Source organism: Pedobacter nyackensis (assembly GCF_900176505.1).
GTDB lineage: Bacteria > Bacteroidota > Bacteroidia > Sphingobacteriales > Sphingobacteriaceae > Pedobacter > Pedobacter nyackensis.
In genome coordinates this window covers 1-57,671 of the sequence record NZ_FWYB01000021.1, presented here as the reverse complement: position 1 = coordinate 57,671, position 57,671 = coordinate 1, and the positions used below count along the sequence as shown (strand labels likewise).

Sequence of the window (57,671 nt, the reverse complement as noted above, 5' to 3'; positions counted from 1 at the left end):
TCAGGGCGTTCATTTTAAAATTGAAGGAAGGAGGATTGTCGTTATGAAATAACCATTACATACACCGATAATCCAAAAAAAGCCAGGAAACGACTGTAATCGAAATCCTGGCCATGTATGGGTATCTTGAATAATTTAAAACTAAACAATTAACCTAGCGTTGCAGGGCATCTGGACAATGAACATGCATTCGCTATAAACCCAACTAAACAAATGTACAAAATTTGGAACTCAAACCTATGTCTCCGAAAAAGGGGCATAACTAACTTACTATTGGTTATGAAACTAACCATTTTACTACTCACCACAGTAATATTACAAGTCAGTGCAAATTCATTTGCGCAAAAGATATCCTTATCTGAAAAAAATGCAAAACTGACGAAAATATTTGACAAGATCAGATTACAAACGGGATACGATTTTATGGTAACCAAGTCGGTGCTCAAAAATGCCAAACCCGTTAACATTGATGTAAAGGATGAAGAATTCCTGGAAGTACTAAAAATGGTTTTTGCAGGTCAAAACCTAACCTATTCCTTTAGCAATAATGCTATAATTGTTTCAAAAAAGCCTTTCAGTGTTGGTTTTCCTGAAACTATTATCAAAGCGTTAATAAATGTGACAGGAAAGGTACTTGATGAGAGGGGCATTGGTTTACCAGGCGCTACCATTAAAGTTAAAGGGACTACCAGAGCTACTATCACAGACAGTAATGGCCGTTTCAGTATAAAGGGGATAGATGAAAACGCAATTCTGGTGATCACTTATTTAGGATATGATCCAAAGGAAATAAAAGCTGATGCCACAGCAGAAATGATTATAACACTCACACCACAGAATAGTGCGCTCAGTGAAATTGTAGTCGTTGCCTATGGTACCCAGAAGAGAACAAGTTTAACTGGCGCTATCGCTACCATAACTCCTAAGCAATTAAAGGATAGACCTGTAACTTCTATACAGAATGCTTTACAAGGGGTTTCTCCTGGTCTTACTATTTTACAACGCCCTAGTGATGTAAGCCGTAATGCAGTCGCCTCAACTGCGGTAAGCATTAGAGGTAGGGGTAGTTTAGTAACTACTGCAGGTACAGGTAGCCCAATGTATGTTATTGATGGAATACCTGCTTCCGCTCAGGAATTTGCAACCTTAAACCCAAGTGATGTTTCAAGTATGTCTGTTTTAAAGGATGCTTCTTCAGCAGCGCTATACGGTTCCAGAGCAGCAAATGGTGTTATAATGGTAACAACCAAGCGTGGTTCAGGAGATAAAACTACCGTAGAATTAAACGCAAATTATGGATGGCAATCTCCAACCCGTATCTCAAAATATGTAGGTTCTGTAGATTATACGACACTTTATAATGAAGCTTTAAAAAATGCCGGCGCCGCTGCACTGTTTACCGACCAACAGATCCAATGGTACAAGGATGGGTCAAAGCCAGATCTTTACCCAAATACCAATTGGTATAACGAAGTCCTACGTAAAAACGCCCCTTTAAGTGATGTCAACTTAAACATAAATGCACCAGGAAAAATTACGAATAGCTATTTAGGTCTGTCTTATTTAAATCAGGAATCTATTATCCCTCACAAAAGCCAGGATCGTATAGTTGCTAAGTTGAATACTGAAACTACTATTGTACCTGAAATTTTAAAGATTGGGACTAATTTTTCATTCATTAACCAAAGTTTTGACCGTAAAGGTGATTTGTCCTGGACAGAGCTTAACAGGTCCCTTCCTACCGCTGTACTCCGTCAGAGCAACGGTGAATGGGGTTCTATTGACAATGGAAAAGCAAATTCGCAAACTGCCGGCCGTAATCAATTGCGCTGGATTGAAGAAAGTAGTAAGGCCTGGGACCGTGATAATTACTTGCAAACAGCTGCCAATGCTACTTTAACCCCAATTAAGGGTTTGTCGATCAATGGATTAGTCTCTTTAAAGTATACAAATGGCAACTCATGGACTTTTAATAATACCCTGAATCCGATTAATGATTTTCTAACCGGTAAACCAATGAATTCAACTCAAAGGTTACTGAACGACATGCTTGAGTATTGGAGGAAAAGAAAAGAACTTTTAGTGCAGGGAACTGCCGATTATGAACGTAATTTTGGTAAGCATTACGGTAAAATAACAGTAGGTGCTTCACAAGAAAGCAATACTTACAGAACTGCTTTCGTTGGTCGTAAAAATTTCCCAAACAATGAGATGACCACTGTGGTATCTGGTTCCTCAAATCCTGAAGATATAAATTCTGATACAGACGGACAGGCAAACCGAAGCAATCAGGAAGAGTGGGCTATGCGTTCTGTATTTGGACGTTTCAATTATGCTTTTGATGATAAATACCTTTTTGAAGTAAACACACGTGTTGATTATTCATCTCGTTTCCGTAAAGATGTCCGTGAGGCCATGTTCCCATCTTTCTCAGCAGGATGGAATGTTACTAAAGAGGACTTTATGAAAAACGTTGGCTGGATAGATAATTTGAAATTGCGTGGTTCATACGGCTCTTTAGGTAACCAGGAGGTAGTGCTTATCGGAAACTATTTTGACCGTTTAAACACCGGTTACCAATATAGCTTTGAAGAAGCTCCTCAAGGTGGAGTATGGGCAGACAAAATTTCCAACCCAATTACAGGGTGGGAAAAGGTTTATATGACCGATTTGGGTATTGACCTGGGTTTATTTAAGGGGAAATTAGACATTACTGCCGATTACTATATTAAAGATACCAAAGAACTGCTGATGAGGGTTCCTGCCCTTGCTACCATTGGGGTAAATACAAGCACTACTGATGCCGTAAATAGTGGGCTTCCTTTATCAAATGGCGCAGCTACCCGAAATAAAGGGTTTGAGCTTGCTGTCACTCATAACAATAAAATAGGTAATGACTTTACTTTCAGCATTGGTGGTAATTTGTCAATAATAAGTAGTAAGATCACTAAATTGGGAGGTGGAGATGAAGTTGTTGACGGAAGATATATACAAAAAATAGGGGAATCAATAGGCTCTTTTTATGGTTATGAATCTGAAGGTCTTTTTGTTGATGCTGCAGATGTTACGTCGCATGCTTTTCAAACCTTAACTACTAAGCCAGGCGATATTAAGTTTAAAGACTTAAATGGAGATAATAAGATCAACTCAGCTGATCGTAAGGTTATTGGTAATGATGTTCCATGGTTAAATTATGGTTTTAATTTAAATGCAGCGTATAAAGGGTTTGACTTGAGCGTACTTACTTACGGTGTAGCAAAAGTTAAAACTTATTTATCTGAAGAGGCTTCTTATCCCTTTTTTAATGGTGCTAATGTAAAAGAACAGTGGTTAAACAGATGGACTGTTGCTAATCCTAATCCAAATGCTGATTTTCCACGAATTTTGACTACAGCAGCAGGAGCGCATAATTATAACCCAACTTCATCATTCTGGTTATTTAGTGGTGCCTATTTTAGGGTAAGAGGTATAACTTTAGGTTATACGATTCCACAGGATGTAAGCAAACGAATTGGCTTGTCTAAACTAAGAGTTTATGGAGCCGCAAACAATCCATTCACTATTATGGCTGATAAACGTCTGGCAGACTACGATCCGGAGTCAGGCTCTGGACGTGGGGGTTATCCGGGTATGAAAACCTGGTCAATGGGTTTAAGTGCAGGTTTTTAATCTAAAATAATTCGAATATCATGAAAAAAATAACATCAATATATATACTTACAGGGCTTTTAACAATTGGCGCTGTTACTTCTTGTAAAAAGGACTTTTTGGAAAGACCACCATTAGATCAATTGTCCGAAGCAACTTTTTGGAAAACTCCTAACGATGTATACCAAGCTGTTATGGCTGTATACAATAGATTGCCAGGCGATGGTATAATTTATGAGGATGGCGCATCAGACAATGCCCATGCACAGTATCCATGGGAAAGTTCAGCTACAGATGTTTCGGCTGGAACGCTTACTTCAACTACTGATGCTGGCTGGAGTTTCGTCGACATTCGTCGTGCAAATTATTTTCTTGCTAATGCAGATAAAGTAACTACAATAGATAATGCTTTACTGGAGAGATATAAAGCTGAAGTAAGATTTTTAAGGGCGCTGTTTTATTCCAATTTGGTAAATAAATTTGGCGATGTTCCTTTACTCACAGCGGTTGTTAAGTTAGGAGAAGAAAATGTGAAAAGAACTCCAAAAGCTGAAGTAATAAAATTTATTACAGATGAGTTGGAAGCTGTTTCAAAGATTTTACCCCAAGCTTATGCGGGTGGTAAGCCTAATGAGAAAGGAAGGGTCACAAAAGGAGCTGCTCTTGCATTGAAAGCAAGAGTTCATTTAAATGAGGGGCAATTCCAGGAGGCGGTAAATGCTTCAAGTCAAGTCATGACTCTAGGGTATAGTTTATTTAAAGTAGATGCTGAAGAAGCTATAGATGCTAAAGATGATTATAGCCAATGGGTAACTTTTGCAAATGCTGCTGATGAGAAGAAATTCCGCTTAGGTCTGCGTAGTTACGAAGCTCTTTTTCATAAAGCAAATGAAGGAAATACTGAAGTAATTTTAGATCGGCAACAAATTGACCAAAAGGATGCCAATTTCCTAAATACTTACTTATTACCAGGTACTATTGGTGGTTGGAGTTCACTAACTCCAACTCAGGAATTAGTGAATAGTTATGGTAGTTATAAAACTGGTGAGCCAATTACCCCGCCAACACCGGCACAGCGTGCTGCATGGTATATTGCTAAAGACCCGGCCTTCGCAAACGAATATAAAAACAGAGATCCTCGCCTTTACGCGACTATCCTGTTTGAAGATTCACCTTGGAATGCGGTTGAGGATGATTATAAATTTAATTGGGTTCAGGGAGCTTCCAATATGTCTTTAACAGGATACAATTTCCGCAAGATGGTGGATCCTGCAATTTATCGCCTTCAGGTAGATAATTATGCCAACGTAATCTTAATCCGTTATGCAGAAGTATTATTAACCTATGCTGAAGCTAAAAATGAGGTTAGTGGTCCGGATGCTACAATTTATGATGCGCTTGATGAAGTTAGAATGCGTTCAGGAATGCCTGTAGTTGATAGGGTTAAATATGCAGGTAAAGATGCGCTTAGAGAAGTAATTCGTAACGAACGTAGAGTAGAGCTTGCCTTAGAAGGACAGCGTTACATGGATATTCGTCGTTGGAAGATTGCTCCTCAGGTAATGAAAACTATTAACAACATTAAAAATACTCAGGCTCAGGAAAGAACATGGAATGATAGATTTTATCTGATGCCTGTTCCACAAAAGGAAGTGGATCTTTCAAAAGGAGTATTAACTCAAAATACAGGATATAATTAACAGCAGCATTTTTCTGAAAAATTAAAGCGAGTGTCCATCCTGTATGGACACTCGCTATTGCATTCTGGCAAATCAAGGAAATCATTTCTCCAGAAATTATTCTTAAATTGTATCACAACAGCAATCTTTACCGGGTACCTCTTAAATTTATACTATGATTACGAAAAATGATCTTTCAAAAAAGCATCAACTTATTTCCGATCTGTTTAAATGGCCTACAAAATCTTCTGAGTGGGAACAATACAAACTCAACAATGAACAACTGGATTTTTTTAAAGCGTTCGGATACCTCAGTAATGTAAAGTTACTGGATGAATGGCAAATTGATCGACTTAACAAAGAATTGGAGGAAATCGTAGATCCCAGACACCCATTGAATGAACTGTTTCATGAGTTTCACAGTAATGAATCTGCCGATCCTGATGCTGTTTTATTTCATGCGCTAGGGGCCTGGCGCATTACAGAAGGTTTTCACGATGTGATCTGGAACCCAGCCTTCGCTATGGCAGCCAGTCAACTCCTAGGCAATAAGGCAGTGCGTTTCTGGCATGACCAGTTGTTCTGTAAACCAGCGAAACACGGAGGAGTTGTGGCCTGGCATCAAGACTATTCCTATTGGACGCGGACAGGGCCAATGCAACATCTAACATGTTGGGTTGGATTGGATGATGCCAACACTGAGAACGGCTGTTTATATTATGTACCTAAGAGTCATAATTGGGGCTTGCTGGACAAGCCAGACCTGGCTGGTGATATGGAAGGCCTGATGCAGTACTTAACAGAAGAACAGAAGGCGGAATTTAATCCTGTTCCCATTGAACTCAAAAAAGGGCATGCTACATTTCATCATCCTTTAATGGTTCATGGCTCGTTTCCCAATAAATCGCCGCATTCCAGAAGAGCTTTCGTTCTAAATGTATTTACTGACGGCACTGAATCCAATACAGACGAAACGTTGCTTAAGGGAGTGCCCCCTATAAAAGCTGGACATAAAATGGAAGGACAGTTTTTCCCATTGATATTTTCTCCAGACATCCTGATTTAGTCGTGTTTTGTAAAGAAAACGAACAGTTTATTCCCTTCGATTTAGTCTAGCAATACATCACCGGAGTAAGAATCTTTTATAGATTTTTCTCCGGTTTTTTTATTCACAATTTGGCGTTGCCCCGTCAGATTATCTGCGAAAACGTATTAATCCCCCCTTTTAGACCAAATTCTCCTCCTTTCTTTTACGAGAAAAATTGAATATTTGATTAAGGAATTACCAGAACCTATACTTTATTAAAATCTATTGAACATAAACCTTATGAAAAAAATCATCCTACCATTTGTACTCATTTTATTTTTTAGCTGTAAGAAGGACAAGATAAGCCCTATCGGCCCAGCTCCTGTAACTACTGTCGAATTAAAATTCGATAACGATAGTAATTCCAGTTTGATGTTCAAAGACGGAGAGTCAATGGAACTTCTTACATCAGAGTCGAGACGTTATGAAATTGGCAAGGTTTTGCGGGTGAAAGCCGTGAATGCGACTACGATAGAAGTGGCAAACTTTGCACCAGTGGATATTGTTGATGCCACCATACTCTTGACTATAGAAGGGCAACCAAAACCGATCAAACTTTTCAAGATCGGAAAGATAAGGGCACATGCTGTTCAGGAAATTAAGTATCCATTCATAGAAGGGGATACGAAATTTTTGAACAGCGAAGATCAGGAAGTTGATCTGGCTCAATACAAGACAACAGGTATCCCTGTAAATAAAGTGTCTTTTGATTTTACCGGGAATACAGATCTGATCAAAAGCCTTAAATTGTTGGCTAAATTGAAATGGAAGATCAAGTACCATGATTTTGACGGCAATGACGATCCTAACAATAATTGGAAAGAAAACATCGATGCAAAAGACGTGCGAAGATTCACAGGCCTCATTATCAATTTGGCTTATTTATTCCAGTCGGATGCAACAAAAACCCAATTTGTAGCTGAACCCATCACGGATAACAATAAAGTTTTATTAACAACAGAACAGAAAGAAGCGGACTTCAAAAAGATAATTGATATGTCCACAATTAATTGTGGTGTGGTTGTAAATGTTTCCGGATTGGGAGGTGGATCTACTTTTGGATTGGCTAACCATGTTTTAAGGGATTACCTGACCATGGATATCTGTTCTATTGCCGTGCATGAGATTGGCCATATGATTGGCTATTCTCACGATTCGAGTATGACTTACACAACAAATAACAGAGGTGCGGTTGTGGCAACGGGGAATGTATATAAAGATATGCTGGCAAAAAAACAATTCCCTATCAAAACGAGCAGCTATTATAAGCCGACGGATTTATAAAGCGGCTATAGTTTTACACCATTGGAAGAAGATGATTAATTTAAAATGTGATGTCTTATGGAAAATCAGTTGTTGAAAATTGGACAGTATATGCTTGATTTAAACCTATACAAGCCTATAGTTTTAGCGTATCTTGGAGTAGATGAACTTAAACTAGAGTTTAAGAGAGTAAATGACGCGCTAACCCTCGAGTGGGTTAATAAGCGGAATAACCTCGGTTATTATTTAGAGTTTCATCAGGAAGAAGTGGTACGATTGCTTGGGAGATTTACTCCAGATGATATCGGTGTTAGTAAGCAATTGAATAAAGAGGGCAAAATAAGGGCGATCCTATTTAATTATCTATTTTATGGTTTGATAAACCTTTTAAGTTATTTGGAGTTACTTAAAGAGGAAAAGGATATTGATCTAAAATTAGATTGATAGCACTATGGTAAATGGGTTTTAATGGGCTCTAAATATCAAATGTTATGAAATTCAAGCAATTATCCAGCGTTATTTATGTTACCCCGGAAGGAGACCAGGTATTCACTTTTGTCAAGGAAATAAATGAAAAGGAAGGTTTGTTTACACTTGATTTTGATGATGTAAAAGTTAGGGAAAATGAGCTTAAGTTAAATACCTATGCGAATTTTAGCGTTCCGCGCTCCATGACCAACGCGCATATCAAAGCCTATCATTATGACCAGTTGATCAATCGTATCGTAACCTTTCTTAAGGAAAATCATACTGAGCAACACCTGGAAATTTATCGTGAAATGGATACAATTTACTTTGAAACTGTATTTCATGCACCTAAAACGCCCCAAGAAAAGAAGCTTTTTCAAGAAGTAGTTAATAAGTTTAACAGAATTATAGGACAGGTTAATACTGCGATTAAAAGCCGTTTTAATCAGAAGATTGAGGTTGTTCTGAAATTTCCATTTACCCGCCATCATTTGCATTCGATTCGTGTTTAGCATTGTACACTGTTCTCTATGATGCGGGAAAAACAGCATTAAAAAGTGTAGTTATTTGTTAATATCCGACTATTTAATCTGCAATTGTTAAATTATTTTTACAGTTGGAGAAGAAAAGAAATATAAAGATTTTTAAAATTTAATAGATGTTTGATAAAGACGAATATATCAGCAGGCGAGCTATACTTTCCGCTAAATTTAGTTCTGGAATTCTGCTTTTCTTAGGAAATGAAGAAAGCCCCATTAATTTCCTTCATAACACATATCGTTTCAGGCAAGATAGCTCATTTCTTTACTATTTTGGTATTAAAGAACCTGGGTTGTCAGCAGTGATTGATGTTGATGAACAATTGGTCCTACTTTTTGGTGAGGAAATGAGTATTGATGATATCGTATGGATGGGCAGACAAAAAACACTGAAAGAAAAAGCTTTTGATTCGGGCGTTTTACAGGTTAGAGATAAATCCGGATTGGTCGACTACATAGCGCATGCGTTGAAAATGAAGAGAGAAATTCATTTTCTTCCTCCTTATAGGGCTGAAAACAAGATTAAACTTTCTGCTCTTTTTAATGCGGCACCAGATCATGTGAGTAAATTGGCTTCAGTTCCATTTATTAAAGCGATTGTAGTACAACGTTCCATTAAGTCTGAAATAGAGCTCAGGGAACTCGATAAGGCAGCCTCTATCTCTGTAGACATGCACTTATTAGCTATGAAAATGGCTCGGCCAGGAATGAAGGAAAGTGAGATTGCGGCGGCCATTCATCAGGAAGCACTTAGCCAGGGTGGTGATATTGCTTATCCTATCATACTAACAGTGAATGGGCAGGTCCTTCATAACCATTTTCATGGAAATACTTTGAAAGAGGGAGATCTTGTATTAAACGATTCAGGAGCTGAAACAGCGATGGGGTATGCTGGAGATCTTACCCGTACGTTCCCGGCTGGAAAGACTTTCAATAACCAGCAAAAGGAAATTTATAACATTGTACTCAGTGCTTATCATAGTGCGGTTGAACTATTGCAACCAGGTAAGCAATATTTAGACATACACCTACAGGCATGTTTGAAATTAGCGGAAGGCCTTAAAGCACTTGGGTTGATGAAAGGTAATTTGGAAGATGCTGTGAAAAGAGGAGCACATGCCCTCTTTTTTCAATGTGGAACTGGCCACATGATGGGGCTGGATGTACACGATATGGAAGACCTGGGAGAGCAGTATGTTGGGTACACCGACACCCTTATTAAAAACACTACTCAGTTCGGCCTTAAATCCCTTCGCCTGGGTAAAGAACTGGAAACCGGAAATGTATTGACAGTTGAACCAGGCATTTATTTTATTCCCGAACTAATTGACATTTGGAGCGCTAAGAATTTATTCCCTGAATACATTAACTATGAAAAGGTAAATGAATATCGCTCATTTGGTGGAATAAGGGTAGAAGATGATTTTGTGATCACTTTAGATGGTTCACGCATGCTGGGGAAACAGCTTGCGCGCGCTGTTGAAGATGTTGAACAAATTAGAAACGCGATGTGATCATCCTGTATTTGGAACACTCATCTTGGTAATTTATTAGTAATACCGGTTAATTTCTGTCCCTTATTCACAATCTCATAGTTCTATTTTTGAATAAAAAGAAATTTGATTATGAGTATTCAATGGTCAGGGGTATTCCCCGCAGTAACTACAAAATTTACAGAAGAGGATCAGTTAGATTTTAATGCGTTTGATAAAAACATTGAGGCCCAGCTCGAAGCCGGCGCAGAGGGATTGATACTTGGTGGGTCCTTAGGGGAAGCGAGTGTGCTTACAAATGAAGAGAAATTTGAACTGCTGGCACATACGGTTAAACTTGTAGCAGGAAAAGTTCCGGTTTTGCTAAATATTGCCGAATCTACTACCAAAGGTGCTATCGAGACAGCCCAAAAAGCAAAAGAGCTAGGAGCCAGCGGTCTCATGCTTTTACCACCAATGCGTTACTTTGCTGATAAAGAAGAAACATTGGCTTTTTTTAAAGCAATTGCTGAAAGCACCACTTTACCTATCATGATCTACAATAATCCGGTAGATTATAAAATAGAAGTAACCCTGGATATGTTTGAGGAACTGGCTAAGTATCAAAATATTCAGGCCGTAAAGGAGTCTACAAGAGACATCACCAATGTAACTCGTATGATCAATAGATTTGGCGACAGGTTTAAGATTTTTACTGGTGTAGATCCACTGGCTATGGAGAGCCTTGTAATGGGCGCTGATGGTTGGGTGGCGGGTCTTGTGGATGCATTCCCTAAAGAAACTGTAGCAATTTACCGTTTAGTAAAGCAAAACAGAATTGCAGAGGCGTTAACCATTTATCGCTGGTTCTTGCCTGTACTTGAATTGGATATTCACCCTAAATTGGTTCAGTATATTAAACTCGCAGAAGTTGCAACAGGTATTGGTACAGAAAGGGTAAGGGCACCAAGGTTGAACATTAAGGGTGAAGAGCGTGAGCGTGTTCTGAAAATCATCAATGATGCATTGGCTGCGCGTCCGGAATTGCCGGTAAATAGCTGGGGAGTGTTGGAAAGAGCAGCTGTATGATTAAAGAACAAGCAAGCTTTAAAGCTATAAATCCTGCTACAGGAGAAATATTGGACGGGGATTTTTTATGTGCTACCCAGAAAGATGTACAAGATGCAATGGCTGCCGCTTCGGCGGCCTATCTTAGTTACAGACACGTTTCTAAAGATGTAAAAGCTGAATTCCTAAGAAACATTGCATCAGAAATTGAACAGATCAGAGATACTTTGGTGCTTCGGGCATCAGCGGAAACTGGTCTGACGTTCCCTCGTTTGCAAGGTGAAGTAGATCGAACTACTGGTCAGCTTAGGTTATTTGCCAATCAAACTGAAGAGGGTTCTTGGGTCAATGCTATAATTGACCAGGGGCAGCCAGACAGAAGGCCACTTCCAAAGTCTGATATTCGTCGAATGCTTGTGCCCTTAGGGCCAATTGTGGTTTTTGGAGCAGGCAATTTTCCTTTGGCATTTTCTGTGGCTGGCGGTGATACAGCTTCTGCCCTTGCCGCGGGATGTCCGGTGATCATAAAGGCTCATCCTGCTCATCCAGGGACTAGTGCTTTAGTAGCGGAGGCTATCCATCGGGCAGCTCAAAAAACTGGCCTGCACAAGGGGGTCTTTTCCATACTTTTTGATGCAGGATATGAAACGGGAGCCGAACTGGTAGCACATCCCGATACTAAAGCGGTCACTTTTACCGGTTCGTTTAAGGGAGGCATGGCATTGGTGCAGATCGCACAGCAACGTAAGGAACCGATTCCGGTATTTGCCGAAATGGGAAGCATCAATCCAGTGTTTTTATTGCCCGAAGCACTAGATAGGAGGGCCGAACAGATCGCGAATATTTACGCAGCTTCCATTGCCTTAGGAGCAGGACAGTTTTGTACAAACCCCGGTCTTTTATTGGCTATAAAATCTCCAGGCCTGGATGCTTTTATAGGGCAGTTAGAAACAGCCATAGCCGAGATTCCTTCAGCAACGATGCTAACGGCTGATATACATACTAATTTCAATAAGCTTATTGATGAATCGCTAACAGAGGATGGGGTAGCTTTATTAGCCGCTTCGGGCAATCTGAATATTGAAGCCTCCAATCAGGCACTGGCCAGAGTTGCTATAGTAAGTGCAGGAATTTTTATAGATAATCCTAAGCTTCAGGAAGAGGTTTTTGGTCCGTATTCCTTACTGGTAGTGGCCGATAATGAGACGGAATTGCAGGCCGTTGCTGAGGTATTGAAAGGTCAGCTAGTGATTACTTTAATGGCAGAAAAAGCAGAATTGAAAGCGCAGGAAGTATTGATTAATATATTAAAAGATAAAACAGGTCGTCTGGTACTGAATGGGGTACCTACAGGAGTGGAAGTTTGTGCAGCCATGCAGCATGGAGGGCCATTTCCGGCTACTAACGATTCGCGTTTTAGCTCCGTCGGCACTACAGCGGTATTGCGTTTTGTCAGACCGTTGGCATGGCAGGATTGGGACAATGAGCTATTGCCTGAAGAACTAAAAGACGGTAATCCACTAAATATATTCAGATTGGTAAACAATAAATGGACTAAGGACTAATGAATAGCAAAACTTTTTTCTGTGTGGATGCACACACATGTGGTAATCCGGTCCGTTTGGTAGCAGGCGGCGGCCCTGTTCTTAAAGGCGCAAATATGAGCGAAAAGCGCCAGCATTTTCTGAAAGAATTTGACTGGATCCGAACAGGTTTAATGTTCGAACCAAGAGGACATGATATGATGTCGGGAAGTATCCTTTATCCACCTCACGATGCTGATAATGATGTCGCAGTGCTATTTATCGAAACAAGCGGCTGCCTTCCAATGTGTGGCCATGGAACAATCGGCACAATTACTATTGCCATTGAAGAAGGGCTTATTAAGCCTAAAACCCCTGGTGTAATTCGTATGGAGGCCCCTGCCGGACTGGTTTTGATCGATTATGTGGAAAAGAATAATCGGGTGATCTCTGTAAAACTTCGAAATGTACCAGCTTATCTGGCTGCAGAAGATCTGCAGGTAGATTGCCCGGACCTTGGCCGCCTTACATTCGACGTGGCTTATGGAGGTAATTTTTATGCCATTATAGATCCGCAGGAAAATTTTAAAGGCATACAGGACTTTACAGCCTCCCAGCTCATTGCCTGGAGCCAAGTCATCAGAAAGCGAATTAATGATGTTTATACTTTTGTTCATCCTCAGGATGCTACTATAAAAGGCTGTAGTCATATATTATGGGCAGGGGATCCCATAGATCCAACGTCAACAGCGAGAAATGCAGTATTTTACGGGGATAAAGCCATTGACCGCTCACCCTGTGGTACGGGCACATCGGCGCGCATGGCACAGTGGCATGCCAAAGGGAAGCTGAAAACCGGCGACGTTTTTATTCATGAGAGCATTATAGGAAGCAAATTTATCGGTAAGGTAGAAGACACCCTGAAGATGGAACAATATGATGCCATTATACCTAGTATAGAAGGATGGGCCAGAGTTTATGGTTACAATACAATTAAAATAGATCATAGTGACCCTTATGCCAATGGCTTTCAGGTTATTTAATATTAATTAGCAGCATATGGCAGATATTATAATTATAGGAGGAGGGATTATTGGTTTAAGCTCGGCTTACTATCTCAGTAAGCAAGGACATAAAATTACTGTGATCGACAAGGGCGACATCACGGATAATTGTTCATTTGGTAATGCCGGGATGATTGTACCTAGTCATTTTGTGCCTTTGGCCGCGCCTGGAATGGTTAGGCAAGGAATTCGCTGGATGTTCGATAGTAAAAGTCCTTTTTATGTAAAACCTTCTCTCGCTGGTGGCCTACCTGCCTGGGGGATTAAATTTCTTCAAAAATCTACTCAAAAGCATGTATCAGCGTCAGCAAGGCCTTTAAGAGATCTTTCATTGCTTAGTAAGCAGCTATTTGAAGATTTGGCCAATGAGCCTGGTTTTGACTTTGAACTAACCAAAAATGGCATTCTCGCTTTTTATAAAACTGAAAAGGCCGCCGAAGAAGAAGCCCATTTGGTAAAAAATGCAACCGCATTGGGCCTTGATATGGCAGTGCTGAATGCGGCCGAATGCAAGGCTTTGCAACCAAAGCTGGAACTTGATGTGCTAGGCGCGGTACATTACCGCTGCGATGCGCATTTATATCCTGGAAAACTCATGCAAACATTACTTAGCTTTCTTGAAAAAAGTGGAGTAAATATAGTTCGCAACCATGAGGTCACTAAAATAGATATTGCAGGACAAAAAATAATCACTTTATTTACAGCAGAGAAGGAGTGGAAGGCAGATCAGTTCGTGCTGGCTACGGGTTCATGGTCTCCGACAGTGGCCAAAATGCTCAACATCAATATTTCGTTAATGCCCGGTAAAGGTTATTCTTTTATGGAAACAGAACCAGAACAACGGATGAGCATTCCTGCATTACTTTGCGAGGCGCGTGTAGCCATTACTCCAATGCAAGGACAAATCCGATATGCAGGAACGATGGAGATCGCTAAAATCAATAATAACATCAATATGAACAAAGTTCAAGGTATAATAGAGGCAATTCCTAAGTATTTCCCTGACCTTAAGCCTAAGTTACCAAAACTCGATGAGGTATGGTATGGATTCAGACCATCTTCGCCCGATGGCTTGCCTTACATAGGTCGATGTCCTAAATTCAGCAACCTTATTATTGCCACAGGGCATGGTATGATGGGATTAAGCCTGGGCCCTGCTACTGGTCTTCTGGTGAGTCAGATCGTTTCAAATCAAAAGACAGCGATTGATACAACCGCCTTTCTTCCGGTAAGGTAGTCTTTTTAAAATTTTATTATCAGCATTAATAAGCCTAAATTCAATTATCCAATCTAGTCATTATGAAAGTATTTCCATTTACATTGCTAGTGCCAAATGATAAAAGTGTGATTTCTGAACAGATTAAGCTCCCTCACTTTTATCCATATCTTCATCGTCACGAAGAATATCAGGTAACCTGGGTAGAGGAAGGAGAAGGGATGCTAATTGCTGGTAACAATATGCTTGCTTTCAAGCCAGGAGATGTTTTTCTGATCGGAGGCAATGTTCCCCATTTATTTAAGAGTAATCCAGAATATTTTATCGGCAATAGTGGTAAAGTAATAAAAGCCTGCTCTTTGTATTTTAATCCCGAGGGCATAATGTCATCGGTGTTTGATTTGCCCGAAATGAAATGCGCAAAGTCTTTTCTTCAAAAAAATAAGAATGGAATTAAGATACCTAAAGCATGTACCCAACAACTAGCTGATAAATTGTTAGCTATTCATAAGTCTGAAGGCATGGAGCTATTATTCAAATTTCTTGAATTGCTAGATGATTTTACTACTATTAAAAGTGCTGAACCCCTTTGCTCGGCCAATTACTCCTCAAATATCTCGGAAACTGAAGGCATTAGACTAAGCAACATCATTAATTACATTATGCAAAATTATAAGAATGTAATCACGCTTAAAGATGTATCTGAGATTGCATTTATGACGCCTCAGGCATTTTGCCGGTACTTTAAGAAACATACCGGACGTAAATTCATTTCTTTTTTAAATGAAGTAAGAATTAATGAAGCCTGTAAGAATTTAATATTAGGTAAGAAGAGTGATTGCATTTCATTGGTAGCATATAGTACTGGTTTCAATAGCATTACTAACTTTAATCGTGTCTTTAAAAGCATAACAGGAAACTCCCCAAAAGATTATGTAAATACTTACTATAGGTTAAGCAATTCATCCCATTTATTTTAATGGATATGCTGTATCACTTTTGATTTCTGACATCACAAATGACGTTTGTATAGTACTGATACTGGACAACGTTGCAAGTTTATCGTTATAAAATGTATTATAGTCGTCCATATCCCGTGTGGCAATTCGCAGAATAAAATCATATGTCCCAGACATTTGGAAGCATTCCATCACCTCATCAAATTTTGATATTTCTTCCTTGAATTCTTTAAGGCATTCTTTAGTGTGTGATTTTAAAAGAACCTGTGAAAATGCGATATGGTTTTGTTCAATTTTTCGATTATCAAGCACGGCAACAATCCGCTTGATGTATCCGCTTTCTTTTAATCGTCTGATTCGTGCATGCACGGTGGCAGTAGACTTGTGTACTTCAGTAGCAATTGTTTCATTACTTTGTGCTGCGTCTTTCTGTAAGATCTTTAATATTTTGATGTCAATATTATCTAAACCAGTAGCCATAATGTCAAATTAAATAAATACTAAAAAGTTGTATTGGTTAAAGAGCAAAACTGAATAAAATTAAAGCAAAAAACAATAAAACCGAATAATTTATGGAAAATTCAGAAAGCGTTGATCGATCATTTGAACATTCTTACTTTTGTTTATAGATTTTTAACAGCTGTAAAGATTCATAGTTTGTAGCTTATCTTGATCGCTTAACGGCTTTTAAGTTTATATAAAAATACTATCCATAAAAAAACGAAAAAGGTAGTTAATAATTAAAACCAGGTAGATGGATTTCTACCTGGTTTTTTTACAGTATTAAATACCTGGCTCATTATGGTATTCTTTATCGGTTACAGCATCTAACCATATCGTTTCTCCTTTCTCCCTTCCCGTTATCGCTACCTGAACAAATTTGGTATCTGTACTCGCACCATGCCAATGAGGGATATCTGCCGGACATTTTATGGCATCGCCTTTACGAAGTATTTTTTTTGGTTGTCCCTTTTCCTGATAATAGCCAACACCATCTATTGCTAATAATATTTGACCTGCCGGATGCGAATGCCATTTGCTTCTGGCTCCGGGTTCAAAGGTTACGCTTCCTACAGAATTCTGGTTGAGACTGTCAGCTTGAACTAAGTTTTCCAGCCATACATTTCCGGTAAAGTTATCATTGGTTATTTGTTTCCCCTTTGCAAAAACTGTTGGTTCTTGTATTTCTGATTGAGATATCTTTGCCGACTTATTTTGCTGTTTGCAGGAAAATGAAACCAACACAATAAGTGATAGTATGGCTATATTTTTAATGTTCATCATTTTGAGTTTTAAAGATTTGTTTGATAAAACTTAAGGAGTTTATTTACGGCTTGCGACACATATTCCGGTTTCCAATAGGTCTGTATATGAGTCGCTTCATCAATAAGAAAAAGTTCCTTACTTTTTGCATTGGTTGCTTTGGGAAATGCTTCATCGGTCATATATTTTGTATCAGCTTTGCTTCCAGCTATCATCAACAGGGGTTGATTGATTAGATCCATATTAGTGGTGGCATCCCAGGTCATTAAATCAAACAGGCTGCTCATGGTGTATAAAAAGGTTGAATTTGGATGCGCATGGGTTCTATAGTAATACTCGAATCCTTCGCGATATAGATCTGTTGAGGTTTTTGCGATTTCTTCATCTGTAATGCTCGCCACACCCGCATAAATCATTTTACCGCCTGCGGCTTCCTGCGCACGGGCATCTGAAGCTTGTTTTAAGCGTTCTTGAATGGTGTTTAATTGGGAATTCTGAAAACCATTACGTCTTACCTCACCTGAATTAAACATACTCAAGGTAGCTACGGCTTTAAAGCGTTTGTCGGATTGGGCTGCTTTTAAAGTATAGCCACCGCCACCACAGATACCTAAAACACCTAAACGGTTTGCATCAACCCCTGCATACTGAGTTACAAAGTCTGCCATACCATGAATATCTTCGATACGGCTTGCAGGTTTATCTGTATGACGTGGCGCTCCGCCGCTTGCTCCCTGGTATGCTGCGTCGGCAGCAATGGTTACATAACCGGCTTCTGCCAAACGCTGCGCGTATAGTCCGGCTGTCTGTTCTTTTATACCACCGTTAGGGTGTGCTACCGCTACTGCCGGGTATTTCTTTGAAGCATTGTAATTTGCCGGTGTATAAACATTCGCAGCGATATCAATCCCATTCAGTTTATATTTCACAGGATGTATGTTTACTTTTCCTTTTTCATTTTTGGTAATGGCTCCATCATATACCAGAGTATAAGGATTTTGTTGTTTTCCTTTTTGAGTAGATTGTGCATTCACCATATCTGTAGTTGCTACTGACATGGCTAATGCGATTATTGATGTTAGCTTTTTCATAAATTCTATTTTACTTTTTACTTTTCAGCACTTCATCCAATATGGACTGTGGTGATTTCGCTTCTTTTTTTCCGATGCTTGATTTGATGAGACCTACAAATTGTTGTAATTGACCTGGGGATATACCCACATTCAGGCAGATGTTCAAATGCGATTGTAACATTGGTTCCACGCCCCCGATACCGGCAAGCACAGATACTGTTGCCAGTTCTCTTTCGGTGTAGGTCAATACATCCCTTTCAAAGATATCAGCGAATAGATGTTCTTTCAGAAATACTTCGATTACGGGGGCAAATGCCGAATAGCCTGTTTGGGGACCGTTTTGGGGAGCGCCTAAAAGCGTGTCCAAAATGGACTTGCCCCGGTCGTATTTACTGCGTTCACCTTTTATAGGTGAGGCTTCAGCTCCAATTTCATCATTAATGCCCTTAGCTTTACGTTCTTCTAACACAGTCATAAAGGACTGTAATCCCCGAATACTACGGGGAAATCCGGCATAAGCATAGACATGGACAAGGGTTTCTTTAATCTGATTGATGGTCAATCCAGCTTCAAGCCCTGTGTTCAACTCCATTTTGAGCTTTGCCAAATCACCTTTGCCTGTGAGCGCAGCAATGCGAACAATAGCTTGTTGTTTTGCTGTTAAATTTTGGTCTGTACCCGTTTGGGCATTAACGGCTGGTGCAACCATCATCGTCATTATAAATAATATCGCCTTCATCAGTTTATTCATATTCATTTCTGTTTATTATGGCGTTAATAACTTCGTGAAGGACATAGAGGCCAGCTTCCAGTTATTGTCATTTTGCTTAATTTATCAGTTAATTAGAGCCAGTTTTTTTAACCATTTTTCAATTTCAACCTGTACTTGTTTTTCCTTATCACCTTCCATCACGAATAAAATCCCGTCCCTTTCTATGCCACCTTTCGTTGAAAATCTTTCAAGGACTTTGCTGTTAGGGCATAATTGTTTTACTGTCTCGAAGCTGCTGCCAATGTCATAACCAGCATTCGTGTTAAAGGGTATTATTGTTTTTCCGCTAAGGTCATACTGTTTCAAAAAGCTTTTCATAGGAGGAGGTAGTTGCATTCCCCAGGTTGGAAAACCTACAAATACTACATCGTATTTTCTTATATCATCAATCTTTGTTTTTAGCGGTGGTAAATAACCTCTTGCGTTTTCAGCAGCTACCTGGTCTACCATAGTCTGATAATGTTCAGGATAAGGTGTTACCAGTTCCAAGACCACCAGATCGCCGCCAACTCTTTTATGGATAATTTCTGCAACGGCCTTAGTATTTTTTGTCCGTGACAGATATACGATCAATACCTTCTTATCCTTCACGGTATTAGCTGTTACTGACTCTTGTGCCCTTGAGCAGGATGTCAGCGTAAATAAGAAAGTGCACATCATCAGCCACTGGGTTGTCAACCTTTTCATCTGTTTCTTTTTGGGTTATACAAAGTTCCAAAGAACAAGAAGATTTTATGGTAGATGTATTACTGGAATTACTACCAATATTACTTATCCAGACCTTTTTCTTTTAACCATTTCGAGAGCTGATCGGCTACCTGAATATTGTTCAGGTCAGAAAAGGGAAAGTGCGTATTACCTTTCATACCGATTTCCGGCAGGTGTATTACGGTCACATCACCGCCATGTTTGTTGATGGTGGCTGCCCATATCTTCGCCATTTCAAGTCCCGAACGCCAATGGTCTTTGTTCCATATTTTAGTAGGATCTTTTGCAATGTTATCCCCATAGTAAATAACAATAGGTATTTTAGTCAGTTTATTGAAATCAGATAAGGGTATCTCTGTGCCTTTCAACTCGCCAAAAAGACCTGCCGATTTTATCGGTGGGGGCAGTTCTCCTTCAGGGAATAGAAAGCTGCTATAAGGCTCGTAAGCTACAACTGCTTTAACTTTATCATTTTTGATGGCCGTAGACCAACCGGGTCCGCCTCCCTGGGAGTGAGTAATCAAGATACCTTCACCAATCTTATTAAACAGTTGAGAGATGGCATCCGAGATCACATTCCCATCAAATGCACCGGTATTTGGAGTCATCTGCCTATAAAACTGTTCTAATGAAGCTGCGTCCTTAGGAAACTGAACATCTGGAAAGTATTCAGGGTAATTTCCGATCCGAAATTGCGTGAACCAAAACTGCTCGTCAGCAGTAGGGTTGATGGTTGCTGCAACAGAGCTTTTTCCAGCTTCACCACGCCTTGGCTGGTCAAGCAGATAAACAGGGAATTTTCTGCGAAGAAAAATATTCTGAAACCCTTCTCGTCCATCAGGAGTGGTTTCCCATGTTTTTTTCGACTGTCCAGCACCATGTAAGAATACCAGGGGATATTTACGGGCTTTTACCGGAATTTGATAAAAGGCATAAGCATGATCCCCATGAAAGGTCTGGCCCTGTGGTTTCAAAGCACTATCCAGGTCAAAGCTACCCGATTCTGTGGCTTTTGTTCCTCCTACAGCAAAGCTGCCCTGCTGTTCTATGACTAGTGGTTTTTGTTTGTTTTGGGCATTAACCGGCATCCAAATAACCAGCAATAATGTCAATAAGTATCCTGTTTGTATTTTCATTTCACTAAACTTTCTCATTCTTTGTACAACACTTCTGATGATACAAAGTTCTGCATTGGTATGGAGTGAATTTGTAGATGAATTACGGATATTACTACCAATGTTACTGATTGGTGTATCTCTGCAGCTTTTGTTATACCAGAATGGTTAATTTTGTATCAACAAAAAGGTAATAGCTATGGAAAAGGCATATAATTTTGATACAGTAAGCCAGTACAATGCGTTTAATAACCATGAAACTTTACATCCGCTGGTGAGTATTATTGATTTCTCAAAAGCGAAGGAAAGAACAGGTTCACGTATGACTTTCGGACTTTATTGCATTTTCCTTAAAGAAGTGCATTGCGGCGATTTAAAGTATGGCTGTAACTATTATGACTATGAGGAAGGTACATTGGTATTTATTTCCCCCGGACAGGTTATCGATGTGGAGAACAAAGTAGATTTTTACCAGCCAATGGGACACGGACTGGTCTTTCATCCAGATCTTATTAAAGGTACTTCTCTGGCCAAAAGTCTCGAAGAGTATAGTTTTTTTAGTTACAATACCAGTGAGGCATTACATTTATCGGAAAAGGAAAGAAAAATTGTTTTTGACTGTTTTTCAAAGATTGAGTCTGAATTAGGGCAATCGGTTGACAAGCATAGCAAAAAGTTAATTGCATCCAATATTGAGCTTTTCCTGAATTATTGTGAAAGGTTTTATGATCGTCAGTTTATCACCAGGGAGAATGTCAATAAAGGTATACTGCAAAAGTTTGAAGAGTTACTGAACAGCTATTTCACATCCGAGAAACCCTATAGCATTGGGCTACCTTCGGTAGGTTACTTTGCTGATGAAGTCCATTTATCAGCAAACTATTTTGGTGATCTGGTCAAAAAAGAAACAGGCAAATCTGCGCAGGAGTATATTCAGAACAAGATCATTGATATTGCAAAAAATAAGATTTTTGATAGCCGCAAAACCATTAATGAAATTGCATTCGAGTTGGGCTTCAAGTATCCACAACATTTTAGTCGCTTATTTAAAACCCGTGTAGGATGCACACCGAATGAGTATCGGAATATGAATTGATAAAATTAAATTCGCCAGTTCACTGTTTACCCCATTTTGCCTCAAGGAAATCAATCGTTCCGCTGATCATTTCCTTAAGTACATCGATATGAATGTCCGTCAGTTTTTTTACATAGATACAACCTTTTCCCATGGTAAACTTTCCCAATTGCTTGAGCAGTTCTTCCTGACCTGGGGCACCGCTATAAACATACAAGGATAGGGCCGCCTTTCGCGGCGAGAATCCGACCAAAGGCCAATCCCCTTCCTGCCTGCTTCTTTCTGATTTATAATGATAGGAACCGAAACCAATTATCGATGGCCCCCACATTTTAGGATCATAACCTGTATGCGCTTTCATCAATTTCAATAGTTCGAACCCGTCCTGCTTTTTCTGTGGCGTTGCCGCAAAGGCTTCGATGAAATCTTCGACGCTGTGCTGTGTTTGGGTAGTTTTAATGGTCATGTTGTTGAATTATTTTAAACTCATAACAATATAACAGACTTAACTGGTTTTTTTTAGCAATTTTTAAGTTTTCTTATCGGTTATGCATCTAATCAACATACCACATTGTCTTGATTCCTTTTCTCGTCGATTGAAAGACCTGCAGGTTCAATATATTTGCCGTTTGCTCCTAGAAATGAGCCTCTCGGATGGTAGAGGCCATCACTGCCTATGAAACTACCTTCAAGGTGATATAGGCCATCGGTGCCAAGAAAAGAACCTTTGTAATGGTATTTTCCGTCAACCCCAATGAAACATCCTTTCGGATGGTATAAACCATCGCTCCCCACAAAACTACCTTTTTCATGATATTGGCCATCACTTCCTAAGAATGAGTCTCCTGGAACATAGTCACCATTAACACCTAATTTGAACCCTGACGGATGATACTTGCCGTCTGAACCAAGAAAGCTACCTTCTGGATGGTACTTTCCATCGATACCTAGAAATTTACCCATATGCTGTTTGTGGTTGTTTATTATTAAGTTATGAAAATTTATTGTTAAACTCAACCATTTACAAATTCCTATGCTCATCGCAATTGCGAACGGAGCGAGGGTGTCAACTGAAGCAGTACGCTTACGGCAGGCAAGGGTTTTCTAAACCGCTGGCAGGGGTTCGAATCCCTGCCAGGGTACATATTTTAACACTGTGTTAGTATAGTGTTAAAACTTTTCAGGAAAAGTTATGATAAGGGCTGCAGATTAAATATTTGCAGCCCCTATTTATGTTATACATTATCTGCTGACTCTTGCCTTGTTATTGATAAGCGTTTTATGTAAATTTGAAATAGTTTTAAGATCAATATTTAATGGACAAAAGAAATGAAACATTTGATCAGGCTGAATTGGAACTTTTAAAAGAGGGTCTAAAACGTAGCTATAAGGAACGTTTTGAAATGGCTACTCGTTTGTATAAAATACAGCAGACCATGAGTAAGGCTTCTATATCCCATAAACCGTTTATAAGTAAATAATTTGTGGATGTTTTTGATGAATGTCTAGAAATGGCCTCAGTTGCGGATATTGATAATGTGAATGTTCCTGTAGAACGCGGGCCAAAGGCATCTCAGGCATGGCATGGGGCCAAGGAGAATTGATTGCTGCGCCTGCTTCTGTAGCCCGTATGGTGATAGGTATTGCCAACAATTGCAATATGTTAGCCAACAGATTTGTACTATAAGTGAGTGATAGGCCAGAACCTCTTAAAAATGGTACGAAATTGGTTATGATTCTGCATATGCTGCACTTATGCGTAGCTATATGATTAAGCAGAGGCCTTTACCGATCGAAGGTGAATATCAATAAATTTTTAGCATTTAGTTATCAGGAACTCGAAAATGAGTAAAGTATTTACAATTGCAGACGGACTTCAAAATCTTGGTGCCTTAAAAACAGGAGGCCAAGGTTCGGTGTATAAAGGGAAAAGAATGGGTGCAATTTATTCGGCCATCAAATTGTTGCCTACGCCTATACATACTGAAGACGAGACTGACAAAAATTATCGGAATTTTAAGAATGAAGTAACCAAGCTCCAAAAAGTAAACGAAAATCCATGTCCCAATGTAGTGAAAATAATGAGTTGGGGCATTACCGATAGCGGTTCTTTTCCGTATATAGAAATGGAATATATAGAGGGGCCAGACCTCTCTGAACTTTTACAACCCCCGAACCCACGAGCTTTCGCTATTAAAGAGCTGGTTAAAGTTGCCGATCAGCTAGCCAGCGCCATTGCACATTGCCATCAAGTTGGTGTAAAGCATGGCGATATCAAGAGTAATAATGTAAAGTACAATGTGTATACAGGCAATTATGTGCTACTTGATTTTGGTTTGGCCATTATGAGCGAAGAGCAGCGTAGAACCAGTATCCGCAATGCGGGAGCCGTCGAATTTATGGCGCCAGAGCAGCATGAAGGGAAGATGTTACTGCAAACTGACATTTACAGCTACGGGATCATTTTATATGAACTTTTAACAGGTCAGGTGCCATTTCCTTTGAATGGGGATGGCGATACCGGTCGTAATTCGGTAATGCTGGGTCACATGGAAGGGCAAATTCCAGATGTAATTAAATTAAGGAAAAAAAATCTGGAAAGCAGCTTATCAAAGGAGGACCTAAATATCGGGCTACAAGTACCTGCTTGGTTATTAGCCGTGATTTATAAATGCCTCGAGAAAGATCCAGCACAACGGTATGCCAATGGTGTTGAACTAGCCGCCGCCATTACCCATGGAATAGTGGTCTCTGTGCAACAACATCCTGAGGGGGGTATAATTGATAATGCTAAACTGATCGCATTGGGGAAGTTAACTAAACCGCTTGCCCATGAGGTAACAAAGAAGCACGCATATGGAAATGAAGTGCGTTTGTCGAAAAAAATTATAGTTGGTTTAGCTGTAGCAATTGCACTTTTAACGACCTTTTTGTCTTATCTGTTTTTACCAAAAGAGAAAGTGATGGTAAGTTATGTAGTAGCCAATGCGAAAGCCTTTGAACCACCCTTTTTATTCTATAATAGCCAGTATTTGGAACGAATATTGAAAGAGAGGGAAGATAGTATTCGTTTAGCAAAACTTAAACGCTCCGAAAAATCGAATCTGGCAAAGGGAATAAAAATACAGGATGAGAAGAAAAAAAAGAGGAAAAAATTTTTAGGTATATTTTGAGCGGCTGAAAATATGGGAAAATCGCATACAGAAATGGAATTTATGTTACAATTCTCCTTCTAAATTTTGCAGGAGCTGATTTCTATATAATTTAGACAATGGAATCTTGTTCCCCGCCACAATTACCTGGTGTTTCTCAATCCGCTCAATTTTATGCCTGGAAATTACAAACGATTTATGTACACGTAAAAACTGGTCTGCAGGGAGTCTCGTTTGTAATTCTGTCAATGTAATTCGTGTCAGGGTATGTTTATCTATTTCATGCAAGTCCACATAATTGTCTTCCGCTTTGGCATAAACCAGGTTACTAAACTTTATTTGCACCCAGTCATGTCCATCTTTTACAAATAAAGCCTGTTCTTCGTCCCTTTTTTTTACTTCAGGCAGTTGAAGCCTCGTTTCAGCAAGCTGACAAGCTTTTAAAAAGCGGGTAAAATTGATAGGCTTTAATAAATAGTCTGTAGCAGCCAACTCAAAACCTTTTAATGCATATTCTGGATAAGCGGTAGTAAAAATGACCTGAATTCCGGGGTTTATCATAGCGGCAAATTCAATGCCCGACAGATCAGGCATAGCGATGTCGAGGAACACTAAATCTACACGCTCATTTTTAATATAGAACAATGCATCTGTAGCACTCAAAAACGTTGCATCAAGCGAAATAAAAGGTATTTTTTCCGCATGAGAACGAATAATATCGTGTGCTACAGGTTCATCGTCAACTGCAATTACTTTGATCATTTTACCGGTAATACTTGTTTAAGCTTCTCCATTAACTCTTTCGTTTCAAGATCTCTTGCTATAATCACACCTTCAGGATCAATCAGAAAGCTCTGTGGAATTTTCCTGATGCTATAGAGCTTTGCCACCTCATTTTCCCAATGCTTCAAATCTGAAAGCTGGGTCCAGCCTAACCTATCATCCTTTATTGCTTTTAACCACGCATCTTTTCCATCTGCACCATCAAGGGATATACCCAAGATAGTAAAATTTCTCTCTTTAAATTCATTGTAGATTTTAACAAGTTCAGGGTTGGTACTTCTACAAGGTCCACACCAGGAAGCCCAGAAATCAATCAACACATACTTCCCTCTAAATGAAGCCAAATTAACAGGATTGCCTGCAGTATCATTTTGAACAAAAACAGGAGCCACGGCACCGGGATTAAGATCTTTTTGGTCTGAAAGAAATTTCCGAAATTCTTTACCGGATGGTGTATGCTGCAATCTTAGAGAAAGCCTGTTAAACATTGGCTCAACAACAGCAACATCAGGTGAGATTCCTGCATAGTCCTGCAATGCGCCCAAGGCGATAAAGCTGCCTGGATTATCAATAACGAATTTCCGTCGAATAGCCTTCTTAACTGAGTTTAAACTATCCAATTTCTTATTCAACTGTGAGGTTTTTGGCTCATGAGCAATTTCCGTCAACTTACTGATCTTATTGCTCTCTTCATAAACGGGGCCAAGCATTTGTTCCAGCTTAAAATAATCTGAATTGATACCCTTCCCAACAAACTTTGCATCAGCAATTGAGCGGCTGGAGGTTTTCAACGCAATTTGCCCCGGATAAATATACATTCGCAATAAATCTGGTTTATCATGTCGTTTTTTAATCATTCCCGATAAACCAATTTTTGTGGTATCGCAAACAAGAGTGCTATACATTGGTCTATCTATTTTACCCTTAAAAACAAACAACCCATTGTTCTGCATCGCAGAATCAACTATTTTTTTCCCATGCTGTTGGTATAACAGGTAAATCTTAGCCATTGAGGGCATTTTTTTTGCAGTTATTTTAACTGTAAACAAGGAATCTTTGGTCTGAGATAGAGACATAAAGGGGACTGCTGCTCCGCAAAGCAGTAACATTACTTTTTTAATCATGATTACGAAAATTGAATGATGTATTTAAGAATTGAGTTTCAACCAAAATGAAACTTTATAATCTAAACTGGTGTTTTTATGATCTAACTGGTAACTATTCGGATAAAGAAGATCCAGCCGCTTAATCGTATTTTTTATTCCCGTATTATTTCCGCTAACTTCTGCACGGTTCTGAATAATGGTATTAAACACTTCCATGTGCAGCTCGTTTTTGGCCACAACAATCTTTATCTGAACTTCACATTGCGCATCCATACTGATACCGTACTTAAAAGCATTTTCAATGAAGGGGAGAAGCAATAGTGGTGCTATTTTTTGTTGATGATTATGATCATCTGAAACAATTTGAGTGTTAATTTTGATATTGTCCTGTATGGGCAAACGTACGTGCTGAAGTTGCAGATAGTTTTCCATAAACTTCAGTTCATCCTGGAGTGGAACAAAATTCTCATGCATTCCATGAATGGTATAACGCATCATATCAGACATGATATCAATCCCCTGAGCGGTGTCTGATGCTTTTTCTTTTAAGGCGGTGCCATAAAGATAATTTAAGGCATTGAATAGAAAATGCGGGTTCAGCTGAGCCTTTAAAGCATGAAGTTCATTCTCCGACTGCTGAATCCTATGCAGCTTTCTATTTCTATTTTGAAGATAATAGTCCCTAACTGTTACATAAACAAAAGCATAAGCTGATATATATAAAATAGGTTCAATCGCAGAAAGTTTACCTTGTTGCTGGAAAACATGCGGACGTAAATAAACAATTCCTGCACATGAAATCATTCCAGTTAATAAACATCCCGCTATAAAAACGATGAAGTGATATTTTTTAAATAGAAATTGTCTTACTGCTTCAGTCAAAAAGATAAAAAGTGCAACAACGAATAAATCTTTATTTAAATTGGTGGCATATTGCAAACCTGATACAGGTGTGCCGTCGGTGTTGTAGATGTAATTGCCCCAAATATGTACATGATACAGGTAAGGAATCACCGTAAATACAATAATTGCAATCCACATCATTAAAAAGTGGGCAATCCAGTTTGTCAGTAATTTCTTAAGAGCTGTTAACATATATTTCTTTTGATTCAGATCAAAGGAAGCAAACTAAAAGAATATTGTATAATTAATGTGGCAAGTGCTATCAAATATGTGGTGAAATGGGAAGAACCAGTTTAACCAGGTAATTACGGGTCAGTTTTAGTTAAGTATGCTTTCAAAATTTTGTTATTTCATTCAAAATACTATAATTAATTACAAAAATTAATTTTATTGAAATATTTGTGTTAATTAGTGTAATTAATGTATATTTGATAAACTAATAATGCATGTAACAAGTTAATATTATATTTTTGCCGAATCTTCAAAATATTTGAAGCATTTAGCACTTAAGAATCTTGCTTTAGAAACCTAGGAAATTTCAACGGAACAAGAGGATAGGTGAAAAGTGCTCACGCTTAAAAGCGTGGGCCTTGCTTATTCGTTCCAAGGCTTCCTAGGGCCTCTAAAGCGGTAAGTTGGGTTCCACGCTTTTTGTGTAAATAATCCCTGCCCAGATGCAGGGAAATTCTGAATTGTAAATTCATAATATGTAAATAAAGAACCTTTCTTGCCGGATTCCATTAATATCAGCTTTAAATCAACTGAAAATGGAAATAGCAAGTAGAATTCTTTATGCGCTTATTGTCTGTCCACCAGACTAATCAACCGTTCCTGTTTAATTCAATATGGATAACCTATAAATCATTGTCCTGGCATCGCTATGCCTTAAATTTTCTGAACACAATATGAAACGATCAAAGAACCCCACACAACATATACTAATTAAAGCCAATACCAGCAGTGCCTGGGAAAGCATTGAGTTTGCCATTATATACCTAACCGAATCATGGAAAGTACTTATAGCATCCCGTTTACAGGCTATTGAGCAATTTAAGACTGATAATGATTTCAATTGCCATATTTTTTGGGATGCATCGATAAGGTTTTACAATAGTCCGGGTACCCGCGAACTGGTAAACGAAATCCTGTTTCCGCATGATGACTGGGCTTATGTGACTTTATCGCCCGAAACAGAGCGCACATTTCAGCATCCTAATAATCCCCTCCAAGCTCACCAACTCCTAATCACCGCAAATGGCATTGCTCAATACAAAGCCTATGAAAAACGCACTAACAAAGAGTATTGGACAGAGGAATTCAATCTAAAAAAACTATTGCGAGCTCATTGACACCGCAGGAAACAATTATTAACTACCAATAAAAGGAATAAATAAATGAAATTAAAACGCAGCAATAGGAATGGGTTGGGTTATGAAAAATTACCTGATCTGGAATTAGTAGGACTTTTGAAATTGGGTAATCATACTGCATTTGAAGAAATTTATCTACGCTATAAACACGTACTATATAACTATATCTATCGAAAGCTTCAGGACAAGGGCGCAGCCGAAGACGTGATACATGATGTATATTTTAATTTATGGAAGTCTAAAGAAGATTTTATGATAGGGCCAAATCTATCCGGATATTTGTTTAGAGCCACGTTAAACGGAGCCTTTGGTAGGTTTAGACATCAAAAGTGTATTAGGCAACATGAGGGTGCTTATAAAGAACCAATAAATACCTCTTCTACAGATTATATCATCAGAACAAATGAAAGTTCGAAACTGATTGGAAAAGCAATTAATGCATTACCTGTGAAAATGAAGGAAGTTTTTTTATTGAGACACAATCAAGGTTTAAACAATAAACAAATTGCTGCAAAGCTATCGCTATCTGAACATACTGTAGCAAGTCAAATAAAATATGCTTTAAGAATTTTACGTGCCAAACTTAATATCGTTACTCATCCTGGCTTATATGAGCAATCTCATAGATAATTTAACCATTTATAATAACTGGCAGGAAATCGCATTAAAGTACTTAGATATAAAATTTCGATCAAACAGTTCGTATCCAGCTTTGTTCTTAAAGATATGGCTAACCTTCAACGCAGCATCTATATACTTTTGTTTTTTATTTTATCGTTTGGCGGTCTGTATTTTGCAGCACCTTTCCTTATTCCTTTATCATTAGCTGGGGTGTTTTCTATGGTGTTTATTAGGTTCTGTAACTGGCTGGAGCATAAACGGATTAATAGAGGGCTTGCTTCACTTATTTGTGTCATTTGCTTTGTATTGGCGATTTCTCTTGTAATATTTTTGCTTAGCTGGCAACTGAATGGGCTCGTGGAAAATATAGATGCCATGAAGCAACGTGTGGTCAATCTGTTTTCTAACTTTCAACACTGGATATATGATAAGGTTGGTATCGATTTAAAACAGCAGCAGGAAATGGTAGAGGCGCAAGGGCAGTCATCTGTTGGGGGTGGTGGTATACTGGTGGCTTTTGTAGGTAAAATTATGGATGTCTTGCTAAATACCGTGCTGGTGTTGGTCTATATGTTCCTTTTCTTATTTTATCGTTCGCATATTAAAAAATTTATAATCAAGCTTGTGCCTGGGGATGGCAAAGATAAAGCGGAAGGTATTGTTCATAAAGGGGGGGATGTAGCACAACAATATTTGAGTGGGCTAGCCGCTATGATTGTGGTTTTGTGGATCATGTATGGTATAGGATTTAGTCTCATTGGTGTAGAAAGTGCCATTTTTTTTGCTGTATTATGTGGTATCCTGGAGATCATTCCATTTGTTGGAAATTTAACTGGTACATCAGTTACCTTACTAGCTGTACTTGCACAGGGTGGGGATAGTAAAATGGTTATCGGGGTACTGATAACCTATGCCACGATACAATTTATACAAACTTATTTGCTTGAACCTGTTATTGTTGGGGAGCAGGTTAACATTAATCCCTTATTTACTATACTGACGATAGTTTTGGGTGAACTGATATGGGGAGTAGCCGGAATGATCCTGGCAATTCCATTGCTGGGAATTGTAAAAATTGTTTGTGATAATGTACCTGATTTACAACCTTACGGTTTTTTGATAGGTAATGATAAGGCGAGAAATAAAAAAAATGGTGTTATTGATAAAATTAAAGCTGTTTTAAAGAGTTCAAAATAAAGCATGCTCAACATACCAGGTCATGTTCCATTCTTCCAAGTAATCTTCAGATTTGTGAACGATTTTTTTGGCCAGGAAATAGTAGAAAATTAATAGTAAAGAGAAAATAAACTAACTCCAAACCTTTCTAACAGGCATTTGTTTAAGGTTCTACTAATATTCATATAATGAAATCGGAGGGATATGAGGGAACATTAAATTTATTGTTGTGGGTTTAAATCGGATGTTGTTATGGTGATTTGGAATAATGAATATCTGAACGGGTTGGCTATGGGATGGTATTTTATATGCATAAATATAGCTATTCAACCCTTTACTTCGCAACTGGTCGTAGATGTATGGCTTGAGTGCGAAGTCGAACTGAAAAAGATATTAAAATCTGGAGAATATACTTTCCTTATGCCTTTGAGGGTTTTTGTGGATTCAACTACTTGTTTTGACATCTGGTTGGATGCTGATGGGGATATTCAAGCGAGTGAAATATACTGTGAGCGCCACTTATAATTATTGATGGGTAAGAATATTGATCAATTTATTAAAAGGGTCACGAACGAAAAATCTACGAACTCCCCATGGCTCATCAATAGGCCCATATTCTATAGGGATTTTTGCAGCTTGCATCCGCCGAAGTGCTTCATTAATATCGTCCACTTCGATTGATAAATCTGGTATGGATGCTCCTGAACCTCCTTCACTGGCAAAACTGATCTGAACATGTTGTTGTTCATCAGATCCATAGGTTGTTATCCAGCCATGATCCATTAATAAATCAAGTCCCAGTATACCCCCATAGAACTGTTTAGCTAAATCCAGATTTTCACTATGAACATCTATAACAATTCGTTTTACTTTCATTGAAAATTATTTATTTTTTTTAAAATCTCTGGCTATAAAATATTGCTGGCAATTCAAATTCATCTATAACGCTAACAGAATCATTGCAATATTAGTGAAAAATCATGACCAGATCTGGAGATTAATACCCATAAGTATAAACTATTACGATGCTTAAATGTTAAATTAAAAAATGAATGTTATGGAAGTAAGTAACAATCAATCTCAGAATTCAATGGACACGTTAAAGGAAAAGTTGCAGCAACAGTTTCCGGAAATTGTACATATTGTTGCCTATGATGATATGGAAGACTTTGATATAGAAATCAGAGAAGGTACTGTCGGTCCACCTTTTGTGAAAGCAGTCAACGCATATTTGAAAAAGTTCATTTTAGATTGTGGCGATCCGGAGACTAGTTATAATTTTTCAATTCAACGTGGAACGGAACTTATTGATATTTTACGATACAACTAATTGGGAGTGAGTATTATATTTTATTTGTAAGTGGTTTTTTTTTCGCAATTCGGCTTGAATTAATTAAATTAGAAGGTAAGCCCAACTACGCTATAAAAGATTTTAATCGACTAATTAATTATTTATGACCAATAGACTACGCGAGGATAACACTTGCCTGAACTGTGGCTCAATTATTCAAATTAGATATTGTAGCCAATGCGGGCAGGAAAATATAGAACCGCATGAAAGCTTTGGGAGTATTGTTTCTCATTTCATTCAGGATTTATTACACTTTGACGGAAAATTTTTTGTTACCATCAAACTCCTATTCAAAAAGCCTGGATTTTTATCGGAAGAGTATTCAAGAGGTAGAAGAACCGATTATTTTCATCCAATTAGAATGTATCTATTTACATCAGCACTTTTTTTTCTAATATTCTTCGCTTTTTTTGCACCAAAGCAAGGTGAAGAGTTAGTCGTAGATATTAAGAAAAACACTGATACCACGGTCGTTGGCGCTGAAAAAATACTTCCAAATCCTAAGAATGAAGATTGGATCTTCAAAGGTATGAGTGACAAAGTGAATCAATTATATTCGGAAGATGACCCACGTGGTAAACAGTTGTTATGGTCTGTTCTTGATAACTTCTTCCATAAGCTACCTTATTTGTTATTTATTTCATTGCCATTATATGCCTTTTATTTGAAATTGCTTTATTTTAGAAAGCGGGAGTTTTATTATTCTGATCATGCGGTTTTTCTAATTCACCTTTACGTTTATACTTTTATTTTGCTGCTTATATTAATGGGAGTAACTAAGCTATTACCTTATATCGGCATTGGCGGGACGGGGCTTGTTTATCTGACTTTCCTTATTTACGCTATATTTTATGCTTATTCAGCGATGCGGCACTTCTATAAACAAAGTAGAAAATTAACAATATTAAAGTTTATTTTTTTTAATACCTTCTCTTTTGTTTCGCTGTTGTTACTGTTTGGCTTATTCTTTTTAATTGCATTTATACAGGCCTAGATAGGTCAGGGAACAATCATATACAAGATAAAATCTCACCATAACAAACCTTATTCCAATGAAAAAAAACATTACTTTGCTATCGTTGGTCCTGTTTTTGGCCACTGGGGCTTTTGCCCAAAAGAAGAAAAAAGCATTAGCAGCTGATTCTTTAAAGAAGGTTCAGGTAACTCCCCCTAAACCAAGTATTAAAGATAAGATCAAATCCAGTAAAAAAATTGATGGTCTTTTTGCTATGTATAGAGATACCGTAACAGGTAGTCTTCAGATGTATGTTAAAAAAGATCAGTTAGGCAAGGATTATATCTACCAGAGTTTTTCGATGGGCGGGCCAACCACTTTGTATCTTAATCAGAATATGATTAGAACCACCTGGTTATTCTATATCCAGAAATCTGATGATAAAATTGAGCTTCTTCAAAGGAATACAAACTTCTATTATGATAAGTTAAATCCTGTAAGTAAAGTTGCAAATGTTGACGTTTCGGATGCTGTTTTTTATAGCGATAAAGTTGCAGCACAAGATTCACTTGGCTATTTAATTTCGGTTGATGGTCTTTTTCTTGGAGATAAATTGGATCCGGTTAAGCCGGTTTTTCCTCCAACATTGCCTCCAGGTGCAGTGTTTAATTTAGGAAGCTTAAATGCCTTTAAGTCGAAGTATCAAAAAACACGTTCATTTCCCGGAAATACAGATGTAGTGGTGGAGCTTGCTTATGACAATCCGGTACCTTTGAATAATGGAGGAAAAGATATCACCGATGCGCGCTATGTAAGGGTTAAAATGCAGCATTCTTTTCTTGAAGTACCTAAGAATGATTTCCGCCCACGTCGCGATGATCCAAGGGTAGGTTATTTTGGTGCAGAAGTAGATAACCTGACTTCTATATCTCCAACACCATACAAAGACTTTATCAGTCGCTGGAATCTTAAAAAGAAGGATCCATCAGCTGCATTAAGCGAGCCGGTTGAACCGATTGTTTTCTGGATTGAAAATACTACTCCATTGGCGTATCGCCCGATTATAAAAGAGGCAGGTGAGAAATGGAATGAGGCATTTGAGAAAGCAGGTTTCAAAAATGCTGTTGTAATGAAAGAAATGTCGGATACAGCCACTTGGGATCCGGCAGATATTGCCTATAATGTAATCCGTTGGGTATCATCAGCTTATCCTTCCTATGGTGCAATCGGGCCAAGCTTTTATAACCCTTTAACCGGTCAGATTCTTGGTGCTGATATTACTGTTGAGTGGCGTTCGGGAGCAGGAACAGTGGTTACTGACGATTTGTTTAATGGTGGTAATGCTGTCTTAAAATTGCCTTGGGAAAATCCTATTGAAGCTGTTTCTTCAAAATCAGGACATATACATGGCTTGGATAAGAACCATATGGCTTCTTGTGCATTAGCTCAGGAGTTAAGTATGCAGTATCAAACTGGTTTAACAGCAATTGAAGCACTTGATGCTGATGTACCGGAGGCAAAAAGAGCAGAAACTGTGCGTGAAATGCACAAACAGTTTTTATACTACCTTATTATGCATGAAATGGGGCATACGCTTGGACTTAATCATAATATGAAAGCCAGCCAAATGTTAAGTCCTGCGCAAATGAATGATATCGCACTTACCCGTAAAATTGGGTTGCAGGGATCAGTAATGGATTATCCTGCAATAAATGTAAGCAGTGATCGTAGCAAGCAAGGTGATTATTACACTACAAAAGCTGGTCCTTATGATTTATGGGCAATTGAATATGGTTATACTCCATTTAGTGAGTCGGAAGAGGAGGCGGGGTTAAATAAGATTCTTAGTCGCAGTACAGATCCACAGCTTGCCTTTGGTAATGATGCTGATGATATGCGTAGTCCTGGGGCTGGTATTGATCCTAGAGTGAATGTTAATGATCATACTAACGATATGATGGCTTATGGTGAAGATAGGTTTAAATTGGTAAACACAATGATCATAAAGCTGAAATCTCGCTTTAGTAAAACAGGCCAGAGTTACCAGGAGTTGCGGCAGCGTTATTTGCAGCTTAATGGCCAGCGTGCAAGTATGGCAGCAGCTATTAGCCGTTTTGTTGGAGGTGTGTATGTTGACAGAAGTTTTGTAGGGCAAAAAACAACTGTTGCTCCGTTTACCCCTGTTCCGGTTGAATACCAAAAAAAGGCAATGGCATTATTGGGTAAATATGTATTTGCACCTAATGCTTTTGATGCTGATAGTCCGTTGTTCCCTTATCTTCAGATTCAAAGACGCGGATTTGGATTTTTTGGAACCAATGAGGATTTTAAACCTCAGAATACCTTTATGGGAATACAATTGAGTACGCTTGCCCAAATTCTCCATCCAAATACTTTAACCAGAATAAACAATAGTGGACTTTATGGTAACGCCTATTCTGTAGCTAGTGTAATGAGCGATTTGGCAAATGACATTTTTGCAGCAGATCTCAAATCAAATGTGAATTTGTTACGCCAAAATCTGCAAACTGAATTTGTAAAAGCTTCAACAAGTATCGTTTCTGCCCCAGGAGGATATGATAATGCAAGTAAAGCAGCAGCATTATATACACTGAAAAAGATAAAAACTCAGCTTGGTGGTGCTGTTTCAACAAATGAGCAAACAAAAGCTCATCGTACAAATCTGACTTTTTTAATTGATAAAGCCTTGGCGGTTAAATAAAATTGTAATCAAGGATAATTTAAAAAGAAATGAAAAAGCCAGTCAAAGGAAAAAAAACATCTGCGGAACAAGTTGTGGAAGCTAACTTTGATGAAGACGCTATAGCCGGTCAGATTACGGAAATTACTGCTGATGTGAATACCCTGTTAAAAAAAGGGAAAAAAGCAAAAATCCCCATTGGCATGCAACCCATGCTTGCCACATTAGTTGATGAACCTTTTGATGATCCTGAATGGATATATGAAGTGAAATGGGATGGTTACCGCGCTTTGGGCTTCTGTTTGAAAAATGGAGATGTTCAACTATTGTCCAGAAACAATAAACAGTTCAATGAAAAATTTTATCCCATTTTCAAGTTGATGCAAGGCTGGAAAATGGATATTGTTGTAGACGGTGAGATACTGGTGATCAATGAAAAAGGTATTTCTAATTTTGGAAACTTGCAAAACTGGAGGAGTGAGGCGGATGGTGAGCTGGTGTATTACGTATTTGACCTGATCTGGTACGAGGGTAAGGATTTAACAGGGCTCCCATTGAATGAAAGACAGGCGATCTTATCCCAGGTGCTGCCTCAGGGTGATGACAGGATCCGTTTGAGCAAAGTATTTAAAGCCAAGGGTACAGAATTTTTTGATGCTGCAATAAAAATGGGGCTGGAGGGCATTATTGCTAAAAAGGAGGATAGTCTGTATGTTAAAAATAACCGTTCCTCAGAATGGCTGAAGATCAAGGTGAAGCTACGACAGGAGGTAGTGATTGCCGGGTTTACTAAAAATGAAGGCACCTCCAAACAATTCAGTTCTTTACTGTTGGGAATCTATCAGGATGATCAATTGCAATATGTAGGCAAAGTGGGTACTGGTTTCAACGATAAGGATCAGAAAGAAATGATGGCGCAGTTTAAGCCATTGATCACGGATAAGAGCCCTTTTTTAGCAATTCCTGATGTGAATAAACCTTCTCGCTTTCGTCCTGATCCGCCAAAGGCGAAGGCAACATGGCTTAAGCCGGAACTGGTTTGTGAAGTGGCTTTTACAGAGGTAACCAGTGATGGGGTATTTCGTCATCCTTCTTTCCAGGGTATGCGGGTGGATAAGAAAGCTAAAGAGGTGGTGAGGGAAGTCGCAATTGAAACAAAAGCAGTTATTCAGGCCGAACTGCCTGGCTCGGCAGTCAGACCACCCATATCTACCGGACGTAAAACTTTGTTGAACCCGAAAGACGAGACGCAGGTGCGTAAAGTAAAAGGTCATGAGCTGAAGTTTACTCATTTGAGTAAGCTGTATTGGCCGGAAGATAAGGTGAGCAAACGCGATATGTTGAATTATTATTACCAGGTAGCAGATTTTATCCTGCCTTACCTGAAGGATAGGCCGATGTCGCTGAATCGTTTTCCGGGCGGGATCCATGCTAAGAGTTTTTATCAGAAGGACGTAAAAGGGAAAGCACCGGACTGGGCAGAGACATTTCCCTATACCACCAGTGATGGTGAAGCTAAGGAGTATCTTCTGGGAAATGATGAAGCTGCTTTGTTATGGATGGCTTCACTAGGTTGTATTGAAATGAATCCCTGGTTTTCCAGAAGTCATTCGCCTGATAATCCAGATTATTGTGTTATTGATCTGGACCCGGATAAGAATACCTTTGATGAGGTGATCGAGGTTGCCCAGATGGTAAAGGAGATATTGGTTCAGATGGAAGTGCCTTGTTATGCTAAGACTTCTGGCTCGACGGGCATGCATATTTACATCCCATTGGGGGCTAAATATACTTATGACCAGTCGCAAATGTTTGCCAAAATTATTGTGAATCTTGTTCATCATCAGGTGCCTGAATTCACCAGCGTGGAAAGAATGGTGGCTAACCGTGAGGGAAAGATGTACCTGGATTTTCTGCAGAACCGGCCAGGTGCTACGATTGCCGGTCCATATTCTCTGCGGCCAAAACCCGGAGCTACAGTATCTATGCCGTTGGATTGGGAGGAAGTAAAGCCTGGAATGACAATGAAAGACTTTACGATTTTTAATACCATGGATCGCCTGAAGGAAACCGGTGATCTTTTTAATGGTGTATTGGGTAAAGGTATCGACCTTAGCAAGGCGATTCAGAAGGCTAAGGAAGTATTTGGATAAACGCTAAACAAGTAAGGTATTTATAATTTGTGCCCACATGATCTGTTAATTTATATTTTAGTATGAATTGTTTTGTTTCCCCAAAACGCCTTCCATGCGGATTGCCCTGAGTCTTTTACGCGCTTTATGAAGCTCATCAGAAAAACCATTTCGGGACTTCAGTTGTTATTAGATTTATCTCCACAGGAATACGGTTTTTTTGAGGGGCTGTTTCACCGGAGTGTGACTAAAAAAATGGCTTATCATACCCACGTTCCCTTATTGCTTTTCAAAGCATAAACGAGGATTAAAAATTATACATCTATGGAAACAAATCAAGAAATCATCAGCGACCTGAAAGGGCTGGTCGATATTGTAAATGATGGAAAAGAAGGTTATACCTCTGCTTGTGAAGCTACTGATAGCGGCGAGTTGAAAGATCTTTTTCTCAAGTACAGCATTCAGCGTGCAGACTATGCGATGGAACTTAAAGCCCATATAGCCCAACATGGTGGAGATTATGACAATGAAGAAGGTGGAATTTTAGGCGCTTTACATCGTACCTGGATTGACATCAAACAAGCCCTAAGTAGTAAAGAGGATCCTGCTATTTTAGGAGCTATTGAAACGGCGGAGAAAGCTGCAATTGAGAAATATGATAAAGTGCTGGAAGATTATGCCTCCCATGCAGATCACATTGTTTTATTGCAACGTCAACGTACCGGTATTCTGGAAGCTTTAAAAGAAATCGAGACTTATCATCTGCGTTTATCGCGCTAATTTTTTTATTATTAGGCTAGCAGAGACATCCAAGTTTAATCCACGGGATGCCTGACATGAAGTCGATGATTGGATAATAAGGCCGTATGAATCTATTGGGTTTTATATGATCTCCATTATTTAATTAGTAATATTGTACTATGATGCTGAAAAAACAATTTCTGTTGTTCTTGCTGATTGGTGCATTTTCATTGCACCTTGCGCATCAGTTATTTCCTCACCATCATCATGAAAAAGAAGTTGTTGCAACGCATTCACATGGACCTGGAGACAAGCATCACCATCATCATGATAATGCCGGTTCATCTAAGCAAGACAAACAAGTCGATTGGCTGGATGAAATCCTTTCCTTCATCAATCACGGTAAAACGGATACCCCAATGCAATCAGGTAATCAGTTAAAAGCTGATTTCTGTAAAACTATATCTATTATCCTTCCGGGATTTAGTGGCATACAAGACTTTTCATTATTGGAGTATAACCTTATACTCCCGGTTTATTCCCCGCCAGAGGAATACCCCACAAAACACGTCATTCTTTTCAAAAGCAGGCGCGGCCCGCCCGCAATGGCCTAACTATATCCATTTTTTTTATTTAACCACAATTTACAATCATGAAGAAAACCATGCTTGCAATGGCTGTTGCCATTGGATTATTTGCTGTATCATGCAGCAACGAAAAAAAAGCTGAAGGTACCCACCAGCACGAAGACGGATCAACCCATGTTGATCATGAAGCTGCTGTAGACACAACTAAGCAAGAAGAGTTCAAAGTAGATTCAGTAAAAACTGATTAACACCCTGACAGTTACAGGTAAAAGCGCCTGTAACTGTTAAACCCCCAAAAGGCCATAAAATGAAAAGAATATATTTATTAATAATAACTACGGTACTGTTTACGGCCTGCCAACAAAAAGCTCAACACGCCGTCCACGAAGCAGAAAATATTAAACTTAGCTTGACAGATCTGGACAATCAGGTAGAGATTTTTGCAGAGTATGATCCATTCATTAAGGATGCGGCTTCCAAATTTGCCATTCACCTAACCACTCTGGAGGACTACAAGCCCATTAAAAGTGCGAAGGTGACCACCAGCCTTGTGATTGGTCGTACAGGGATCAGGAAAGTATTGAATTCCGCAACTGTACCAGGTATTTATAAAATTGTCCTTAATCCCAAAATACTAGGTAAAGGGCAGCTAATATTTGACATCAATCTGAATGGAAATATACATCAGTTTAAAGTTCCGGCTACAGTCTTCGCCAGTTATGACGAATTTAAAAAACAACATCAATCTCCGGTTGCTTCGGCAAGTGAGATCACTTTTTTAAAAGAGCAGAGCTGGAAACTTGATTTTGGGGTAACCAAAATTGCTACAGATAGTTTCGCTGGTGTAATTAAAGCTCCGGCAACGATAACAGCCGCAGTAGGTGATCAGGAAAGTATTGTGGCGACGGCCGCCGGAGTTTTGAAATTTCGTGCCCCGTTAACTACCGGAAGTAAAGTTAGTTCAGGACAAGCCTTATTTTCTATCTCCGGAGCAAGCCTAACAGGTGACAACCTGAATACCGCAGTACAGGAAGCAAAACTGAACCTTGCCAAAGCAAAAGCCGATTACGAACGTGCCAAAACCTTGCGTCCTGATCAGATCATTTCTGAAAGGGATTACCAAAATGCACTCAACAATTATCAGCAGCAACAATTGAATTATCAAAAGCTGTCCCGTAATTTTTCAGGAAACGGGGTTGCTCTTAAATCTCAGACATCAGGCTTTTTAACTGATCTGCTGGTTAAAGAGGGAGATTATGTGCAGCAAGGTCAACAGTTGGCTACAGTATCAGCCGGTAAAAAGATTCAGCTTACGGCTGATGTTCCCGCCTCCTATGCAGGGCAGTTAAGCCAGGTGAAATCTGCCAATTTCAAGATCAACGACCAACTTTATGAACTGGGAAACCTCAATGGAAAACTGCTTTCTTATGGACGTTCGGTATCCGCGTCGGGATTGATCCCTGTTATTTTTTCTTTGGACAACCGCCCTGAATTTCTATCGGGTATCCCGGTTGAAGCCTATCTTTTAACCAGTTCAGGCAGTAATGTATTACAAATACCTGAAACTGCCGTTATGGAGGATCAGGGCAATTACTTTGTCTACGTACAAAAGGATGGTGAGCATTTTGAAAGACGGGGCATACAATTGGGGCAAAGCAATGGCAAAATGGTACAGGTTACCGGAGGGTTGCAGGGTGGTGATATTGTGGTTACCAAAGGTGCCTATTATTTAAAACTTGTCGCAGGTCAGGGTTCTGCTCCGGCACATGGTCACGAACATTAACCCCCGAAGATCATGCTAAATCATATTATAAAATTTGCACTGAGGAACCGCCTTGTGGTTCTTCTTGCATCGGTACTGCTGCTGATGGGAGGGAGTTATACGGCTGTAAAAATGGAAGTTGACGTATTTCCAGACCTTACCGCACCAACGGTAGCGATTATTACCGAAGCTCATGGATTGGCACCGGAAGAGGTGGAACAGCTGGTCAGTTTTCCAATTGAATCCACTGTCAATGGCTCCACAGATGTGCGTAGGGTCAGGTCTTCCGCTTCAGCAGGGATTTCTATTGTTTGGGTAGAATTTGACTGGGGTACGGATATTTATCGTGCAAGACAGATCGTTGCAGAGAAGTTAGCGACTTTATCTGGGAAGTTCCCACAGGGAGTTAGCCTTCCTGTACTTGCACCCAATACTTCGATCATGGGTGAGATCATGCTCATTAGTATAACTGCTAAACAAACTAACCTGATGGACTTAAGGACCATTGCCGACTGGAATATCCGTCCGGTGTTGTTAGCTACAGGTGGTGTTTCACAGGTGGTAGTGATTGGAGGCGATTATAAGCAATACCAGATTTTAGCAAAACCCGCATTGCTTAAAGCCTATGGCATCACCATGAACGAGCTTTTTAAGGCTACAAATGTTATCGGACAGAATGTTTCTGGGGGGCTGATCAACCAATATGGCAATGAATATCTGGTTAAAGGGATTTTGCGTACCAATAAGCCTGAAGACATTGGCAACACGCTGATTAAAACCATAAATGGCAAAGCAGTTAAAATAGCTGATGTGGCAACTGTTACTATTGGTGCAGCAGTTAAATTGGGTGACGGTTCGTTAAATGCCCAGCCTTCGGTGATCATGACGGTAATGAAACAGCCCAATACCAACACGCTGGAACTAACCGAAAAGATTGATCATACCATTGAAGAATTAAAAAGTAGTTTACCACAGGACGTAGTGGTAAACACGAAAATATTCCGTCAGGCCAGCTTTATTGAAGCCTCTATAGGTAATATTGAAAAAACACTCATTGAAGGTTCTATTTTCGTAGTGATCATTCTTTCTATCTTCCTGATGAATTGGCGGGCAACAGCCATTTCCCTCATTGCAATTCCAATTTCCTTACTGGTGGCTATTGTGGTACTCAAAATAATGGGTTTAACCATCAATACCATGAGTCTCGGCGGTATGGCTATTGCCATCGGTGATTTGGTAGATGACGCCATTATTGATGTAGAGAATGTACTGAAACGTTTAAAGGAAAATGCACATCTTCCGGCAGAACAGCAGGAAAACAAATTTACGGTGATTTATAACGCCTCAACAGAGATCCGTTCTTCTATCATCCATGCTACTTTCATCATCATCATTGCTTTTACACCGTTGTTCTTTTTAACAGGAATGGAAGGTAGGCTACTGGTACCGCTGGGCATTGCCTTTGTGGTGGCTTTGTTTGCTTCGCTGATCGTTGCCATTACCTTGACACCTGTGCTTTGCAGTTACCTGTTAACTTCAGATAAAACGCTGCTAAAGCAGAAAAAAGAAAGCTGGCTGGTGAGGCATTTGAATCATGGTTATCTTGGTGCTTTGCAAAAAGCAATCACGTACCGCAAATGGCTTGTTGCCGGAGTTGTGGGCTTGTTCATTGGTGCATTATTCCTGTTCAGCAGTTTTGGCCGGAGCTTCCTTCCCGAATTTAATGAAGGTTCACTGGTGATCAGTGCAGTTACTATGCCCGGTATATCTCTGGAAGAAAGCAACAAGATCGGACAGCAGGTTGAACGTGCCATGCTCAGTATTCCTGAAGTAAAAACAACTACCAGACGTACCGGACGTGCCGAACTGGATGAACACGCACAAGGCGTTAACGCTTCTGAAATTGATGTGCCTTTCTTTCTGGAAGAACGCTCGAGGTCGGAATTTATGGCTGATGTAAGGCAGAAACTGACAGGCATTACTGGTGCAAACATCACTATAGGCCAGCCTATTGGTCACCGGATCGATCACATGCTGTCTGGTACGAGAGCAAATATTGCGATTAAAATATTCGGGCAGGATTTGGCAGAACTATATCGGTTAGGTAATGAAACTAAAAACGCAATTGAGCATATTCCCGGATTGGTGGACATATCAGTTGAACAGCAAATCCAGATTCCTCAAATCCAGATCAAACCAAAAAGAGACCTGCTTGCGGCAAAAGGCATCAGTCTGGAAGATTTTAGCCGCTTTGTAGAAGTTTCCATTGGCGGTGAAAAAGTGGGCGATGTTTACGAAGCAGGAAAACGCTTTGATTTGGTACTCAGATACGAGGAATCCGCGAGAAGTAGGATAGAAGATTTGAAAAACCTATTGATTGATGCGGGGGATGGTTCAAGAGTGGCCTTGGGAAGTGTAGCTGAAATCGTATCTACAAAAGGCCCAAATACGATTAACAGGGAGAACGCTCAACGTAAATTAGTGGTTTCGGCCAATGTTGCGGGAAGAGACCAGTTATCAGCTGTTGAAGAGATACAGGCTAAAATGAAAGGCATAAAGCTACCGCAAAACTACAGGGTTGAATATGGCGGACAGTTTGAGGCAGAAGCCGAAGCTTCCCGAACTTTAGTGTTGACTTCAGTGTTTGCTTTATTAGCGATTTTTCTTGTCTTGTATCATGAGTTTAAAGATTCTGCGCTGTCTATGATTATTCTCATCAATCTGCCATTGGCGCTTATTGGTGGTATAGTCAGCGTATGGCTAACTGGGAGTATCATTAGTATTCCTGTTATCATTGGTTTTATCACACTGTTTGGAATAGCGACAAGAAATGGGATTTTACTGGTTTCTCATTACAGACATTTACAGCAGGAAAAGGGCTTTTATGATCTGGATATTGTGATCAAAGGATCAATAGATCGTTTAAGTCCGATCCTGATGACCGCACTTACCGCAGGTTTAGCTTTGATTCCGCTAGCAATAGCCAGTGATCAACCGGGGAACGAGATTCAAAGCCCGATGGCTAATGTTATACTAGGTGGTTTGTTAAGCTCAACGCTATTAAATCTGTTTATTGTGCCCATCGTGTACAATAGCCTGATGAAAAAAAGAAAATCTACAAACCTTAATCAAGCATAAGATGAGAACTTTAACCTACATACTGCTTTTGATCTTAGGGCTAAACTATGCAAAAGCACAAACGTTGGATTCTGTATTAAATCTTACAAGGCTGCAGAATAAAGCACTAAAAGTGCATCAGGCCGAATCTGATGCTAGCAAAATGGCATTCCGAACGGGTTTAAATCCAGGAAATCCAACGGCAGAATACGAAATACTTTTCGGTACACCAAAAGATGCAGGCAATCAGCAGGATTTTGCCATTATCCAGCGTTTTGATTTTCCAAGTAGTTATACTTATCGCAAACAAGCTGCCGGTGAGAAGATAAAGCAAGCCGATTTTATTGCAAAAGCAAAAGGACAGGAATTGCTGTTGAATGTGAAATTAGAATGGTTACAATGGGTTTACCTCAATCAGCTTAATCTCACCTATACCGAACGTGTAAAGGCAGTTGAAAAACTACATGCGGCTTATCAGAAAAAAATGAGTGCGGGGGATGGGAATGTCCTTGATCTCAATAAAGTTAAGTTGCTGCTTCTTGAAACCAAAACCCAGTTAAAGCGTAATGAGCTGCAACGGGAGCAGTTGAAACAAAAATTTGTGGCCTATACCGGTGGAAGCTCAGTAGCTGTAGATACAAAAGTATATCCCGAAAATCCTTCAATACCGTCTTTTGAAATACTGGATAGTTTGATTGAGGCAGGTGATCCATTGCTTAAAATTTATGCCAGCCAACAGGCAATAGCGGCTAAAGAAACGGCATTGAATAAAGCCTTGACCTTGCCCGGTTTTGAAGCAGGCTATCATAGTCAATCTCTCCTTGGTCAGAAATACCAGGGTATCCATGTAGGTTTGAGCATTCCACTTTGGGAAAAGAAAAATACGGTTAAGCAAAAGAAACTGGAGCGATTGGTTGCTGAAAACCGCATGACAGACCACCGTCTGGAACACATGCAGGAAAACAGGGTCTATTATCAGCAATACGAAGAGGCTACCTATTTGCTTGGGGAATATAGGAGTTTACTGGATCAGCTCAAATCTGAATCTTTGTTAGAAAAGGCTTTGCAGTTTGGTGAGATTTCGGTAATCCAGTATTACAATGAAATTTTATCACTTTACAAAACACGTGATGCTTATCTGGAATATGGTTTACAGCAACAACAAGCTATAGCCAAACTATATAGGTTCACGCTGGCACCCTGAAAAATCACTTACTAAAAATAAAAGCGCTGCTGCATCTTGCAGCAGCGCTTTTACATTGGGTTTATAATCTTCTACCAGTTGAACACTGTTGCGACTATATGGAATTGGTTACTGTTTAATTGTTTTTAGCATTTCTTTAACAGCCACTTCTATTTGTGTATCCGATCCGCTTAAATAAGATTCGTACTTAACAGGAACCCGAATATCCGGTTCAACCTGCAGATTTTCTGTTGTACGGTTTTCTTTTCCAATCGTACCAATCATAGGTATTCCAAAAACAAGGGTAGGGTCTATCTGACGTTCCCACCATACAGCAGTGCCGGTACCTGCAACAGGCATACCGATCAATTTGCCTAGTCCGTTTTGTTTGTAGATATAAGGGAAGATAAATGCATCACTGTAATTGGCTTCATTCATCACTACGCAACTAGGTTTGGTCCATCTAACGTTAGGTTCACCACCTTTTAACCTGTTGCCCTGAGGGGCAAATTCCAGGTATTTTTTTCCGGATAAGAAAGTGTTCAGGTCGTCATGCAGCCATCCTCCGCTATTAAAGCGGGTATCTACAATCAGGGCCTCTTTTTCGAGATTCTTGCCCAGAACTACATCAAAAGTTTCTCTGAAGCTGGCGTCGTTCATTCCTTCCACATGTACGTATCCAACTTTTCCACCGCTTAGTTTATCTACCATTTGCTCCATTTTGGCAATCCACCTTTTGTACATCAGCGTGTTTTCTTCCGCCATTCCTACAGGTCTGATGGTTTCTGTCCACTTGTTTTTGCTGGTTGGATCATAAAAGCTTAACAGGGTGTTCTTACCTTTTTTGTTGTTCAGATATTTCGCCCAATCTACATCAGCTGTAATAGACTCACTGTCGATAGCCATGAGCAGATGGCCAGCTTTTACTTTGCTTTTCTTTGTTGCCAAAGGACCACCGGCAATTACTTCGGTAACTTTTAAGCCTTCGCCCGGATTTGTTTCATCAAACAACAATCCCAGTTTTGCCGTCTCATCTGCATTGCTGATCATTGGAGTGTAGCGTCCGCCGGTATGAGATGCATTGAGCTCGCCCAGAATCTCACTTAACAATTCCTGGAAATCGAAGTTGTTGTTAACATGAGGCAGAAAGCGTGCGTAAGTTTCTCTGTACATTGCCCAGTCTACGCCATGCAACTTAGGATCATAGAATTTTTCTTTTACTTGTCTCCAGGCGTGGTTAAATATATATTCCCTCTCGGCAGCGGCATCTACCACCATATCGCCAGTAATGCCAATAGGCGTAATCCTGCCACTTTCACTCTCCACCTTTACCAGTCTGCCGCGATTGCTTACAAACAGTGATTTTCCATCTTTGCTCATTTCAATTCCGCTTGGGCTGCCAGAAAGTTTAGCCAGGACTTTTGTCTCCCTGCTGCGCGTATCAGTCACCCATAAATCATAACCACTTTCAAAAGACGATAAGTAGTACAATTTGCTTGCGTCGGTATTTAAAGCATAGCCACCCAATGAACTACTGTTTATCGTGAGCTTTACTTTCCTGTTTCCCAGGTTGCTGAAATCAGGAACAAATTCTTTTTTACTGGTATCTTGCTTAGCTGGTTTCGCCTTAGTATTTGCCGTGTCTTTTGGCGTCAGACGTTCACGATCTTCTCTTTCTTTTAACAGGTCGAAATCCGCTTTACTCATGGCCGCGCGGTCATAAGCCTCCTGGTCTAAGAAAATGCCAAAAATATCCATTTCCCTGTTGCCCTGTATAGCCAGTGATTTACGGCCGTCTTTGGAACTTGCCCAGGTAATCATTTTGCCGTTCAAAGCCCATTGACCTGAATATTCGCCGAAGCCACTGTTTACCGGGTAAATGGCATTTCCAGATCCATCAGCTTTAAAGATGGCCAGGTTACTGCGGGACATAAATCCTTTTTGATCATCGGTAAGGATATATTTGCCATCCGGACTCCATTGGAAACTCCAGTCGCCATCACTATATGAATGGTTGTGGCCTTTAGGTAAAATGGTGCGACTGCTCTTACCTTTGATATTGTAAACTTTCAGAATATTTCGGTCTTCGATATAAGCGATTTCTTTCCCATCCGGAGAGATTTCCGGTTGATACTGTTCCGAAACACCTTCGATAATAGGCTCATCCTTAATCACTGTTGCAGCAAAAAAGTATGGCTCATCTTTTTGTACAATGGTGCTTTTGTAAATGTCCCAACTCTTTCCACGTTCAGTGGAGTAGTAAATAGACTTACTATCGGGCGACCAGGTAACCATTCTTTCCTGTTGTGGAGTTTTGGTAATTTGTTTGGTCTGACCATTTTCTACGCTGGTTACGAATACTTCTCCGCGGTTGATAAACGCGATTTCTTTTCCATTCGGACTCAATGCAAATTCACTCACATTACCCATTACAGGTTCTGTTCTGCTTAGGTTGTCCCGGCCATCATTCAATATCTTGACGTTTAGTTTTTTGCTCTGCCCATTTTTTAAGGTATAGATTTCACCATTTTGAGAGAAACAAAGTGTATTGTCATTGGCTATGGTAAGGTGTCTTACCGGATTATTTTGAAAAGTTGTGAGCTGCTGATAGTTTTTCTGCCCGCTGGAAGGGATCTGAAAAATGTTTTGATTTCCATTTTTTTCGCTGAGGAAATAAATGCTTTTATCATCCGCACTGAAAACCGGGTTACGGTCTTCTCCCTCAAAGCTGGATACCTGGGTATAGGTGTTTGCTTTTACATCCATGATCCAGATGTCCCGGGTTACCGATGATGTATGATGCTTCCTCCAGCCGTCTTCATATCCTTTTTTATCCTCAAATACCAACAGGCTTCCGTCTCTGTTGTAGCTGGCGTTTTCAATACCTGCAGCACTCACAAGTACGGGTTTACCATCCTCGGTTTTCACTTTATAAAGATTCTGGAAAATACGTGGGCTATGAAATCTTGCACTTTCTGTGGTCCCGTTTCTGGCGCTTCCAAATAATACATGCTTATTATCTGGCGTAAAATCATATGGATAATCATTGGCGCTGTTAAACGTAAGGCGGGTAGGGGAGCCGCCGTTTATGCCGACTAAAAACACATCGAAATTGCCGTATCGGTTACTTGCAAAAGCAATGGATTTACCATCTTTGCTCCATACGGGCATCATATCATGTGCTTCGTTTAATGTTAAGGGAATGGCTTGTCCACCAGCACTGTTAATCAGGTAGATGTCGCCTTTGTAGCCAAAGGCAATTTGTTTCCCATCCGGAGAAATAGTCGGATAACGCAGCCATAACGGGTTATCCTGTGCTTGCAGCACAATGGCTGAAAACACGAGCGATGCGGCTAATAAAAGTTTTTTCATTTTTTATATTTGAGTTTGCAATGCAACAAAGGTGCATTATCTAGGTTAAATTGACCAAATCTTAGTTTAGATTATATGCAACTTTGTTGCTACATATCTGCATCGAACATCATCAGGGAAAAGAAAGTCCTTAAAACGAATATACTAATCGGACGCCAATAGTACATCATTATATCGTTGGATTTGTCCAATCAATATTTTAATATTACTTTAGCATACGCATTATACAAATGGTAAATATTCTTAAAAATATCATCAGCAGACCATCTTAATTCAGGCATCACCTGAATCCTCCCGTATTTACTTCAATACGAAAACACTTCACGTTTAATTCTATTACATCTATGCAGATAAGCATTTGATGTAAGTAACATTTGATTAATCTTTTTAAAAATGATTTTTGAAAATAATCTGGCATTTGCCCGGCAGATGGATCAGCAGGATCCACTCCGCGAGCTTAGGAATGAATTTTTGTTCCCACAACAAAATGGCAAACCTTTCATTTACTTATGCGGCAATTCACTCGGTTTGCAGCCCAAAACGGCCAAACATCACATCGATGAGCAATTGAGCAACTGGCATAATCTGGCTGTAGAAGGCTGGTTTGAGGGGAAAAGCCCCTGGATGTTTTACCACAAGAGACTAAAGGAACTGATTGCGCCGATTGTTGGTGCCAATCCACAGGAAGTTAGCCCAATGAACACGCTTACCGTGAACCTGCATTTGCTGATGGTAAGCTTCTACCGGCCATCAGGCAAGCGGTTTAAGATCATCATGGAAGCAGGGGCTTTCCCTTCCGATCAATATGCCATCGAAAGCCAGGTACGATACCATGGCTATGATCCTAAAGAGGCCATTATTGAAGTAGCACCAAAAGCAGGGGAGCATACCCTGCGCACAGCAGATATTCTTGCTGCCATAGCTGATCAGGGAGATGAAATTGCACTGGTACTATTTGGCGGTGTCAATTACTTTACAGGCCAATGGTACGATATGCCCGCTATCACTAAAGCTGGGCATACCGCAGGTGCTATTGTGGGCTTCGATCTTGCCCATGCTGCCGGCAATGTACCGTTACAATTGCATAACTGGGATGTGGATTTCGCCTGCTGGTGTTCCTATAAATACCAGAACTCAGGTCCAGGAGGGATCAGTGCAATCTTCGTACATGAAAAACACTTTGAGGACAAGGCTATGAACCGCTTTGCGGGATGGTGGGGCTATCAGGAGCAGGAGCGTTTCAAAATGGCCAAAGGCTTTGTACCTGAAGTTGGGGCAGATGGCTGGCAGGTGAGCTGCACACAAGTAATTCCAATGTCGTTGTACTATGCGTCTCTGCGTATTTTTGAAAAAGCAGGTTTTATTGAGCCTTTGAGAGAGAAAAGTAAAAAACTGACGGCTTACCTTTTTTATGTGATCGACCAGGTAAATAAGAGTTTGGGCGAAGTGCAATACCAGATCATTACACCTGCTACCGAAGCCGACCGTGGTGCCCAGGTTTCGATAGTTGCAAAGCACAATGCTAAAGAAGTTTTCAATGCCCTGATGCTGAATAATATTCTGGGCGATTGGCGTGAACCGAATGTGATCCGCTTAAGTCCGGTTCCGTTATATAACAGTTTTGAAGATGTATTCATTACAGGTGAACATCTGATGAAAATCAGTAAAGAATTGGTTTAAGCCAAAAAGTAATAGCATTAATTTGAATACAAATAAAGATTAATAGATGGAAATCACACCAGAAGTTAGCGAACGCCTTTCTAAGCTTCAACAGAAGTTTTCAGCCATGGGCCAGGACATAAATGCCTATCTGGATGGCCTGCTTTATGCAGATTATCTGACCTATTGGGATTATATACACCTTGATACCTTACTCAGCCTTCAGAGTCCTAAAACACATTTCCCTGATGAAGAGATATTCATCATGTACCATCAGATTACCGAGTTGTACTTTAAACTGACCTTGCATGAGTGTAAGCAAATCGCCAGGCATCCTGCATTAACATCCAGTTTCTTTGTTGAAAGGTTGAAGCGCATCAATGCCTATTTTACGGCTTTGGTATCTTCCTTTGATATTATGGTAGACGGCATGGATAAATCGCAGTTCCTGAAATTCAGGATGTCATTGCTTCCGGCAAGCGGCTTCCAATCGGGCCAGTACCGTATGATCGAAATCTATGCTACGGACTTTATCCGGTTGGTGGACAAAAGCAAACGGGAAGAGTTAAAGGAGTCCACAATTGAACAGCAGTTTGAATACATCTACTGGAAATATGGCGCTTCAGAATTATCGACCGGAAAGCAAACCCTTACCCTGCAGCAGTTCATTGCCAAATATGCTGCGAAGTTTTTGCAATTGGCAAAGGATAATGTCCATACTAATTTTGCAGCACTATACAGAAAGCTGGTTAAAGAAGGGCAGGATGTGACAGCTCTGGAAGAAGAAATGCGTAAGCTGGATTTGTTTGTTAACGTAGAATGGCCATTGTCGCACTATAAGTCGGCGGTCCGCTACCTTGAAAAGGATCCGGTGGATATTGCTGCGACCGGAGGTACCAACTGGCAAAAATACCTGCCACCGCGCTTTCAGAAAAGAATTTTCTTTCCTTTTTTGTGGAGTGAAGCGCTAATTGAAGAATGGGGTAAAACCTGGGTAATGAATGTATTAAAATCTTACAAGCAGATTGAAAAAATTGATTAGGGAGTAATAATTGGCAACCGCCAGGTTTTTTAAAAACCTGGTGGTTTTTACCCCAGCTACCATTGCAATAGATTGCGTTGAAGATTGTGTAATCAGGGTCCAACAATTAAAACATAATTGTGTTATACAGTTTAAAATGCGACGGTAATAAAAAATCAAATTGCTATGAAAAAGAAAATTTTGTTTGTGGTTACCAGCCACGATAAAAAAGGTAGTACGGGTGAGCCTACGGGTTATTACCTGGCCGAAGTAACCCATGCCTGGAAAGTATTGAAAGATGCTGGTTATGAAGTTGATTTTGTTAGTCCAAAAGGGGGGAAGCCTCCGGTAGATGGCTTCGATCTTACGGATGCAGAAAATAAAGAATTTTGGGAAGATAAACATTACCACGATAAAATCAATCATAGTAAAAAGCCTGCTGAAGTGAAACCAGAGGACTATCTGGCTATTTATTATGCCGGTGGGCATGGTGCTGTCTGGGATCTTCCGGATAATGCCGAAATCTCGGCAATTGCTACTAAAATATACGAAAATAATGGTATTGTTGCGGCTGTTTGCCATGGCCCGGCAGGTATCGTCAACATCAGATTGAATAATGGTAAATATCTTCTTGAGGGTAAGAAAGTGAACGGTTTCACCAATGAAGAAGAAGTTGCAGTTAAGCTCAACAAAGTCGTTCCGTTTTTATTAGAAGATAAACTGATTGAGCGTGGCGGTATTTACGAAAAATCAGCTCCATGGCAGGAGCATGTGGTAACGGATCAAAGACTGATTACTGGGCAAAACCCGCAATCAGCTCGTGCTGTAGGAAAAGCAGTACTGTCTTTGCTTCCTGGGGAATAAAATATTTCTATCTGGATAGACCGTAGCAGGGCAGTTTACAGGGTTTTGAATTATACTTTAAATTACATAAATTTAGTGTATTGCATTTTTGTAATAAAACATTTTGCTTTCAAATACAATCCCTATGAGCGATCCGGTTTCTGAGCATATAAGCTTGCATAAAATCAATGATACTAACGAATATAATTCGCTTTTAAAGGAACTTTCTGCCTACAAATACGCATTGGATGAAGCTTCAATTGTGGCTATAACTAATCAGAAAGGTGAAATTACCTATGTGAATTCCAACTTTTGTAAGATATCCGGGTATTCGGAAGCGGAACTTATTGGTCAGGATCATCGCATTATCAATTCCAATTACCACCCTAAGGCCTTTATACAGCAACTATGGCGTACAATTGCTGCTGGTAAAACCTGGAAAGGTGAGATTAGAAATAAAGCACGTGATGGACATTTCTATTGGGTTGATACAACCATTGTTCCTTTTCTCGATGAGAACGGTAAACCTTATCAGTACGTTGCTATTCGATCTGACATTACCGAACGTAAGCTTATACAAAACAGGGTTGAGGAACGGGAACGGTTTATCGAAGCCGTCACAGATAACATTCCCGCCATGGTGGCCTATTGGTCTTCAGAGCGATATTGCCTCTTTGCCAATATTGCCTACCGTAGCTGGTTTGACAAAACTGCACAGGAAATGGATGGTATCCATATGTCAGAATTGATTCAGGATGAAAAGCTGCAAAAAGCCGAACTTTGGATAAGCAAAGTATTGGAGGGGAAAACACAAACTTTTGAAAGAGAGTTAGCAAAATCAGGTAAACCAACGATCTATACGCATACGCAGTATGTACCTGATATTCAGGATGGGCAAGTAAAGGGCTTTTATTCACTGGTATTTGATATTACTGATCTTAAAAAAGCGATGGACGATTCCAACTCAAAATCTCTTGAGATCAGCAGTATCCTGGAGCGTATTAGTGATGGTTTTATTGCCCTGGATAAAAATCAATGTTTTATTTATGTAAATAAGCAACTGGAGAAAATGATTCACCGCCAGGCAGATTCGTTGATTGGCAAGAACATATGGGAGGTTTTTCCTGAAGCTGTTGGCTCTGGCACCTATCTGGGAATGCAGCAGGTGATTGCAACAAACGAATACGCCATTGTGGAAGATTATTATGCTCCTTTAAAATTATGGCAGGAGAACGGGATCTATCCTTCAGAAAATGGCTTTGCGCTCTTCGTTCGTGACATTAGTAAACGCAAGGAGGAGGAACACAGGTTAAAACTTATGGAATCGGTAATTACCAATACAGAAGATTCGGTTGTGATCACAGCGGTTAGTGATGTTCCAGGAAAATTTCCTGAGATCGTTTATGCAAATAAAGCATTCTGTACCTTGAGCGGATATACAAGAGAGGAGGTGATCGGCATGACACCCAATATCTTGCATGGTCCAAAAACTGACAAAGTTGAAATCAACAGGATCATGGAATTTATGCGTAGCAAAAGACCGTGCGAGGCTGTGCTTTTGCATTATAAAAAAAGCGGACAAGCATATTGGGTTGATTTTTCAGTTAGCCCGGTAAGAAATGACAAAGGTGAGCATACCCACTGGATCGCCATCCAGAGGGATGTTACCAGAAGGAAGCAGGATGAACTCAGGGAATCATTGCTTTCAGAGATCAGTAAGGTTTTTCATAGTGAAAATCTGATGCAGGCCATTCTTTCGGGGGTATTGTATAAACTGGTTTCCTTCGGGAATTTTAAACTGGCAGAAATCTGGCTAGTCTCAACCGATCAGCTGAAAATAAACCTTACAGCAAAATTTGCTACAGCAGAAGTGGCACTGGAATTTTACAGAAATAGTGAGCATATCCGGAGCTTTTCATTCGGTCATGGTCTTCCCGGTAAGGTATGGGAAGCCAGAGGCCCAGTTTATTGGTCGGAAATTGATGAAAGTGATAACTTTTTAAGAAGGGAAGCCGCTAAGCTATCCGGAATACGATCTGCATACGGTGTACCACTTGTTCATAATGGATCGACAATAGGAGTTTTGATGGTGGGAATGGATTACGACCACGAACATGGCGAATCCTTTTTATCTTTGCTTACAAGCATCAGTTCACTTTTGGGTGATGAAATTCGCCGTAAACAGTTGGAGCAGGAACTGGAGCAAATTTTTAACTATGCACCAGATGTTATTGTTACGGCCGGTACCGACGGTTATTTCAAAAAGGTAAATCCTGCCACATTGAAACTCCTGGAATACACTGAAGAAGAAGTACTTTCTACGCCATACATGTCCTTTGTTCATCAAGATGATTATGATAGCACGCTTGCTCAAATGGAAGCAGTGCAACAGGGTAGCCCAGTGTTCTATTTCGAAAATAGAGTAGTTAGTAAGTCGGGTAAAATAAAGTGCCTGGCATGGACTGCAACACCCGGATCTGAAGAAGGTCTGCTTTTCTGTGTGGCCAAGGACTTGACCGAACGAAAGCTTCAAAGTGAACAATTCAGGGAAATATCCTGGATACAATCGCATGTGGTAAGAGCACCATTAGCAAGGATTATGGGAATTGTGTCTTTGATGCGGGGCGATGACCTTTCTGAAGAGGAGAAAACAGAAATGTTATCACATCTTGAAACGGCTGCTGATGACCTAAATAATGTGATCGCGCAGATAACAATGTTGTCTAAAAATGGTGATCTGGAGCCATAGTAACGATCGTATCCTGGGATTGACACTATCTTATAATGGTAATGTTTCCAGATATTGGCTTGCCGTATTCTTTTAAATCTAAAATATAGTAATACACGCCAACTGGGAGAGGACTTCCTTTATATGTTCCATCCCAAATTAGATCCTTCGCATTTGCGTCAAATAATTTTGTCCCATACCGATTAAAAATATGGATGATGGCGCCTCGATAATTGTCTATTTCTTTCATGGACCATGTATCGTTTATACCATCTCCGTTAGGTGAAAAAGCATTCGGACGTTGTATAGGTTTTAATACCTTCACATAGAATTCATCAACCGCAATACATCCTGTGGTACCGGTGACTGTTAACTTGTATTTAGTATCGTTAATACCTGTAAATAATGGGGTTTTCAGTGTATTGTTATTCAACCCAATATTCGGTGTCCATAAATATTGAAGATTATCACCTGTTACATTCAGAGGGGTTAGTGTTTTACTTTCTCCTTGAAATACATATACATCCGGTCCCAAATCGACTATCGGTGGAGGCGTTAGCGTTACATTTATCTTATCATTTACCGGAGCACAATTCGTATTTCCTGTAGCACTAAGAGTTATAGTTACACTTCCTGCTGCCTTATCATTATTACTGGGTACATAGGTCGCATTTAATGAAGTATTGTTGGGTAGGAAGGTGCCAGTTCCTGTACTCGTCCATTTAACAGCGGGACTTGTCGACTGACCTGTTAAAACCAAACGTTCATACCTGCAAATCACCCTATCACCACCTGCCGAAACTATAGGCGCTGGTGTAATAGTGAGATGGAAGGAAGATGCTGCAGGTAGGCATGAAGCGGTATTGGTAGCAGTTAACGTCAGCACCACATCTCCGGCTGTTTTGTCTGCAGCTGATGGAACATAGGTTCCATTTAATGCGTTGGCCCCGGACGGAAAAATACCACTACCGGTTGTAGTCCAGATTCCTGTACTGCTTCCTCCACTTACATTACCAGAAATTGCTATGACAGCATTATTTGCGCATACGATTTGATCATTATTAGCGGTAACAATTGCCGGTCTATTCACTACTACAGAAGTATTTGCTGAAGCTGAACATTGTCCAACCGTTATTCTGACTGAGTAGACTCCCTCATTGTTGAGTGTGACGTTGTTAATTACCGGGTTTTGTAGGTTAGAAGTAAAACCATTTGGACCAGTCCAGGTATAGGTAGCTCCATTAACTTGCTGTGCAGACAGAGTTAATGGGTTTCCAACACAAATTGGACTGTTATTGGTAACAACTGGTGTTACGGGCACCTGATTGAGTACAGTGATGACATAATTTACTGAAACCCCATTACAACCTGCAAAGGAAGGACGAACGGTATAAGTAAGCGTTCCGCTACCTGGTAAAGAATTATATAAGGTTTGTGCCGGGATGTCGCCTGTACCAGAGGCCAGGAAGCCAGTAACACCGGATGAGGCTGTAGCTGTCCAGGTGAAGGTTGTTCCAATCACATTTGACTGCAGTATTACCGCAGTGGAACCGGATGTTGAGCATACAGTTTGATTTAAAGGAGTATTGATTACTCTGGAAGTAGGATTCACTGTTAGGTTATACCTGAATATTGGTCCGTTACACCCATTTATAGAGGGTGTAATATCATATGGTACTACAATTGGAAGGTTAGTTGTATTGACTAAAGATTCTGTGATCGCATTTCCATTCTGTGCAATTACAGCAGCATTACTTATGCCTGCAACTGCGGCCCTGCTCCAGGTATAAGTTGTACCACTAATATTGCTTGCAATCAGATAATTTTGAGCGGTGCTATTACAGATAGTCGCTGTACCCGGACTGGTAATATTTGAAGTGGGATGAACAATTAAAGTGTAAGTAAAAGTCCCACCAGTACATCCATAGGCTGAAGGGGTGATTTTATATACTACCGAAATAGGTGCCAAAGTGGTATTCACCAATGTCTCAGTGATAGTGCTTGCTGTCTGGTCGCTTACTGCTGAATTGCTGATGCCGGAAACAGCTGCCCTGCTCCAGTCGAAGGTAGCATTGGCTACATTACTGGTGATGATATAATTTTGGGGTGTATTGTTACAGATCGCATTCTCTGAAATGCTCGTAATTCTTGGTGTAGGATTCACTTTTACGGTGTAAGTGAAAGCAGGCCCGCTACAGCCATTTATAGATGGAATGATGCTGTAAATTACATTTATGGGGAGGTTAGTTGTATTCTTCAAAGTTTCTGCAATGGAATTTCCGGTTTGGGGATTAGTTGTCGGGTTGCTGATGCCTGTAACTGCTACTCTGCTCCAGGTAAAAGTTGTTCCGCTGACATCACTGGTGATGGCATAACTTTGGGGTGTATTGTCGCAAGTAATTGCAGTAGCAGGGCT

At 39.8% G+C, this 57,671-nt stretch carries 49 protein-coding genes (1 of these 49 running past the window's edge); 35 read left to right on the top strand and 14 right to left on the bottom strand.

Features of this window, described 5'->3' with window-relative positions; translation table 11 throughout:
* The 13 genes from B9A18_RS23650 to B9A18_RS23590 all read left to right on the top strand — a co-directional run.
* Positions 1-52 carry the 3' end of a FecR family protein gene (locus tag B9A18_RS23650; protein WP_084292199.1) on the top strand. The gene continues 1,127 nt to the left of window position 1, outside the view, so 52 of the gene's 1,179 nt are visible here — the last part of the coding sequence; its start codon lies off the left edge, out of view; its stop codon occupies positions 50-52.
* Positions 53-279: 227 nt separating this feature from the next.
* Positions 280-3,669, top strand: a complete 3,390-nt coding sequence (locus B9A18_RS23645; protein WP_159452739.1) for a TonB-dependent receptor — start codon at positions 280-282, stop codon at positions 3,667-3,669.
* 20 nt (positions 3,670-3,689) lie between these two features.
* A complete protein-coding gene (locus B9A18_RS23640; protein ID WP_084292195.1) occupies positions 3,690-5,348 on the top strand; it encodes a RagB/SusD family nutrient uptake outer membrane protein in 1,659 nt (552 codons plus the stop codon).
* A gap of 154 nt (positions 5,349-5,502) precedes the next feature.
* Positions 5,503-6,393, top strand: a complete 891-nt coding sequence (locus B9A18_RS23635; protein ID WP_084292193.1) for a phytanoyl-CoA dioxygenase family protein — start codon at positions 5,503-5,505, stop codon at positions 6,391-6,393.
* A 261-nt stretch (positions 6,394-6,654) separates the two neighbouring features.
* Positions 6,655-7,698, top strand: a complete 1,044-nt coding sequence (locus B9A18_RS23630; RefSeq protein WP_084292191.1) for a hypothetical protein — start codon at positions 6,655-6,657, stop codon at positions 7,696-7,698.
* A gap of 57 nt (positions 7,699-7,755) precedes the next feature.
* Positions 7,756-8,121 carry a hypothetical protein gene (locus B9A18_RS23625; RefSeq protein WP_084292189.1) on the top strand — a complete coding sequence of 122 codons (366 nt, stop codon included), beginning with the start codon at positions 7,756-7,758 and terminating at the stop codon, positions 8,119-8,121.
* Between the two features lie 47 nt (positions 8,122-8,168).
* A complete protein-coding gene (locus tag B9A18_RS23620) occupies positions 8,169-8,657 on the top strand; it encodes a hypothetical protein (protein WP_084292187.1) in 489 nt (162 codons plus the stop codon).
* A 146-nt stretch (positions 8,658-8,803) separates the two neighbouring features.
* A complete protein-coding gene (locus B9A18_RS23615; RefSeq protein ID WP_084292185.1) occupies positions 8,804-10,198 on the top strand; it encodes an aminopeptidase P family protein in 1,395 nt (464 codons plus the stop codon).
* A 111-nt stretch (positions 10,199-10,309) separates the two neighbouring features.
* Positions 10,310-11,245 carry a dihydrodipicolinate synthase family protein gene (locus B9A18_RS23610; RefSeq protein WP_084292183.1) on the top strand — a complete coding sequence of 312 codons (936 nt, stop codon included), beginning with the start codon at positions 10,310-10,312 and terminating at the stop codon, positions 11,243-11,245.
* Entirely contained in the window at positions 11,242-12,789 is a 1,548-nt protein-coding gene (locus B9A18_RS23605) for an aldehyde dehydrogenase (NADP(+)) (RefSeq protein ID WP_084292182.1), read from the top strand. Before B9A18_RS23610 ends, B9A18_RS23605 begins: the two co-directional genes overlap by 4 nt.
* Complete coding sequence (locus tag B9A18_RS23600; RefSeq protein WP_084292180.1) at positions 12,789-13,790, top strand: 4-hydroxyproline epimerase; 1,002 nt, start codon at positions 12,789-12,791, stop codon at positions 13,788-13,790. Before B9A18_RS23605 ends, B9A18_RS23600 begins: the two co-directional genes overlap by 1 nt.
* A gap of 16 nt (positions 13,791-13,806) precedes the next feature.
* Entirely contained in the window at positions 13,807-15,048 is a 1,242-nt protein-coding gene (locus B9A18_RS23595) for an NAD(P)/FAD-dependent oxidoreductase (protein WP_084292178.1), read from the top strand.
* Between the two features lie 62 nt (positions 15,049-15,110).
* A complete protein-coding gene (locus tag B9A18_RS23590; protein ID WP_084292176.1) occupies positions 15,111-16,007 on the top strand; it encodes an AraC family transcriptional regulator in 897 nt (298 codons plus the stop codon).
* Here the strand turns inward: B9A18_RS23590 and B9A18_RS23585 are convergent.
* The 6 genes from B9A18_RS23585 to B9A18_RS23560 all read right to left on the bottom strand — a co-directional run bounded on the left by B9A18_RS23585 (position 15,999) and on the right by B9A18_RS23560 (position 20,956).
* Positions 15,999-16,466, bottom strand: a complete 468-nt coding sequence (locus B9A18_RS23585) for an Lrp/AsnC family transcriptional regulator (RefSeq protein WP_084292174.1) — start codon at positions 16,464-16,466, stop codon at positions 15,999-16,001. The two genes, B9A18_RS23590 and B9A18_RS23585, sit on opposite strands and share 9 nt — an antisense overlap.
* Positions 16,467-16,769: 303 nt before the next feature.
* Positions 16,770-17,270, bottom strand: a complete 501-nt coding sequence (locus B9A18_RS23580) for a cupin domain-containing protein (protein ID WP_235005428.1) — start codon at positions 17,268-17,270, stop codon at positions 16,770-16,772.
* Positions 17,271-17,278: 8 nt separating this feature from the next.
* Entirely contained in the window at positions 17,279-18,340 is a 1,062-nt protein-coding gene (locus tag B9A18_RS23575) for an alpha/beta hydrolase (RefSeq protein ID WP_084292172.1), read from the bottom strand.
* A gap of 10 nt (positions 18,341-18,350) precedes the next feature.
* Positions 18,351-19,073: a carboxymuconolactone decarboxylase family protein gene (locus B9A18_RS23570; protein ID WP_235005427.1), complete on the bottom strand. Its 723-nt coding sequence runs from the start codon at positions 19,071-19,073 to the stop codon at positions 18,351-18,353.
* 84 nt (positions 19,074-19,157) lie between these two features.
* Positions 19,158-19,781, bottom strand: a complete 624-nt coding sequence (locus B9A18_RS23565) for a flavodoxin (protein ID WP_084292170.1) — start codon at positions 19,779-19,781, stop codon at positions 19,158-19,160.
* 80 nt (positions 19,782-19,861) lie between these two features.
* Complete coding sequence (locus B9A18_RS23560; protein WP_084292168.1) at positions 19,862-20,956, bottom strand: alpha/beta hydrolase; 1,095 nt, start codon at positions 20,954-20,956, stop codon at positions 19,862-19,864.
* A gap of 160 nt (positions 20,957-21,116) precedes the next feature.
* Between B9A18_RS23560 and B9A18_RS23555 the strand changes: the two genes are divergently transcribed.
* Positions 21,117-22,013, top strand: coding sequence for a helix-turn-helix domain-containing protein (locus B9A18_RS23555; protein ID WP_084292166.1), 897 nt, complete (start codon positions 21,117-21,119; stop codon positions 22,011-22,013).
* A gap of 19 nt (positions 22,014-22,032) precedes the next feature.
* On the opposite strand, the gene B9A18_RS23550 is transcribed toward B9A18_RS23555, so the two are convergent.
* The gene (locus B9A18_RS23550; RefSeq protein ID WP_084292164.1) at positions 22,033-22,458 is read right to left on the bottom strand and encodes a DUF1801 domain-containing protein; all 426 of its coding nucleotides are present in this window, start codon (positions 22,456-22,458) and stop codon (positions 22,033-22,035) included.
* Between the two features lie 92 nt (positions 22,459-22,550).
* Complete coding sequence (locus tag B9A18_RS23545) at positions 22,551-22,955, bottom strand: hypothetical protein (protein WP_084292162.1); 405 nt, start codon at positions 22,953-22,955, stop codon at positions 22,551-22,553.
* 353 nt (positions 22,956-23,308) lie between these two features.
* Here B9A18_RS23545 and B9A18_RS25245 point away from each other — a divergent pair, with 353 nt between their 5' ends.
* Both B9A18_RS25245 and B9A18_RS23540 read left to right on the top strand, forming a co-directional pair.
* The gene (locus tag B9A18_RS25245; protein WP_159452738.1) at positions 23,309-23,473 is read left to right on the top strand and encodes a hypothetical protein; all 165 of its coding nucleotides are present in this window, start codon (positions 23,309-23,311) and stop codon (positions 23,471-23,473) included.
* 363 nt (positions 23,474-23,836) lie between these two features.
* Positions 23,837-25,165 carry a serine/threonine protein kinase gene (locus tag B9A18_RS23540; RefSeq protein WP_084292160.1) on the top strand — a complete coding sequence of 443 codons (1,329 nt, stop codon included), beginning with the start codon at positions 23,837-23,839 and terminating at the stop codon, positions 25,163-25,165.
* Positions 25,166-25,210: 45 nt separating this feature from the next.
* Here B9A18_RS23540 and B9A18_RS23535 read toward each other — a convergent pair whose 3' ends face one another.
* The 3 genes from B9A18_RS23535 to B9A18_RS23525 are packed head-to-tail and all read right to left on the bottom strand — an operon-like array spanning position 25,211 to position 28,128.
* Entirely contained in the window at positions 25,211-25,906 is a 696-nt protein-coding gene (locus B9A18_RS23535; RefSeq protein ID WP_084292158.1) for a LytR/AlgR family response regulator transcription factor, read from the bottom strand.
* The gene (locus tag B9A18_RS23530; RefSeq protein ID WP_084292156.1) at positions 25,903-27,051 is read right to left on the bottom strand and encodes a TlpA disulfide reductase family protein; all 1,149 of its coding nucleotides are present in this window, start codon (positions 27,049-27,051) and stop codon (positions 25,903-25,905) included. Before B9A18_RS23530 ends, B9A18_RS23535 begins: the two co-directional genes overlap by 4 nt.
* A gap of 24 nt (positions 27,052-27,075) precedes the next feature.
* A complete protein-coding gene (locus B9A18_RS23525) occupies positions 27,076-28,128 on the bottom strand; it encodes a sensor histidine kinase (protein WP_084292154.1) in 1,053 nt (350 codons plus the stop codon).
* Positions 28,129-28,841: 713 nt separating this feature from the next.
* On the opposite strand from B9A18_RS23525, the gene B9A18_RS23520 reads away from it, so the two are divergent.
* From B9A18_RS23520 to B9A18_RS25490, 4 genes are all read left to right on the top strand, one after another.
* Positions 28,842-29,285, top strand: a complete 444-nt coding sequence (locus B9A18_RS23520; RefSeq protein ID WP_084292152.1) for a hypothetical protein — start codon at positions 28,842-28,844, stop codon at positions 29,283-29,285.
* A 45-nt stretch (positions 29,286-29,330) separates the two neighbouring features.
* Positions 29,331-29,936 carry an RNA polymerase sigma factor gene (locus B9A18_RS23515; protein WP_084292150.1) on the top strand — a complete coding sequence of 202 codons (606 nt, stop codon included), beginning with the start codon at positions 29,331-29,333 and terminating at the stop codon, positions 29,934-29,936.
* 96 nt (positions 29,937-30,032) lie between these two features.
* Entirely contained in the window at positions 30,033-31,124 is a 1,092-nt protein-coding gene (locus B9A18_RS23510) for an AI-2E family transporter (protein ID WP_084292148.1), read from the top strand.
* A 231-nt stretch (positions 31,125-31,355) separates the two neighbouring features.
* Positions 31,356-31,628 (top strand): hypothetical protein, encoded by a 273-nt coding sequence (locus B9A18_RS25490; RefSeq protein ID WP_084292146.1) that lies wholly within the window; start codon positions 31,356-31,358, stop codon positions 31,626-31,628.
* Here B9A18_RS25490 and B9A18_RS23500 read toward each other — a convergent pair whose 3' ends face one another.
* Complete coding sequence (locus B9A18_RS23500; protein ID WP_084292144.1) at positions 31,629-31,979, bottom strand: VOC family protein; 351 nt, start codon at positions 31,977-31,979, stop codon at positions 31,629-31,631. It lies immediately after the preceding gene.
* A 181-nt stretch (positions 31,980-32,160) separates the two neighbouring features.
* Between B9A18_RS23500 and B9A18_RS23495 the strand changes: the two genes are divergently transcribed.
* From B9A18_RS23495 to B9A18_RS23450, 11 genes are all read left to right on the top strand, one after another.
* Complete coding sequence (locus tag B9A18_RS23495) at positions 32,161-32,433, top strand: hypothetical protein (protein ID WP_144009602.1); 273 nt, start codon at positions 32,161-32,163, stop codon at positions 32,431-32,433.
* A 124-nt stretch (positions 32,434-32,557) separates the two neighbouring features.
* Positions 32,558-33,448, top strand: coding sequence for a DUF3667 domain-containing protein (locus B9A18_RS23490; protein WP_084292140.1), 891 nt, complete (start codon positions 32,558-32,560; stop codon positions 33,446-33,448).
* 58 nt (positions 33,449-33,506) lie between these two features.
* A complete protein-coding gene (locus B9A18_RS23485; RefSeq protein ID WP_084292138.1) occupies positions 33,507-36,131 on the top strand; it encodes a zinc-dependent metalloprotease in 2,625 nt (874 codons plus the stop codon).
* 74 nt (positions 36,132-36,205) lie between these two features.
* The gene (ligD, locus tag B9A18_RS23480; protein ID WP_394335634.1) at positions 36,206-38,263 is read left to right on the top strand and encodes a DNA ligase D; all 2,058 of its coding nucleotides are present in this window, start codon (positions 36,206-36,208) and stop codon (positions 38,261-38,263) included.
* A gap of 126 nt (positions 38,264-38,389) precedes the next feature.
* Positions 38,390-38,542, top strand: coding sequence for a hypothetical protein (locus B9A18_RS25240; protein ID WP_159452737.1), 153 nt, complete (start codon positions 38,390-38,392; stop codon positions 38,540-38,542).
* 24 nt (positions 38,543-38,566) lie between these two features.
* Complete coding sequence (locus B9A18_RS23475; protein ID WP_084292134.1) at positions 38,567-39,022, top strand: ferritin-like domain-containing protein; 456 nt, start codon at positions 38,567-38,569, stop codon at positions 39,020-39,022.
* A gap of 140 nt (positions 39,023-39,162) precedes the next feature.
* Entirely contained in the window at positions 39,163-39,597 is a 435-nt protein-coding gene (locus B9A18_RS23470) for a hypothetical protein (protein ID WP_084292132.1), read from the top strand.
* Positions 39,598-39,635: 38 nt separating this feature from the next.
* Complete coding sequence (locus B9A18_RS23465; RefSeq protein WP_084292131.1) at positions 39,636-39,818, top strand: hypothetical protein; 183 nt, start codon at positions 39,636-39,638, stop codon at positions 39,816-39,818.
* A gap of 59 nt (positions 39,819-39,877) precedes the next feature.
* Positions 39,878-41,353: an efflux RND transporter periplasmic adaptor subunit gene (locus tag B9A18_RS23460; protein WP_084292130.1), complete on the top strand. Its 1,476-nt coding sequence runs from the start codon at positions 39,878-39,880 to the stop codon at positions 41,351-41,353.
* Between the two features lie 12 nt (positions 41,354-41,365).
* Positions 41,366-44,470, top strand: a complete 3,105-nt coding sequence (locus B9A18_RS23455; RefSeq protein ID WP_084292129.1) for an efflux RND transporter permease subunit — start codon at positions 41,366-41,368, stop codon at positions 44,468-44,470.
* A 1-nt stretch (position 44,471) separates the two neighbouring features.
* Entirely contained in the window at positions 44,472-45,653 is a 1,182-nt protein-coding gene (locus tag B9A18_RS23450; protein ID WP_084292127.1) for a TolC family protein, read from the top strand.
* 108 nt (positions 45,654-45,761) lie between these two features.
* Here the strand turns inward: B9A18_RS23450 and B9A18_RS23445 are convergent, their stop codons facing one another.
* A complete protein-coding gene (locus B9A18_RS23445) occupies positions 45,762-49,004 on the bottom strand; it encodes a S41 family peptidase (RefSeq protein WP_084292125.1) in 3,243 nt (1,080 codons plus the stop codon).
* A 393-nt stretch (positions 49,005-49,397) separates the two neighbouring features.
* Between B9A18_RS23445 and kynU the strand changes: the two genes are divergently transcribed.
* The 4 genes from kynU to B9A18_RS23425 all read left to right on the top strand — a co-directional run bounded on the left by kynU (position 49,398) and on the right by B9A18_RS23425 (position 55,276).
* Entirely contained in the window at positions 49,398-50,684 is a 1,287-nt protein-coding gene (gene kynU / locus B9A18_RS23440) for a kynureninase (protein WP_084292123.1), read from the top strand.
* Positions 50,685-50,730: 46 nt separating this feature from the next.
* Positions 50,731-51,705: a tryptophan 2,3-dioxygenase family protein gene (locus B9A18_RS23435; RefSeq protein WP_084292121.1), complete on the top strand. Its 975-nt coding sequence runs from the start codon at positions 50,731-50,733 to the stop codon at positions 51,703-51,705.
* Between the two features lie 165 nt (positions 51,706-51,870).
* Entirely contained in the window at positions 51,871-52,548 is a 678-nt protein-coding gene (locus B9A18_RS23430) for a type 1 glutamine amidotransferase domain-containing protein (protein WP_084292119.1), read from the top strand.
* A gap of 124 nt (positions 52,549-52,672) precedes the next feature.
* Positions 52,673-55,276, top strand: coding sequence for a PAS domain S-box protein (locus tag B9A18_RS23425; protein ID WP_084292117.1), 2,604 nt, complete (start codon positions 52,673-52,675; stop codon positions 55,274-55,276).
* A 25-nt stretch (positions 55,277-55,301) separates the two neighbouring features.
* Here the strand turns inward: B9A18_RS23425 and B9A18_RS23420 are convergent.
* On the bottom strand, positions 55,302-57,671 hold a 2,370-nt coding region (locus B9A18_RS23420), incomplete at its 5' end, for a PKD-like domain-containing protein (RefSeq protein WP_144009601.1).

Coding starts and splice junctions, on each gene's coding strand:
- B9A18_RS23445 (WP_084292125.1), bottom strand. CDS start 49,004: ATGAAAAAACTTTTATTAGCCGCATCGCTCGTGTTTTCAGCCATTGTG.
- B9A18_RS23465 (WP_084292131.1), top strand. CDS start 39,636: ATGAAGAAAACCATGCTTGCAATGGCTGTTGCCATTGGATTATTTGCT.
- B9A18_RS23485 (WP_084292138.1), top strand. CDS start 33,507: ATGAAAAAAAACATTACTTTGCTATCGTTGGTCCTGTTTTTGGCCACT.
- B9A18_RS23530 (WP_084292156.1), bottom strand. CDS start 27,051: ATGATTAAAAAAGTAATGTTACTGCTTTGCGGAGCAGCAGTCCCCTTT.
- B9A18_RS23500 (WP_084292144.1), bottom strand. CDS start 31,979: ATGAAAGTAAAACGAATTGTTATAGATGTTCATAGTGAAAATCTGGAT.
- B9A18_RS23550 (WP_084292164.1), bottom strand. CDS start 22,458: ATGACCATTAAAACTACCCAAACACAGCACAGCGTCGAAGATTTCATC.
- B9A18_RS23455 (WP_084292129.1), top strand. CDS start 41,366: ATGCTAAATCATATTATAAAATTTGCACTGAGGAACCGCCTTGTGGTT.
- B9A18_RS23605 (WP_084292182.1), top strand. CDS start 11,242: ATGATTAAAGAACAAGCAAGCTTTAAAGCTATAAATCCTGCTACAGGA.
- B9A18_RS23620 (WP_084292187.1), top strand. CDS start 8,169: ATGAAATTCAAGCAATTATCCAGCGTTATTTATGTTACCCCGGAAGGA.
- B9A18_RS23535 (WP_084292158.1), bottom strand. CDS start 25,906: ATGATCAAAGTAATTGCAGTTGACGATGAACCTGTAGCACACGATATT.
- B9A18_RS23520 (WP_084292152.1), top strand. CDS start 28,842: ATGAAACGATCAAAGAACCCCACACAACATATACTAATTAAAGCCAAT.
- B9A18_RS23600 (WP_084292180.1), top strand. CDS start 12,789: ATGAATAGCAAAACTTTTTTCTGTGTGGATGCACACACATGTGGTAAT.
- B9A18_RS23510 (WP_084292148.1), top strand. CDS start 30,033: ATGGCTAACCTTCAACGCAGCATCTATATACTTTTGTTTTTTATTTTA.
- B9A18_RS23540 (WP_084292160.1), top strand. CDS start 23,837: ATGAGTAAAGTATTTACAATTGCAGACGGACTTCAAAATCTTGGTGCC.
- B9A18_RS25245 (WP_159452738.1), top strand. CDS start 23,309: ATGGACAAAAGAAATGAAACATTTGATCAGGCTGAATTGGAACTTTTA.
- B9A18_RS23545 (WP_084292162.1), bottom strand. CDS start 22,955: ATGGGTAAATTTCTAGGTATCGATGGAAAGTACCATCCAGAAGGTAGC.
- B9A18_RS23610 (WP_084292183.1), top strand. CDS start 10,310: ATGAGTATTCAATGGTCAGGGGTATTCCCCGCAGTAACTACAAAATTT.
- B9A18_RS23630 (WP_084292191.1), top strand. CDS start 6,655: ATGAAAAAAATCATCCTACCATTTGTACTCATTTTATTTTTTAGCTGT.
- B9A18_RS23585 (WP_084292174.1), bottom strand. CDS start 16,466: ATGGCTACTGGTTTAGATAATATTGACATCAAAATATTAAAGATCTTA.
- B9A18_RS23555 (WP_084292166.1), top strand. CDS start 21,117: ATGGAAAAGGCATATAATTTTGATACAGTAAGCCAGTACAATGCGTTT.
- B9A18_RS23615 (WP_084292185.1), top strand. CDS start 8,804: ATGTTTGATAAAGACGAATATATCAGCAGGCGAGCTATACTTTCCGCT.
- B9A18_RS23565 (WP_084292170.1), bottom strand. CDS start 19,781: ATGAAAAGGTTGACAACCCAGTGGCTGATGATGTGCACTTTCTTATTT.
- B9A18_RS23580 (WP_235005428.1), bottom strand. CDS start 17,270: ATGATGAACATTAAAAATATAGCCATACTATCACTTATTGTGTTGGTT.
- B9A18_RS23560 (WP_084292168.1), bottom strand. CDS start 20,956: ATGAGAAAGTTTAGTGAAATGAAAATACAAACAGGATACTTATTGACA.
- kynU (WP_084292123.1), top strand. CDS start 49,398: ATGATTTTTGAAAATAATCTGGCATTTGCCCGGCAGATGGATCAGCAG.
- B9A18_RS23515 (WP_084292150.1), top strand. CDS start 29,331: ATGAAATTAAAACGCAGCAATAGGAATGGGTTGGGTTATGAAAAATTA.
- B9A18_RS23450 (WP_084292127.1), top strand. CDS start 44,472: ATGAGAACTTTAACCTACATACTGCTTTTGATCTTAGGGCTAAACTAT.
- B9A18_RS23635 (WP_084292193.1), top strand. CDS start 5,503: ATGATTACGAAAAATGATCTTTCAAAAAAGCATCAACTTATTTCCGAT.
- B9A18_RS23575 (WP_084292172.1), bottom strand. CDS start 18,340: ATGAAAAAGCTAACATCAATAATCGCATTAGCCATGTCAGTAGCAACT.
- B9A18_RS23495 (WP_144009602.1), top strand. CDS start 32,161: ATGGAAGTAAGTAACAATCAATCTCAGAATTCAATGGACACGTTAAAG.
- B9A18_RS23595 (WP_084292178.1), top strand. CDS start 13,807: ATGGCAGATATTATAATTATAGGAGGAGGGATTATTGGTTTAAGCTCG.
- B9A18_RS23470 (WP_084292132.1), top strand. CDS start 39,163: ATGATGCTGAAAAAACAATTTCTGTTGTTCTTGCTGATTGGTGCATTT.
- B9A18_RS23570 (WP_235005427.1), bottom strand. CDS start 19,073: ATGAATAAACTGATGAAGGCGATATTATTTATAATGACGATGATGGTT.
- B9A18_RS25490 (WP_084292146.1), top strand. CDS start 31,356: ATGGTGATTTGGAATAATGAATATCTGAACGGGTTGGCTATGGGATGG.
- B9A18_RS23490 (WP_084292140.1), top strand. CDS start 32,558: ATGACCAATAGACTACGCGAGGATAACACTTGCCTGAACTGTGGCTCA.
- B9A18_RS23435 (WP_084292121.1), top strand. CDS start 50,731: ATGGAAATCACACCAGAAGTTAGCGAACGCCTTTCTAAGCTTCAACAG.
- B9A18_RS23590 (WP_084292176.1), top strand. CDS start 15,111: ATGAAAGTATTTCCATTTACATTGCTAGTGCCAAATGATAAAAGTGTG.
- B9A18_RS23625 (WP_084292189.1), top strand. CDS start 7,756: ATGGAAAATCAGTTGTTGAAAATTGGACAGTATATGCTTGATTTAAAC.
- B9A18_RS25240 (WP_159452737.1), top strand. CDS start 38,390: ATGAAGCTCATCAGAAAAACCATTTCGGGACTTCAGTTGTTATTAGAT.
- B9A18_RS23460 (WP_084292130.1), top strand. CDS start 39,878: ATGAAAAGAATATATTTATTAATAATAACTACGGTACTGTTTACGGCC.
- B9A18_RS23430 (WP_084292119.1), top strand. CDS start 51,871: ATGAAAAAGAAAATTTTGTTTGTGGTTACCAGCCACGATAAAAAAGGT.
- B9A18_RS23640 (WP_084292195.1), top strand. CDS start 3,690: ATGAAAAAAATAACATCAATATATATACTTACAGGGCTTTTAACAATT.
- B9A18_RS23645 (WP_159452739.1), top strand. CDS start 280: ATGAAACTAACCATTTTACTACTCACCACAGTAATATTACAAGTCAGT.
- B9A18_RS23525 (WP_084292154.1), bottom strand. CDS start 28,128: ATGTTAACAGCTCTTAAGAAATTACTGACAAACTGGATTGCCCACTTT.
- B9A18_RS23475 (WP_084292134.1), top strand. CDS start 38,567: ATGGAAACAAATCAAGAAATCATCAGCGACCTGAAAGGGCTGGTCGAT.
- B9A18_RS23425 (WP_084292117.1), top strand. CDS start 52,673: ATGAGCGATCCGGTTTCTGAGCATATAAGCTTGCATAAAATCAATGAT.